This is a genomic window from Afipia sp. GW822-FHT03D08 (assembly GCF_058801645.1).
Genome location: NZ_JBXANK010000001.1, coordinates 1,796,938 through 1,852,803, shown reverse-complemented (window position 1 = coordinate 1,852,803; position 55,866 = coordinate 1,796,938). Strand labels below are relative to the sequence as shown.

Annotated in this window: 53 protein-coding genes and 2 pseudogenes (2 of these 55 cut by a window edge); 37 read left to right on the top strand and 18 right to left on the bottom strand. The window is 60.4% G+C overall.

Features of this window, described 5'->3' with window-relative positions; genetic code table 11:
- The 3 genes in view from AC1RM7_RS09155 to AC1RM7_RS09145 are tightly spaced (at most 21 nt apart) and all read right to left on the bottom strand, a layout consistent with a single transcriptional unit that may run on beyond the window.
- Window positions 1-955, bottom strand: the 5' portion of a protein-coding gene (locus AC1RM7_RS09155; RefSeq protein WP_024921968.1) for a Gfo/Idh/MocA family protein. Its footprint begins 35 nt before the window's first position; 955 of the gene's 990 nt are visible here — the first part of the coding sequence; its start codon is at window positions 953-955; the stop codon falls past the left edge of the window.
- A 20-nt stretch (window positions 956-975) separates the two neighbouring features.
- Window positions 976-1,851: a polysaccharide deacetylase family protein gene (locus tag AC1RM7_RS09150; protein WP_024921969.1), complete on the bottom strand. Its 876-nt coding sequence runs from the start codon at window positions 1,849-1,851 to the stop codon at window positions 976-978.
- Between the two features lie 21 nt (window positions 1,852-1,872).
- Window positions 1,873-2,979 (bottom strand): LLM class flavin-dependent oxidoreductase, encoded by a 1,107-nt coding sequence (locus AC1RM7_RS09145; RefSeq protein ID WP_024921970.1) that lies wholly within the window; start codon window positions 2,977-2,979, stop codon window positions 1,873-1,875.
- A gap of 101 nt (window positions 2,980-3,080) precedes the next feature.
- Between AC1RM7_RS09145 and AC1RM7_RS09140 the strand changes: the two genes are divergently transcribed.
- The 12 genes and pseudogenes from AC1RM7_RS09140 (at window position 3,081) to AC1RM7_RS09085 (ending at window position 15,865) form a co-directional block, all read left to right on the top strand.
- Window positions 3,081-4,040, top strand: a complete 960-nt coding sequence (locus AC1RM7_RS09140) for a LysR family transcriptional regulator (protein WP_024921971.1) — start codon at window positions 3,081-3,083, stop codon at window positions 4,038-4,040.
- 252 nt (window positions 4,041-4,292) lie between these two features.
- Window positions 4,293-5,174: an FAD binding domain-containing protein gene (locus tag AC1RM7_RS09135; protein ID WP_024921972.1), complete on the top strand. Its 882-nt coding sequence runs from the start codon at window positions 4,293-4,295 to the stop codon at window positions 5,172-5,174.
- Window positions 5,171-5,656: a (2Fe-2S)-binding protein gene (locus AC1RM7_RS09130; protein ID WP_006021836.1), complete on the top strand. Its 486-nt coding sequence runs from the start codon at window positions 5,171-5,173 to the stop codon at window positions 5,654-5,656. Before AC1RM7_RS09135 ends, AC1RM7_RS09130 begins: the two co-directional genes overlap by 4 nt.
- Window positions 5,653-8,046, top strand: a complete 2,394-nt coding sequence (locus tag AC1RM7_RS09125) for a xanthine dehydrogenase family protein molybdopterin-binding subunit (RefSeq protein ID WP_024921973.1) — start codon at window positions 5,653-5,655, stop codon at window positions 8,044-8,046. The genes AC1RM7_RS09130 and AC1RM7_RS09125 overlap by 4 nt, the downstream gene beginning before the upstream one ends.
- 37 nt (window positions 8,047-8,083) lie before the next feature.
- Window positions 8,084-9,337 (top strand): ABC transporter substrate-binding protein, encoded by a 1,254-nt coding sequence (locus tag AC1RM7_RS09120; protein WP_024921974.1) that lies wholly within the window; start codon window positions 8,084-8,086, stop codon window positions 9,335-9,337.
- Between the two features lie 58 nt (window positions 9,338-9,395).
- Window positions 9,396-10,279: pseudogene (locus tag AC1RM7_RS09115) on the top strand (branched-chain amino acid ABC transporter permease).
- A gap of 15 nt (window positions 10,280-10,294) precedes the next feature.
- A complete protein-coding gene (locus AC1RM7_RS09110) occupies window positions 10,295-11,281 on the top strand; it encodes a branched-chain amino acid ABC transporter permease (protein WP_006021832.1) in 987 nt (328 codons plus the stop codon).
- On the top strand, window positions 11,278-12,045 hold the full coding sequence (locus tag AC1RM7_RS09105) for an ABC transporter ATP-binding protein (protein WP_425990107.1): 768 nt from the start codon (window positions 11,278-11,280) through the stop codon (window positions 12,043-12,045). Before AC1RM7_RS09110 ends, AC1RM7_RS09105 begins: the two co-directional genes overlap by 4 nt.
- A gap of 4 nt (window positions 12,046-12,049) precedes the next feature.
- Window positions 12,050-12,754, top strand: coding sequence for an ABC transporter ATP-binding protein (locus tag AC1RM7_RS09100; protein WP_006021830.1), 705 nt, complete (start codon window positions 12,050-12,052; stop codon window positions 12,752-12,754).
- 73 nt (window positions 12,755-12,827) lie between these two features.
- Window positions 12,828-13,778, top strand: coding sequence for a cyclase family protein (locus AC1RM7_RS09095; RefSeq protein WP_024921977.1), 951 nt, complete (start codon window positions 12,828-12,830; stop codon window positions 13,776-13,778).
- Window positions 13,779-13,793: 15 nt separating this feature from the next.
- Window positions 13,794-15,101, top strand: coding sequence for a histidinol dehydrogenase (gene hisD / locus AC1RM7_RS09090; RefSeq protein ID WP_024921978.1), 1,308 nt, complete (start codon window positions 13,794-13,796; stop codon window positions 15,099-15,101).
- A complete protein-coding gene (locus tag AC1RM7_RS09085) occupies window positions 15,098-15,865 on the top strand; it encodes an SDR family NAD(P)-dependent oxidoreductase (RefSeq protein ID WP_024921979.1) in 768 nt (255 codons plus the stop codon). Before hisD ends, AC1RM7_RS09085 begins: the two co-directional genes overlap by 4 nt.
- A gap of 156 nt (window positions 15,866-16,021) precedes the next feature.
- Here the strand turns inward: AC1RM7_RS09085 and AC1RM7_RS09080 are convergent.
- From AC1RM7_RS09080 to AC1RM7_RS09055, 6 genes and pseudogenes are all read right to left on the bottom strand, one after another.
- Window positions 16,022-16,189 (bottom strand): annotated as a pseudogene (locus tag AC1RM7_RS09080) (putative quinol monooxygenase); the annotation flags it as partial.
- A gap of 131 nt (window positions 16,190-16,320) precedes the next feature.
- Window positions 16,321-17,208, bottom strand: coding sequence for a 2-hydroxy-3-oxopropionate reductase (locus AC1RM7_RS09075; RefSeq protein WP_006021826.1), 888 nt, complete (start codon window positions 17,206-17,208; stop codon window positions 16,321-16,323).
- Window positions 17,209-17,231: 23 nt separating this feature from the next.
- Window positions 17,232-18,017 (bottom strand): hydroxypyruvate isomerase, encoded by a 786-nt coding sequence (gene hyi, locus AC1RM7_RS09070; protein WP_024921980.1) that lies wholly within the window; start codon window positions 18,015-18,017, stop codon window positions 17,232-17,234.
- 27 nt (window positions 18,018-18,044) lie between these two features.
- Window positions 18,045-19,844 (bottom strand): glyoxylate carboligase, encoded by a 1,800-nt coding sequence (gcl, locus tag AC1RM7_RS09065; protein ID WP_492837962.1) that lies wholly within the window; start codon window positions 19,842-19,844, stop codon window positions 18,045-18,047.
- A gap of 176 nt (window positions 19,845-20,020) precedes the next feature.
- Entirely contained in the window at window positions 20,021-20,872 is an 852-nt protein-coding gene (locus tag AC1RM7_RS09060; protein ID WP_024921982.1) for an IclR family transcriptional regulator, read from the bottom strand.
- 89 nt (window positions 20,873-20,961) lie between these two features.
- Complete coding sequence (locus AC1RM7_RS09055) at window positions 20,962-23,130, bottom strand: acetate--CoA ligase family protein (protein WP_006021822.1); 2,169 nt, start codon at window positions 23,128-23,130, stop codon at window positions 20,962-20,964.
- A 294-nt stretch (window positions 23,131-23,424) separates the two neighbouring features.
- Here AC1RM7_RS09055 and AC1RM7_RS09050 point away from each other — a divergent pair, with 294 nt between their 5' ends.
- The 13 genes from AC1RM7_RS09050 to AC1RM7_RS08990 all read left to right on the top strand — a co-directional run bounded on the left by AC1RM7_RS09050 (window position 23,425) and on the right by AC1RM7_RS08990 (window position 38,204).
- Window positions 23,425-24,150, top strand: a complete 726-nt coding sequence (locus tag AC1RM7_RS09050) for a GntR family transcriptional regulator (protein ID WP_006021821.1) — start codon at window positions 23,425-23,427, stop codon at window positions 24,148-24,150.
- A gap of 37 nt (window positions 24,151-24,187) precedes the next feature.
- Window positions 24,188-25,930 carry an oxalyl-CoA decarboxylase gene (gene oxc / locus AC1RM7_RS09045; protein WP_024921983.1) on the top strand — a complete coding sequence of 581 codons (1,743 nt, stop codon included), beginning with the start codon at window positions 24,188-24,190 and terminating at the stop codon, window positions 25,928-25,930.
- Between the two features lie 92 nt (window positions 25,931-26,022).
- Window positions 26,023-27,303 carry a formyl-CoA transferase gene (frc, locus tag AC1RM7_RS09040; RefSeq protein ID WP_006021819.1) on the top strand — a complete coding sequence of 427 codons (1,281 nt, stop codon included), beginning with the start codon at window positions 26,023-26,025 and terminating at the stop codon, window positions 27,301-27,303.
- A gap of 252 nt (window positions 27,304-27,555) precedes the next feature.
- The gene (locus AC1RM7_RS09035) at window positions 27,556-27,693 is read left to right on the top strand and encodes a hypothetical protein (protein WP_162832208.1); all 138 of its coding nucleotides are present in this window, start codon (window positions 27,556-27,558) and stop codon (window positions 27,691-27,693) included.
- Window positions 27,694-28,216: 523 nt separating this feature from the next.
- Entirely contained in the window at window positions 28,217-29,230 is a 1,014-nt protein-coding gene (locus AC1RM7_RS09030) for a Bug family tripartite tricarboxylate transporter substrate binding protein (protein WP_024921984.1), read from the top strand.
- 64 nt (window positions 29,231-29,294) lie between these two features.
- Window positions 29,295-29,801: a tripartite tricarboxylate transporter TctB family protein gene (locus AC1RM7_RS09025; protein ID WP_006021816.1), complete on the top strand. Its 507-nt coding sequence runs from the start codon at window positions 29,295-29,297 to the stop codon at window positions 29,799-29,801.
- A gap of 27 nt (window positions 29,802-29,828) precedes the next feature.
- Window positions 29,829-31,340, top strand: a complete 1,512-nt coding sequence (locus AC1RM7_RS09020) for a tripartite tricarboxylate transporter permease (RefSeq protein WP_492837966.1) — start codon at window positions 29,829-29,831, stop codon at window positions 31,338-31,340.
- A gap of 253 nt (window positions 31,341-31,593) precedes the next feature.
- Window positions 31,594-32,886 (top strand): oxalate/formate MFS antiporter, encoded by a 1,293-nt coding sequence (gene oxlT, locus AC1RM7_RS09015; RefSeq protein WP_024921985.1) that lies wholly within the window; start codon window positions 31,594-31,596, stop codon window positions 32,884-32,886.
- 188 nt (window positions 32,887-33,074) lie between these two features.
- A complete protein-coding gene (gene sucC / locus AC1RM7_RS09010; RefSeq protein WP_024921986.1) occupies window positions 33,075-34,277 on the top strand; it encodes an ADP-forming succinate--CoA ligase subunit beta in 1,203 nt (400 codons plus the stop codon).
- A complete protein-coding gene (gene sucD / locus AC1RM7_RS09005; protein ID WP_024921987.1) occupies window positions 34,277-35,161 on the top strand; it encodes a succinate--CoA ligase subunit alpha in 885 nt (294 codons plus the stop codon). Before sucC ends, sucD begins: the two co-directional genes overlap by 1 nt.
- A 549-nt stretch (window positions 35,162-35,710) precedes the next feature.
- Window positions 35,711-36,154 (top strand): CBS domain-containing protein, encoded by a 444-nt coding sequence (locus tag AC1RM7_RS09000; RefSeq protein ID WP_024921989.1) that lies wholly within the window; start codon window positions 35,711-35,713, stop codon window positions 36,152-36,154.
- A gap of 92 nt (window positions 36,155-36,246) precedes the next feature.
- Window positions 36,247-37,221 (top strand): 2-dehydropantoate 2-reductase, encoded by a 975-nt coding sequence (locus AC1RM7_RS08995; protein WP_024921990.1) that lies wholly within the window; start codon window positions 36,247-36,249, stop codon window positions 37,219-37,221.
- A 209-nt stretch (window positions 37,222-37,430) separates the two neighbouring features.
- Window positions 37,431-38,204, top strand: coding sequence for a fumarylacetoacetate hydrolase family protein (locus AC1RM7_RS08990; protein ID WP_024921991.1), 774 nt, complete (start codon window positions 37,431-37,433; stop codon window positions 38,202-38,204).
- A 92-nt stretch (window positions 38,205-38,296) separates the two neighbouring features.
- Here AC1RM7_RS08990 and AC1RM7_RS08985 read toward each other — a convergent pair whose 3' ends face one another.
- Window positions 38,297-38,959: a hypothetical protein gene (locus tag AC1RM7_RS08985; protein ID WP_024921992.1), complete on the bottom strand. Its 663-nt coding sequence runs from the start codon at window positions 38,957-38,959 to the stop codon at window positions 38,297-38,299.
- A 247-nt stretch (window positions 38,960-39,206) separates the two neighbouring features.
- Here AC1RM7_RS08985 and AC1RM7_RS08980 point away from each other — a divergent pair, with 247 nt between their 5' ends.
- The 3 genes from AC1RM7_RS08980 to AC1RM7_RS08970 all read left to right on the top strand — a co-directional run bounded on the left by AC1RM7_RS08980 (window position 39,207) and on the right by AC1RM7_RS08970 (window position 40,307).
- Window positions 39,207-39,449 carry a hypothetical protein gene (locus AC1RM7_RS08980; protein WP_006021807.1) on the top strand — a complete coding sequence of 81 codons (243 nt, stop codon included), beginning with the start codon at window positions 39,207-39,209 and terminating at the stop codon, window positions 39,447-39,449.
- Window positions 39,450-39,529: 80 nt separating this feature from the next.
- Window positions 39,530-40,021: a glutathione peroxidase gene (locus AC1RM7_RS08975; protein WP_024921993.1), complete on the top strand. Its 492-nt coding sequence runs from the start codon at window positions 39,530-39,532 to the stop codon at window positions 40,019-40,021.
- 46 nt (window positions 40,022-40,067) lie between these two features.
- Window positions 40,068-40,307 carry a DUF3297 family protein gene (locus AC1RM7_RS08970; protein ID WP_006021805.1) on the top strand — a complete coding sequence of 80 codons (240 nt, stop codon included), beginning with the start codon at window positions 40,068-40,070 and terminating at the stop codon, window positions 40,305-40,307.
- 35 nt (window positions 40,308-40,342) lie between these two features.
- Here AC1RM7_RS08970 and AC1RM7_RS08965 read toward each other — a convergent pair whose 3' ends face one another.
- The 4 genes from AC1RM7_RS08965 to AC1RM7_RS08950 all read right to left on the bottom strand — a co-directional run bounded on the left by AC1RM7_RS08965 (window position 40,343) and on the right by AC1RM7_RS08950 (window position 42,527).
- A complete protein-coding gene (locus AC1RM7_RS08965) occupies window positions 40,343-40,984 on the bottom strand; it encodes a tetratricopeptide repeat protein (RefSeq protein WP_024921994.1) in 642 nt (213 codons plus the stop codon).
- Between the two features lie 80 nt (window positions 40,985-41,064).
- Window positions 41,065-41,199, bottom strand: coding sequence for a hypothetical protein (locus tag AC1RM7_RS08960; RefSeq protein WP_275451119.1), 135 nt, complete (start codon window positions 41,197-41,199; stop codon window positions 41,065-41,067).
- Between the two features lie 64 nt (window positions 41,200-41,263).
- Window positions 41,264-41,518 carry a DUF2188 domain-containing protein gene (locus AC1RM7_RS08955; RefSeq protein ID WP_006021802.1) on the bottom strand — a complete coding sequence of 85 codons (255 nt, stop codon included), beginning with the start codon at window positions 41,516-41,518 and terminating at the stop codon, window positions 41,264-41,266.
- 97 nt (window positions 41,519-41,615) lie between these two features.
- Window positions 41,616-42,527 carry a dihydrodipicolinate synthase family protein gene (locus AC1RM7_RS08950; protein WP_024921995.1) on the bottom strand — a complete coding sequence of 304 codons (912 nt, stop codon included), beginning with the start codon at window positions 42,525-42,527 and terminating at the stop codon, window positions 41,616-41,618.
- A gap of 301 nt (window positions 42,528-42,828) precedes the next feature.
- Here AC1RM7_RS08950 and AC1RM7_RS08945 point away from each other — a divergent pair, with 301 nt between their 5' ends.
- From AC1RM7_RS08945 to AC1RM7_RS08920, 6 genes are all read left to right on the top strand, one after another.
- Window positions 42,829-43,182, top strand: a complete 354-nt coding sequence (locus AC1RM7_RS08945) for a hypothetical protein (RefSeq protein WP_006021800.1) — start codon at window positions 42,829-42,831, stop codon at window positions 43,180-43,182.
- Window positions 43,183-43,345: 163 nt separating this feature from the next.
- Window positions 43,346-43,714: a GIY-YIG nuclease family protein gene (locus AC1RM7_RS08940; RefSeq protein ID WP_024920420.1), complete on the top strand. Its 369-nt coding sequence runs from the start codon at window positions 43,346-43,348 to the stop codon at window positions 43,712-43,714.
- 106 nt (window positions 43,715-43,820) lie between these two features.
- Window positions 43,821-44,783 carry a bifunctional Delta(1)-pyrroline-2-carboxylate/Delta(1)-piperideine-2-carboxylate reductase gene (gene lhpI, locus AC1RM7_RS08935; protein ID WP_024920419.1) on the top strand — a complete coding sequence of 321 codons (963 nt, stop codon included), beginning with the start codon at window positions 43,821-43,823 and terminating at the stop codon, window positions 44,781-44,783.
- A 208-nt stretch (window positions 44,784-44,991) separates the two neighbouring features.
- Window positions 44,992-45,174 carry a hypothetical protein gene (locus tag AC1RM7_RS08930; protein ID WP_006021797.1) on the top strand — a complete coding sequence of 61 codons (183 nt, stop codon included), beginning with the start codon at window positions 44,992-44,994 and terminating at the stop codon, window positions 45,172-45,174.
- 85 nt (window positions 45,175-45,259) lie between these two features.
- Window positions 45,260-46,192, top strand: a complete 933-nt coding sequence (locus AC1RM7_RS08925; RefSeq protein WP_024920418.1) for an SMP-30/gluconolactonase/LRE family protein — start codon at window positions 45,260-45,262, stop codon at window positions 46,190-46,192.
- Between the two features lie 170 nt (window positions 46,193-46,362).
- The gene (locus tag AC1RM7_RS08920) at window positions 46,363-46,956 is read left to right on the top strand and encodes a GNAT family N-acetyltransferase (protein WP_024920417.1); all 594 of its coding nucleotides are present in this window, start codon (window positions 46,363-46,365) and stop codon (window positions 46,954-46,956) included.
- A 90-nt stretch (window positions 46,957-47,046) separates the two neighbouring features.
- Here the strand turns inward: AC1RM7_RS08920 and AC1RM7_RS08915 are convergent, their stop codons facing one another.
- The 4 genes from AC1RM7_RS08915 to AC1RM7_RS08900 all read right to left on the bottom strand — a co-directional run bounded on the left by AC1RM7_RS08915 (window position 47,047) and on the right by AC1RM7_RS08900 (window position 52,644).
- A complete protein-coding gene (locus tag AC1RM7_RS08915; protein WP_081758518.1) occupies window positions 47,047-49,086 on the bottom strand; it encodes a hypothetical protein in 2,040 nt (679 codons plus the stop codon).
- A gap of 614 nt (window positions 49,087-49,700) precedes the next feature.
- Window positions 49,701-51,116, bottom strand: a complete 1,416-nt coding sequence (locus AC1RM7_RS08910) for an alpha/beta fold hydrolase (protein ID WP_006021792.1) — start codon at window positions 51,114-51,116, stop codon at window positions 49,701-49,703.
- A 315-nt stretch (window positions 51,117-51,431) separates the two neighbouring features.
- Window positions 51,432-52,274 carry an AAA family ATPase gene (locus tag AC1RM7_RS08905; protein WP_006021791.1) on the bottom strand — a complete coding sequence of 281 codons (843 nt, stop codon included), beginning with the start codon at window positions 52,272-52,274 and terminating at the stop codon, window positions 51,432-51,434.
- Between the two features lie 124 nt (window positions 52,275-52,398).
- Entirely contained in the window at window positions 52,399-52,644 is a 246-nt protein-coding gene (locus tag AC1RM7_RS08900) for a GlsB/YeaQ/YmgE family stress response membrane protein (RefSeq protein WP_006021790.1), read from the bottom strand.
- Between the two features lie 468 nt (window positions 52,645-53,112).
- Here AC1RM7_RS08900 and AC1RM7_RS08895 point away from each other — a divergent pair, with 468 nt between their 5' ends.
- From AC1RM7_RS08895 to sseA, 3 genes are all read left to right on the top strand, one after another.
- Complete coding sequence (locus AC1RM7_RS08895; RefSeq protein WP_492837976.1) at window positions 53,113-54,288, top strand: vWA domain-containing protein; 1,176 nt, start codon at window positions 53,113-53,115, stop codon at window positions 54,286-54,288.
- Window positions 54,289-54,598: 310 nt separating this feature from the next.
- A complete protein-coding gene (locus AC1RM7_RS08890; RefSeq protein WP_024920414.1) occupies window positions 54,599-55,021 on the top strand; it encodes a rhodanese-like domain-containing protein in 423 nt (140 codons plus the stop codon).
- Window positions 55,022-55,115: 94 nt separating this feature from the next.
- Window positions 55,116-55,866, top strand: the 5' portion of a protein-coding gene (gene sseA / locus AC1RM7_RS08885) for a 3-mercaptopyruvate sulfurtransferase (RefSeq protein ID WP_024920413.1). Its footprint extends 104 nt past the window's final position; only the first 751 of its 855 coding nucleotides appear in the window; the start codon lies at window positions 55,116-55,118; its stop codon lies off the right edge, out of view.

Here is a 55,866-nt window from a genome sequence, read left to right as displayed (position 1 = left end):
GCTGAATGGCTTCGAACGTGCGAACGTTCATCAGCATTTCCTCATGGGTTACGGGATACAGGCTTCCGCCGAGCGCCGCCCTTCCGAAAGCTTCCAGATTATCCCTCACCGCAGGGTGGGGCTGATAGTAAGCGGTTTCCGGTGGCCGATCGCGCTGAACGCGTGTGACGTCCCAGCCGGTCGGGCTCTCCGGATGGGTCCGGTCGCGGATTTCCATCCAGCCCTTTGATCCCAGCAGCGCGAGCCGACCCATAAATGGCGTTGCGAGCACCGCGTTCAGAGTAGCCGTCGTTCGGTTCTCGAAACCGATGGTGATCGAGAGCGTATCCCCGTTTGCAAAATGGCTCCCGAGCGTGGCCAGTCGCGCCCAGACGTGAGTGGGCTTTCCGAGAATCGCGATCGAAAGATCGACCAGATGAATACCGGTTGCCGAGAGGGGGCCGACGGGATTGTCCGTATTCGACAGGCGCCAGTTATCCGGCGGCAGATTGAGGAACTTGTCCTGGCTGAAGTTGCCCTCCAGCACGAGCGCATTGCCGAACTCGCCATCTGCGAACCGCTTGCGCAGTTCGATCACGGCGGGCTCGAAGCGTCGCTCATGTCCGATGCCGAGTTGCACGTTTGCCTTTCTGACAGCGGCAATGGCTCGCTCTGCATCGGCTCCGGTCGTGCAAAGTGGCTTCTCGCAAAACACATGACGGCCGGATTTGGCGGCGGCTTCGATCTGCGCCGCATGGCGATCTTGGGGCGTGCAGAGGATAACGGCGTCGATGTCGGAGCGCGCCAGAGCATCCTCGAAGCGGCCGGAAGTTTCAAGCCCCAGCGCGGCACCTTTCGCGCGCATGGGCTCCAGGGGATCGATGCCTAGCACCGGCCTGATGACCTCGCTGGCCGCAAGATTGCTGGCGATGGTCTGTCCCCACCATCCCAGTCCGACAATGGCGGCTCGGATCATGTTTGAACTCCAATCGGATTTTAAGCCTTGGCCATCTGGTCGCGATACCAGTCGCCTATTTCGCTCGCAGTCATCAAGGCAACGCCGTCATGGCCGATCACATAGTCGAGCAACTGCTCAAGATACTTGATCCGGTGCGGAACGCCCGTGATGTAAGGATGAATTGAGATCGCCATGACACGAGCGTTTTCTTCGCCTTCAAGATACAGCCGGTCGAACTGGTCGATGCATCGGCGCATGAACTGATCCGACGCCATGTGTTGTAGCGCGTGAACGACGATGTCGTTGGTCTCGACAGTGTAAGGAATCGTCGTGATTGTGCCGTGCGGGGTATCGATGTCCTGAGGAAGATCGTCGATCACCCAATCCGCGACGTACTCGATCCCGTTCAGTCGGAGAAGATCGAGCGTATCGTTGGTTTCCGTCAATCCGGGACTTTCCCACGAACGCGGGGCCTTGCCGGCGAACTTCGCAATGGTGTCGACAGCGCGCTTGATGGCGTCGCCTTGGTTGTCGAGTTTGTGCATTGGTCCCTGAAGGAAGCCGTGCCCCATGAACTCGAATCCGGCATCGCGCGCCGCTGCCGCGACGCGCGGATACGATGTGCAGACATTGCCGTTGATGGCCAGCGTGGTCGGAATGTTCCGGTCGGTCAGCGCTTTCAATTGGCGCCAGAAGCCCGCGCGCATTCCGTATTCGTGCCACGCCCAGTTTGGCACGTCAGGCAGCAGCGGTTGCCCCATCGGTGGGCTGAGAACCGTGCGCGGCATCGCATTTTCGATCCGCCATTCTTCGACATTCAGGATGATCCAGACCGCCAGCTTCTTGCCGCCGGGAAGGACCAGCTTGGGGCGATCGATGAGGGCTTGGTAGGGGACGCGATCGGTGAGGGCCAATGGAGATTCCTGCTCTAGCAACTACTCTGCGGCTCTGGCCTGTCTGGGCGAACCTGCGTTCACCAGCGGCAAGACTTTTTCCGCCGTCAGGATCATGGATCTTCGCCCGAGTTCGCGGTCTTTCCAATCCTTGCCGGCATAGAGCAGCGTCCCGAATGTGCCGACATCGTTCTGAAAAGCAAGAAGCTGATCGGCAACGCTGTCCGGCGTGCCATAGATGATCAGCTTGTCGCAGATCATCTCCAGCGTCACCTCGTCATCCGGCTGATCGCGGCGCGTCTTGAACAGTTCGATCCGTCCATTCTTCTTCAGCTTTGTGAACAATGAGCGGTAATAGTTCACATATGGACCGTTGGGATCGGTGGCATAGGCTTTGGCAGTCGCGGCATCGTCAGCCACGAAAACGCTCTTGGCGACACGCCAGTTTGCGGGATCTGCGGGGCGACCGCCGCGCTCGCAGCCTTCAACGTATTTCGGCCAGTGGCTTTTGACCCATGCGGGCATCAGGAAGTTTGCAGAAATCGGGTCCCATCCCCGAACGGCCGCTTCGGTAACGCCCTTTGAAAAGGGCGCGACCGCTGTCACGACGATTGGCGGATGCGGTCGTTGCAGCGGGCGAGGGATGTAGCCCTGGCCGATTTCCTTGATCTGCGTTCGCTGCGTGGACACCGTCCAGTACTTGCCTTGCAGATTGTACGGCGGCTCTCCCGACCAGATGCCAAGCACCTGATTGATCGCCTCGAGGAACATCTCGTTGCGGTTGAAATCGAGATTACCGAACAGTTCCGCATCGGAAAGAAGACCGCCGGGGCTGATGCCGAAAATAAAACGGCCATCGAGCATATGGTCCAGCATCGCGATGGTTGCTGCGACCGTTGCAGGATGCGTGTTGGGCATATTCACGGTGCCGGTGCCCAATTTGATCTGCTTCGTCGCGGCAGCGATCCAAGCCAGAAATGTCACGCAGGACGTGATGTTCTCGGCCTTGTCGGTAACATGCTCTCCGACATAGGCCTCGGTAAATCCGAGTTCGTCGGCGAGCAGGAAGGCCTCGCGATCCTCGGCCAGCGACTGCCGCCAGTCCTTATCCAGCGGATGGATCGGCATGGTGAAAAAGCCCAGCTTCATTGTGCGTTTCCCGAGACGTTTGTTTCTGGACGCAAGAGTAACGATTGTGGGCTATTAGAAAAATGATTATTCCTACTCAATTGCATTAAGAAAGTTGATGGATGATTTCGCTTCGCCAGATCAGGTCTTTTGTCGCGGTCTATGAAGAGGGCTCATTCACATCGGCTGCCAAACGGGAGGGCGCGACCCAGTCCGGGATTTCTCAGCATCTCAAGCAGCTTGAGTTCGAACTCGGGGCAGCGTTGCTCGAGCGTAATGGCCGTGACATCGAGCCGACACTCGCCGGGAAACTCTATTATCGCGAGTGCGTGGACGTTCTGAAAAAGCTGGAGGCGGCGCAGCAAAGTGTCGCGGTCAATCATGTCCGCGGAGCGATCCGCGTCGGTCTGATGCCAACGTTCACCAGATCGCTGCTCGCTCCGGCGCTCGACAGGTTTCTGACCTCCGCCCCGGGCTCCGAGATCAGCGTCACTGAAGCCTATTCGGGCGTTCTGACCGACATGATCCTGAAAGGCGAACTGGATTTCGCCATTGTGCCGGCGTTTGAGGGGGTAACCGGGATATCGCATCGCCTTCTTGCGCGCGATCGGGAGATGCTTGTCAGCGCGAAGCGGACCAAAAGCAATCTGAAGCCGGTCAGGCTTTCGGACCTTGATCCGCTCAAAGTGGTGTTGCCCGGTCCTCAGAACACCCGCCGCCGCAACATCGAAACGTACTTCACCGCCAATGGCGTTACCGTCGCGCAGCGCCTCGAACTCGACGCGATGATGGGCACGCTGCAATTTGTCGCAGCGAGCGACTGGGTCGCCATTCTGCCCTTTGTGATGATGGTTTCGGACCTGGATGAGGATCGCTTCGATGTCAGGCCGCTCGATGAGCCGCCGTTTTATTCCGAGTTCGTTTTGATCGAGCCGGCGCGAAAGGTGATGTCCCCGGCGGCGGCTTTATTCGCTGAAATTCTCAAGATGGAAGCCGAAGGGGCGCTTCTTATTTTTCAAAAACGCACTGGTGCGCAGCGAATATCTCAACGGCGCGCGAGGCGACCAGCGGTTCGGCGCTAGGAAATTGTGCAACGCGAAAGCCTTCGTTTCCCGGATCTTCCAATTGTGAATTCCGTAACCCTGTCTTTGATTTGTCGTATCTCGCTTATCCATAAGGAGCGGGTGAATGGCCTTGATGTCCGGCCGTCCACGTCACGACCTGTTCATGGCAGCGAAATAATCGTTCGATAAACAAGGCTTGACCTTTGGTGCGCGGCACCCTCTAATAAAATCCAAGCCCATCATAAAATGAGGCGAGGGGAGGTTGCCGGAATGAAAGCTTCGGCTTTCAACTATGCGCGTGCTTCAAGCGTCGACGACGCATTGGATCTGCTTGCTTTGCACGGCGATCAGGCGAAAGTGCTCTCCGGTGGTCAAAGCTTGATGCCGGCCTTGAATCTCAGGCTGTCGGCGCCCTCGCTGCTGGTTGATATCGGCGCCATTGCCGAGCTGCGCGGGGTCTCCGTAACCAATAGCGTTCTCAAGATCGGCGCGCTCACCCGGCACGTCGATGTTCAGAAGTCCCCGGACATCGCCAAACACGCTCCGCTTCTGACCGAAGCTATCGCGCATGTTGCTCACCCGGCGATTCGCAACAGGGGCACTATCGGCGGCAGCTTGGCGCATGCCGATCCGGCATCGGAACTTCCGGCGTGCGTCATCGCGCTTGGTGCATCCATCGTTGTGCGCGGTAAGGACAGTGAGCGCCGCATCCCCGCGGCCGACTTTTTTACGGGAATCTACGAAACATTGCTGTCGCCAGAAGAGTTGCTGGTTGCGGTCGAGGTTCCTGTCGCAACACCGAACTCCGTCCACTTCTTTCACGAATATGCGCGTCGCAAGGGCGATTACGCCATCGTGGGATTGGCGGCATCCGGGGTTCTTGAGCGGGACGTGCTCTCGGATCTCAGGCTCGGCTTTTTTGCGGTGGGCGACAAACCGATGCTTGCAGGCGCATCAAAGCATCTCATCGGAAAGCCTGTAACGGCATCGATGCTTACCGACGCACAGGCTACCCTAGATGAAGAGCTTGATCCGCAGGAGGATCAGCAGGCTTCGGCTTCCATGCGCCGCTATCTGGCGCGTCAGCTTCTGGAGCAGTGCGTTGTGACGTTGCTCGGCCGGCCCGATCTCGAAACGAGAAAGCTCGCATGACTGATCTAATGCCGATCTCCCTGATCGTGAACGGAGAGCGCGTGTCCGCGAGCGTGCTTCCTCGGCTCAATCTGGCTGATTTCCTGCGGGAGCATCTGTCCCTTACCGGAACGCATGTCGGTTGCGAGCATGGCGTTTGTGGTGCATGTACCGTTCGCGTCAATGGTGACATTGTGCGAGCCTGCCTGCTATTGGCGGTGCAGGTGGAGAACGCGTCCGTTGAAACGATCGAAGGTCTGTCGGACAGCGGCGAGATTTCTGATTTGCAGGCCGCATTTCAGGATCGCAATGCTCTTCAGTGCGGATACTGCACGCCGGGGATGCTGATGGCGGCGCAGGACATCCTGAAGCATGAGCCGCAAGCTGACCGAGAGCAAATCCGCGAGCATCTGTCCGGCAATTACTGCCGCTGCACGGGCTATCATGCAATCGTCGATGCCGTGGAAGCTACGGCACGCGCACGCGCGGGGCGGGTGCGATGAACGATAGCTCAATGAAGCAGCGCGGTCTTTCCGTTCTCGACCGCCCGAATTCATATATCGGCAAGACGGTGCCCCGCCCCAACCTGGGACGGCTCATGCAGGGTCGCGGCCAGTATGTCAGCGATCTGACGCTTCCGCGCATGGCGCACGTCGTATTTCTGCGTTCGCCTTACGCTCATGCCAGGATTCTGAAGATCGACGCGACCGAGGCGAAAGCAATGCCCGGCGTGATCGCGGTTGTGACCGGTGCGGAGCTCGCGAAGGTCATTTCGCCGTGGGTTGGTGTCCTGTCGCATCTCAAGGGCCTGAAGTCAGCGCCGCAGCATGCAATCGCCGTCGACCGGGCTTGCTGGCAGGGGGAAGCGGTGGCCGCCATTGTTGCGACCAGCCGCGCGCTCGCCGAGGACGCCGCCGAACTTGTCTCGGTGGATTACGAAGAGCTCGTGCCGGTGACGGACATGCGCACGGCGCTCGATCCTGCAACACCGGTGATCCATCCCGATCTCGGCGATAATCTGGCTTTCGAGCGTAATCTCGATGCCGGAGCTGTTGATCAGGCATTCAGTGAGTCCGACGAGGTCGTGGAAGCCGAGTTTGTGTTCGGCCGCCACACCGGTGTCACGCTCGAGCCGCGCGCGGTGCTTGCGGACTGGAACAGCGGCGATGAGCGTCTCACCGTTTATCTGGGCACCCAGGCGCCACATATGGTGCAGAACATTGCCGCCAAGCATCTCGGTCTTGATGAGGCGCAGGTTCGGGTTGTCTGCAAGGACGTCGGTGGCTCATTCGGCATCAAGGTCCATATCTACGCGGACGAAATGGCGACATTGGCGCTGTCGAAGCTGCTGCGCCGCCCGATCAAGTTCGTTGCGGATCGGGTTGAAAGCTTCAACACCGACATTCACGCGCGAGATCACGTTTGTAAGGCGCGCATCGGCGTCAGCAAAAACGGCACGATCAATGCATTCGAGATCGACGACGTCACCGGTATCGGTCCGTATTCGATGTATCCGCGCACCAGCGCGATCGAAGCCAATCAGGTCGTCAATCTGGTCGGTGGACCCTACACGACACAAAACTATCGGGCGCGGACCCGCGTCGTTTTCCAGAACAAGAACGTCACCTGCCAATATCGCGGCGTGGGGCATCCGATCGCATGCTCGATCACCGAGGGTCTGGTCGATCTTGCCGCTCAGCGGATCGGGATGGATCCATTCGAAATTCGGCGACGCAACCTGATCCGCGATGACGCCTATCCGTGCGGTTCGCCATCCGGGTTGAAGTTCGAGGCGCTGTCGCATCACGCCTCGCTCGACAAATTGTACGCGATGATGAATTACGGTGCGCTGCGCGCCGAGCAGGCGGCCCTGCGCAAGCAGGGAATCTATCGCGGCATTGGCATCGCCAGCTTCATCGAGGTGACTAACCCGAGCGCAGCGTTCTATGGCGTTGGCGGGGCGCGGATTTCCTCGCAGGATGGCGTCGCCGTCCGCCTGGACGCCACAGGTCGCGTAATCTGCCAAACCAGCATCACCGAGCAGGGGCAGGGATCGGAATCCCTCACCGCGCAGATCGTCGGCAGCGTGCTTGGCGTATCGATGGAGCGCGTGCGAGTCATTCTTGGAGATACCGACAACACGCCTTACGGCGGAGGCACCTGGGCGTCGCGCGGCGCCGGCATCGGCGGCGAAGCCGCGTTGCAGGCGGCCAAGGTTCTGCGCAACAACATTCTGGATGTCGCGGCTGCTATTTTACAGGCCAAGCCGGCGGACCTGGATATCGTTGACAACGCCGTCGTTGACGTTCAGGGCGGTCAGCAACGTATCGAGCTGCATGAGCTCGCCCGAATCGTTTACTTCAGGCCCGATACCTTGCCGCCGGGCTTCCAGCCCGAGCTGATGGCGACACGCCATTTCGTGCCGCGCGAGTATCCGTTTGCATTCACCAACGGCATTCAGGCTTCCTGGCTCGAGGTCGACCCCCGCACCGGCTTTATCAAGCTGCTCAGGCACTGGGTTGTCGAGGACTGCGGCACCATCATCAATCCGCAACTCGTGGACGAACAGATCCGCGGCGGCGTGGTGCAGGGACTTGGCGCAGCGCTGTACGAACACTGCATCTACGATGAACGCGGACAGCTCACCAACGCCAACATGGCGGACTACCTGGTGCCGATGTCAGGCGAAATGCCGGATATCGATGTCGGGCATATCGTTTCTCCGACGCTGGATGGCGAGCTTGGCGCCAAGGGGGCTGGAGAAGCCGGGACCGCGGCGGCCGCCGCCGTTGTGGCCAACGCAGTGAATGATGCGCTGTCGCCGTTCAATGTCACCGTGACCGAAATTCCGCTAACGCCAAGAGTCATTCTTACCGCTCTCGGGCGCATCTGACCGACGCTACAAAACAATATCAACCTCGGAGGAATACATGGCCAAGAAGACGACAGGTTCTAACTCGATTTCGCGCCGCCGCCTGCTGACCACAGCCAGTGCTGGCGCCGTTCTGGCGGCCTCGCCGTTTCGCATCAATCTTCTTCAGGCACAGGAAGCGACGATCAAGGTTGGTTTTCCCGTTCCGCTGACCGGTCCCTACGGCACCGAAGCCCAGGACCAGGTGCGCGCAGCGGAAGTTGCTATTGCCGAATTCAACGAGGCCGGTGGTCTCGATGGCCGCAAGGCCGAGTTGCTGGTCCGCGATGACAAGCTCAATCCTGGTGAAGCGGCGACCCGCACGCTGGAACTGATCGAGAAGGAAAAGGTCAACTTCATCGTCGGCAGCCTGTCTGCTTCCGTTCAGCTTGCAGTGAACAACGTCACCAAAGAGCGCAAGATCATCTACAACTCGATCAGCCAGTCGGACGAAATCAACGAGGCCAAGGATTTCAGCAAGTACACGTTCCACGAAGCGCTCACGCCGCATCTGACCGCGGGCGCTGTCGGACGCTACGCGTTCTCGAAGTTCGGCAAGAAGGTCGCGTTCCTCACTGCGGACTATGCTTATGGCCATGAAATGGTGCGCGGCTTCCAGGAAGCCGGAAAGGCCTTGGGGATCGAAAGCCTTGTCGATATCCGGCATCCGCTCGGCACCACGGACTTCTCGGCACTGTTGCCGCGCATTCAGGCTTTGAAGCCGGACATTCTCGTCATCAGCAACTTCGGCCGCGATCAGCAGATCGCGCTCAAGCAGGCAACCGATTTCGGCATGAAGAAGAGCATGAAGATCGTTGCGCCGATCCTGCTCTATACGGGCCGCATCGCTGCCGGCGCGCAGGCATTCGAAGGCGTCATCGGCGGAACCTCGTACTACTGGGGCATCGAAGACAAGGTTGCCTCTGCAAAGGCGTTCAACGATCGGTTCCGCAAAATGCACGGCGGCAAGGTGCCGTCGGACTACGGCGCGCTGGGCTATGCCGGCGTCAAGACGCTGCTGATGGGCGCCAAGGCCGCCGGAAGCCTCGACACAGACAAAGTCATCGCTGCTGTCGAAGCCTTGAAGTACGATTACTACAAGGGCCCTGAATATTATCGCAAGTGCGATCACCAGGCCGTGCAGTCGGTTCTGATCATCGAGTCAAAATCGAAACCCGAGAAGGGCGAGTCCGACGTGTTCAATGTGCTGGCGACTGAAGAGCCAAGCGAAAAGAACCTGCGCACCTGCGAAGCGCTCGGCCACAAGTCCTGAACTGTGAACCAGCAGACGCGCGTCCCTCGCGGGGCGCGCGTCTTACTTGGAGATAACTATGGCCGGCCTGAGCTTTGATCTGATCGCACTGCAACTCTTTACCGGGTTGGCGCTTGGCGCGATCTACGTGTTGTTCGCCATCGGCTTGTCGTTGATTTTCGGCATGCTGACCGTGGTGAACTTCGCGCACGGCGCCTTTTATATGGTTGGAGCTTATGTCGGACTGTTCCTTCTCTCGCTGGGCGGGAACTTCTGGCTCTGTCTGGTTGCCGTCCCGTTGATTGTCGGCACTATCGGACTTGTTGTCGAACGGTTCCTGATCCGGCCGCTCTACGGCCGCGGCATCGACTATCCGCTGCTGCTGACGTTTGGTCTCAGCTACGTCATGGTTGAACTGATCCGCATTGCCTTCGGCAAGAGCGGCTATCCATTCGATACGCCGGAGCTCCTTCAGGGCGCTGTCAATATCGGTGTCGATACTTCCCGCTCTATCGTCTGTTCGTGATCGGCGTCGCGGCAGCGGTTCTGCTTGGCCTGTGGCTCTTCCTTGAGCGTACCAGCTTTGGTCTGATTATCCGTGCCGGCGCACGCGATCCGCAGATCGTTCGCGTGCTTGGCGTCAATGTGGCACGGGTATGGCTATTCGTATTCGGGATCGGCTCGGGAATTGCCGCGTTGGCCGGGCTTCTCGCGGCACCCCTGCAAGGCGTTATTCCGGAAATGGGAGCGACTATTCTCGCCGAGGCCTTTGTTGTCACCGTGGTTGGTGGCATGGGCTCCATCGGAGGCGCGGTCATCGCCGGCCTGCTGGTTGGCGTGGTCGTCAGCATGACGTCGCTGTTTGCGCCCGAAATGGCCAAGGTTTCAATCTTCGCCCTGATGGCAATTGTTCTCCTCATCCGTCCGCAAGGCTTCTTCGGCCGCGCGGGTCTCATGAGCTGAGGCGGGTATAAAGTAATGAATGAGCTTTCTCAGACCCTGACCCAGCCGGCTGTCGCATCGGCGAGCTGGTTCGATTTCGCCAAGCGTCACCGCGCGATCCTGGCGAGCATCTTTGTGCTGGTGTTTCCGCTGGTGATGCCGTTCACCGCGCTGGCGGTGAACATCCTGATTTACGGGCTCTATGCCGTCGGCTTCAATCTGCTGTTCGGATACCTCGGGCTGCTATCCTTCGGTCACGCCGCGCTGTTCGGCACCGGCGCCTATCTCTGCGGCATCGCCATCGTTCATCTCGGCTGGCCGTGGTACGTCGCGATTGGGATGGGCATTCTCGGCGGCACCGTCATGGCCGCCGCGATCGGTTCACTGGCGATCCGCACTCGGGGCATTTACTTCGCCATGGTGACGATGGCCCTGTCGCAGTGCGTTTTCTATCTCTTCTATCAAGCGGTCGATTGGACCGGCGGCGAAAACGGCCTGCGCGGTATCAACGTTCGCGTCATCGACATCCTCGGTTTCAAATTCGACTTTATCAATCCGCTGACGCGGTACTATGTCGTCGCGGCATTCGTCATCATGGCGCTCTTCGTCCTGTCGCGAATTCTGGCGTCGCCGTTCGGTGCTGTGATCGAGGCCGTTCGCGAGAATGAAGCACGCGCGCGCGCATCGGGGTATAATGTCACGCTCACGCGGCTGATCACATTCATCCTCTCTGGTGCATTCTGCGGTCTGGCCGGCGCATTGATGGCGTTGCACCTGTCCATCGTGCCGATCGAAATCCTGCACATCGAGACATCGGGCATGGTTGTCATGATGTCGCTGCTAGGCGGGATGGGCACCTTCTTCGGTCCATTCGTTGGCGCCGCGGTTTTCCTGCTGCTGGAAAATCTGGTGTCGTTGTGGACCGTTCACTGGCAATTGATCGTCGGCGCGGTGTTCATGATCTGCGTCCTGTTTTTCCCGGCGGGCATCTGGGGAACGATCTTGAAGCGGATCAACAAATGATGACTTCGACAGATACATCGCAGGTCATCCTGCGCACCACCGGCGTGAGCAAGTCGTTCGGGAAATTTGTGGCCCTGAACAACATCTCTGCTGAATTCTCGCGCAATGCGATCACATCCATCATCGGCCCGAACGGCGCCGGCAAAAGCACCTACTTCAACCTCCTATCAGGCGCGTTTCCTCCGTCCAGCGGCAAGGTCGAGTTCGAGGGGCGCGATGTGACGAATATCGCGCAGCACGAATTCGCTCACATGGGGATCGCAAAGTCATTCCAGATCACCAACGTGTTCCCGCTGTTGACGACGCGGGAGAACGTGCGCGTCGGATTGCAGGCCTTTGTGTCGCGCTACGATATCTGGCGTCCTCGTTCCAGACTTCCGGGTCTTATTGAGAAGGCGGATGCGCTGCTCGCGCTGGTCGGCCTTTGGGATCGCCGCGAGCGGTTGGCCAAGGAACTTGCGCATGGTGAACAGCGTGCGCTTGAGATCGGGATGGCGCTGGCCGCGAATCCGCGTCTGCTACTGCTGGATGAGCCGACGGCGGGCATGAGCCCCGAAGAAACCCGCGTGATGATGGATCTGATCGTGAAGCTATCGAAGGAGCGCACGGTCATTCTTGTCGAGCACAAGATGAAGCTGGTGATGGGTATCAGCGACCGGGTGCTGGTGCTTCACCACGGCGAACTGCTTGCTCAGGGAACGCCAACGGAAGTCCGCCAGAATGAACAGGTCAAGCGAGTCTATCTTGGCCAGCGGGAGCACTGAAGCGATGTTGCGCGTGGAAAATCTCAACTCCTGGTATGGCGCGAGCCATGTGTTGCAGGATATCGGCCTTGAGGTGAACAAGGGCGAGATCGTTTGTCTGATCGGCCGCAATGGCGCTGGCAAGACCACGACACTAAAATCGATCATTGGTTTACTCGACAAGACCCGCGGATCGGTGGTGTTCAAGGACAAAGAAGTGCTGGGCCAGCCGGCTCACGTCCGCTTCGGTCTCGGTTTGGCATATGTTCCAGAGGAGCGCCGCATCGTGCAGGGACTGACTGTGCGTGAGAATCTGCGGCTCGGCCTTGTTGCGTCGCCTGCGAAGAAGGAAGAAGTCCGTCGCATTGCTCAGATCGCGGAAATTTTTCCCCGTCTGGCGGAGCGGTTGGATCAGGAAGCCGTGACAATGTCTGGCGGCGAACAGCAGATGCTGGCGATTGCGCGTGCGATGATATCGAAGCCCGATCTCATCATGCTGGACGAGCCTTCGGAAGGTATCATGCCCGTGCTCGTCGACGAGATGTTCGAGTTGTTCCGGAAGATGAAGTCGGAAGGAACAACGATTCTGCTGGTTGAGCAGAACGTCGAACTGGCGCTCGATATCGCCGATCGCGCCTATGTGCTGGACCAGGGCTCGGTTGTGCATCACGCGACTGCGGCCGCACTGCTGGCCGACGATGAAATCAAGGAGCGTTACTGCTCGGTGTAGCCTGAAGAAGCTGCTTCGGGCGGTCGCTCGCCGACAAAATTATCATTCGATAAATAAGGCAAGGAATATCTCCATGAAAGTCGACAGAGCTGCAATCTATGAAGCTGCCAAGAAACTCTCGAACTGGGGCCGGTGGGGTGCTGACGATCAGATCGGAACGCTCAATAACGTGAGTCCTGAAGATGTCATAAATGCCGGCAAGCTCATCAAGAAAGGGAAGGTGTTTGCGCTTGGCCTTTCGCTGAAAGAGCCGATTCAGTCCGGCCTGTTCGGAGGCCGCTGGAATCCAATTCACACCATGCTGGCGACCGGCACGGATGCCGCAGCAGGCAATCAGGACGTTCCTTCGCCGTATCTGCGTTACGCTGACGATGCGATCAACATGCCCTGTCAGGCGTCGACGCAATGGGATGCCCTCTGCCACATCTTCCTCGATGACAAGATGTACAACGGCTACGATGCCAAGTTGGTCGACGCCCGCGGCGCGAAGAAGCTCGGCATCGAGCACACGCGCGACAAAATGGCGGGCCGTGGCGTGCTGCTCGATGTCGCCCGGTTCAAGGGGGTGGAGTCGCTCGATGACGGCTATGCGATCACCAATGCGGATCTGGATGCCTGCGCGAAGCATCAGGGCGTTGAAATCCGCAAGGGCGATTTCGTCATCGTTCGCACCGGCCACCAGGAGCGATGCCTGAAGAAGAAAGACTGGTCGGGCTACGCCGGTGGCGATGCGCCGGGCATGGCGTTCGAAACCTGCTACTGGATTCGCGAGAAGGATATCGCCGCAATCTGTACCGACACCTGGGGATGCGAGGTTCGCCCGAACGAGACCAATGAAGCAAACCAGCCGTGGCACTGGGTGGTGATCCCGGCAATCGGAATCTCCATGGGCGAAATTTTCTATCTGAAAGAACTCGCGGAGGATTGCGCGCAGGACAAGGTCTATGAATTCTTCTTCACCGCCCCGCCGATGCATCTGCCGGGCGCGGCCGGGTCGCCAATTAATCCTCAGGCAATCAAGTAATCGCGGAGGCACCCGATGACAAAGTATCTCAAGCGAAGCCGTGATGCCGCCCAACGGGCGGAAGACGATACGAAGGTCCGTACCGCAGTCGAAGGGATTCTTGCGGATATCGAAAAGCGTGGCGACGACGCGGTTCGCGAACTGTCGGTGAAGTTCGACCAGTGGGACCGCAAGGACTACCGGTTGACCGATGCGGAAATTAAAGACTGCGTCGGGCAGCTTTCCAAGCGGAACATCGACGACATCAAGTTCGCGCAGGAGCAGGTGCGCAATTTCGCCCAGCACCAGCGTGACTCGATGAAGGATGTCGAGGTCGAGACGCTGCCGGGTGTCGTTCTCGGCCACAAGAATATTCCGGTCAATTCCGTCGGCTGTTATGTGCCGGGCGGCAAGTATCCGCTGCTGGCATCCGCACACATGTCGGTCATCACCGCAAAGGTCGCCGGCGTTTCGCGCATCATCACCTGCGCGCCGCCGTTCCAGGGCAAGCCGGCTCCCGCCATCGTCGCCGCCCAGCATCTAGCCGGTGCCGATGTCATCTATTGCCTCGGCGGAATTCAGGCTGTCGGTGCGATGGCGATCGGAACGAAATCGATCGCGCCGGTCGATATGCTGGTCGGGCCGGGCAACGCCTTCGTGGCGGAAGCCAAGCGGCAACTCTACGGCCGCGTCGGTATCGACCTTTTCGCCGGGCCGACTGAAACGCTAGTGATTGCCGACGGTACAGTTGATGGCGAGATGTGTGCCACCGATCTGCTGGGACAGGCAGAGCATGGGCCGAACTCGCCCGCGGTCCTGCTCACCAACTCGGAAAAACTCGCACGCGAGACAATGGCCGAAATCGAGCGCCTTCTGAAGATACTGCCGACTGGCGCGGTCGCGGCCAAGGCGTGGGAAGATTACGGCGAAGTGATCGTCTGCGATTCCGAAGAAGAGATGGTGAGGGAGGCTGACCGCATCGCCTCCGAGCATGTGCAGGTGATGACCCGTGATCCGGACTATTTCCTGAAGAACATGACCAACTACGGCGCCCTGTTCCTCGGACCGCGCACCAATGTGGCTTACGGCGACAAGGTGATTGGCACCAACCACACGCTTCCGACCAATAAGGCGGCGCGCTACACTGGCGGTCTGTGGGTCGGCAAGTTCCTCAAGACCGTGACCTATCAGCGCGTCCTGACGGATCAAGCCTCCGCGATGATCGGTGAGTACTGTTCGCGGCTTTGCATGCTTGAAGGCTTTGCGGGTCATGCCGAGCAGGCCAATGTTCGCGTGCGTCGCTATGGCGGGCGCAACGTGCCTTATGCGAGCGCGGCGGAATGAGCGCTTTGCCCACAACGCCGGCGTTCCGGCTTGACGGGCGGCGTGCGCTTGTCACCGGGGCGGGCCGAGGCATCGGGCTCGCCGCGGCGACGGCTCTGGCGGAAGCGGGTGCCCATGTCACACTGTGTGCACGCACTGCCAGCGAGATTGATGAAGTCGCTGCGGAGCTTCGCATAAAAGGCTTCTCGGCAGATACGCTTGCGCTCGATGTGACGGACGTCGCTGCGTTTCGTGCCGCGATGGAGGCACGCGAGCCGTATCACGCGTTCGTCAACAATGCCGGCACCAACCGGCCCAATTCCTTCACCGATGTGCCGGTGGAGGATTTCGACGCTGTCATGAATCTGAATGTGCGGGCGGCATACTTCGCCGCCCAGTCCGTTGCGCGACGGATGGTGTCGGCGGGTGTATCCGGCTCGATCATCAACATGTCGTCGCAGATGGGGCATGTCGGCGGCGTCAATCGCTCGCTCTATTGCGCGTCGAAATGGGCGATGGAGGGTTTCTCGAAGGCGATGGCGCTCGACCTTGCAGCCAGCAAGATCCGTGTCAACACGCTGTGCCCGACCTTCATCGAGACGCCAATGACCAAACCTTTCTTTGAAAATGCGGCGTTCAAAGAGAGTGTACTACAGAAGATCAAGCTCGGTCGCCTTGGCACAGTCGAGGATCTGATGGGGGCAATTGTTTTCCTCGCCAGCGATGCATCTGCGCTGATGACCGGTTCGTCCCTGATGATCGACGGTGGATGGACCGCCGACTAGAGGTTTGCCTCCGCGCCGCGCTGCTATAGCAAATGCAGAGGCGCCGCGTCGTAGATCTGGATTGTCGGTTGGTTCAGCGAGCAGCCCGCGCAGGGCTTTGACAAAACCGCGTGACTCCGGGACCCGAAAGTGGTCCATCAGCACCTCTTTATCGGCCCATTGCTCGACAAACACAAAGCGCAGCGGATTCACGCAATCGATGTGCAAGGCATGCGAAATGCAGCCTGGTTCAGTACGTGAGCGATGAACATGTTCCAGGCTTAGCCGGCGCACTTCGTCGAACGTTTCGGGTCTGGCTACAGCGTCTCCGGTCACGAGAATCATGCGTCTCTCCTACGTGTTCTCCATCGAGACGATTTGCCAGTAGACCAGTCTATAACGGCGCGAATAAAAAAGCGGCGCGGTGTTTCTTCATCGCGCCGCCAAAATCAGCTCAATGGTGATTGTCGCGGACCTTAGCCCTTTGCAACCTCGTGGTTGGCCATTGTTTCCAGCGCTTTCACCATTGCGGAGTGATCCCAGGCCTTGCCGCCGTGGGCGACGCAGGCATTGAAGAGCTGTTGCGCCGTCGAGGTGTTTGGCAAAGATACGCCGAGTGCCCGCGCGCCTTCCAGCGCGAGATTGAGATCTTTCTGGTGCAACTCAATGCGGAAGCCGGGATTGAATGTGCGCTTGATCATGCGCTCCCCGTGCAATTCGAGAATGCGCGACGTGGCAAGTCCTCCCATCAGCGCCTGCCGGACCAGAGTTGGATCGGCACCAGCTTTCGAGGCGAACAGCAGACCCTCGGCGACGGCCTCGATAGTGAGTGCCACGATGATCTGATTGGCGACCTTGGTGGTCTGGCCGTCACCGTTACCGCCGATCAGGGTGATGTTCTTGCCCATCTTCTCGAACAGCGGTTTGACGGTATCGAATGCGCCTTGCGGCCCGCCCACCATGATGGTCAGCGATGCAGCCTTCGCGCCGACTTCTCCGCCGGAGACCGGCGCGTCCAGATAATCAGCGCCTTTCGCATTGACCTTTTTTGCAAATTCTTTCGTCGCGATCGGCGAAATCGAACTCATGTCGACGACGATTTTGCCTTTCGAAAGTCCTTCCGCAACGCCGCCGGTATTAAAGAGTACCGATTCAACGTCGGGTGTGTCGGGGACCATGAGGATGATGACGCTGGCTTTCTCAGCGATCTCCTTGCCTGATTTGCACGCCGTGGCGCCAGCGGCAACGAGGTCCTTGGAGGCAGCGGATTTCTCCAGAACAAACAGGCGATGTCCGGCGGCTTGCAGGTGGCCCGCCATCGGCCGTCCCATAATTCCAAGGCCGATGAACCCGATATCGGTCATTCTTTGATCTCCCTCGTTTTTAATTACGCATCGACCGTATGCGGTTCGTACCACCCAAGACCGTCCAGGGTGGTGGTCTTCGGCTTGTACTCACAGCCGATCCAGCCACGATAGCCGATCTCGTCCAGATAGCGAAACAGGAAGGGATAGTTGATTTCGCCGGTGCCGGGCTCGTTGCGGCCGGGGTTATCTGCAAGCTGGATATGCGCGATACGGCCGAGATGCTTTTTCATGGTTGGAGCGATGTCACCCTCCATGATCTGCATGTGATAGATGTCATATTGAACAAAGAGGTTCTCGGAGCCCACTTCCGAAATGATCTGGAGTGCCTGCTCTGTTCCGGTGAGGAAGAAGCCGGGAATATCGCGGGTGTTGATCGGCTCGATCAGCAGCTTGATACGGTGCTTCGCGAGAGCATCTGCCGCGTAGCGAAGATTCTCCACCAACACGGCGCGAAGCTCCGCAGAGTCGGAACTGGCCGGTGTAATGCCGGCAAGGCAATTTACCTGACGGCAGTCCAGTGCCTTGGCGTATTCGATGGCGCGGCTGACGCCATCGCGGAATTCTGCGACCCGATCGGGAAGGATTGCGATTCCCCGTTCACCCGCGCCCCAGTTGCCTGCCGGAAGGTTATGCAGCACCTGGGTGAGACCATGCTGCTGCAACTGCTCGCCAAGCACCGCTTTTTCGTAGTCATAGGGAAACAGATATTCCACGCCCGCGAACCCGGCCGCCTTTGCTGCCGCGAAACGGTCGATGAACGGCAATTCGTTGAAGAGCATGGTCAGATTGGCTGCAAACTTTGGCACGGCGGAATGTCCTTTTCCTGTTGGTCGTTAGACGGGCAGCAGCTTGCCGCGGGATGTCTTTTCCGGACTTGCTGGCGTGTCATCAAGCGGCAGGTCGAGCACTTCCTCGAATTCGACGATATTGTCGATCTCGGTGCCCATCGCGATGTTGGTGACGCGTTCGAGAATGAACTCGACCACGACCGGGACGCGATACTCCGCCATCATCTCGCGGGCGGTTGCGAACGCCGCCTGCGCTTCTTCGGGGTGGGTGACGCGAATTGCCTTGCAGCCGAGACCTTCGGCGACAGCGACATGATCGACGCCGTAAACGCCAAGCTCCGGTGCGTTGATGTTTTCGAACGAAAGCTGCACGTGGTAGTCCATGTCGAAGCCGCGCTGCGCCTGACGGATCAGACCCAGATAGGAATTGTTCACGACGACATGGATGTAAGGCAGCTTGAACTGCGCGCCGACGGCAAGCTCCTCGATCAGGAACTGGAAGTCGTAATCGCCGGACAGTGCGACGATCTCGCGTTCCGGATCTGCGGCACGGACGCCCAGCGCTGCGGGCAGGGTCCAGCCGAGCGGGCCGGCCTGTCCGGCATTGATCCAGTTGCGCGGGCGATAGACGCCAAGGAATTGCGCACCGGCGATCTGCGACAATCCGATCACGCTGACGTAGCAGGTGTCACGACCGAACGCCTTGCTCATCTCTTCATAGACGCGCTGTGGTTTGATCGGCACGTTATCGAAGTGGCTCTTGCGCAGCATGGTGCGCTTGCGGTCCTGTACTGCCGCGGGCCACGCCTGGCGCTCTTTGAGCTTTCCGGCCTTGCGCCACTCCTTCGCCACCGTAACGAATAGTTCAAGCGCTGCCTTGGCATCCGAGACGATGCCGAAATCTGGATTGAACACGCGGCCGATTTGTGTGGGCTCGATGTCCACATGCACGAACGTGCGGCCCTTGGTGTAGGTTTCGACTGATCCGGTGTGGCGGTTAGCCCAGCGGTTTCCGATGCCGAGCACGAAGTCCGACTCCAGCATCGTCGCATTGCCATAGCGGTGGCTGGTCTGAAGGCCGACCATTCCGGCCATCAGAACATGATCGTCCGGGATTGCGCCCCAGCCCATCAGCGTTGGCACCACGGGAACATTGACGATCTCGGCAAACGCGACGAGAAGGTCGGATGCGTCGGCATTGATGACGCCGCCGCCCGCCACGATCAGCGGGCGTTCGGCAGAATTGAGCATTTCAAGTGCTTTCTCGACCTGCTTGCGCGTTGCGGCTGGCTTGTAGACGGGAAGCGGCTCATAGGTCTCGTCGTCGAATTCGATTTCGGCGAGTTGCACGTCGAGTGGCAGGTCGATCAGCACCGGACCAGGGCGGCCGGACCGCATGATGTGAAATGCCTGGCTGAAAACCCGCGGCACCAAGGCTGGTTCGCGCACGGTGACGGCCCATTTCGTCACTGGCTTGGCGATCGACTCGATGTCGACAGCCTGGAAATCTTCCTTGTAGATGCGGGCGCGGGGAGCCTGTCCGGTGATGCACAGGATCGGGATCGAATCCGCGATAGCCGAATACAATCCCGTGATCATGTCGGTGCCAGCCGGGCCCGACGTCCCGATGCAGACGCCGATGTTCCCCGCCTTGGCCCGGGTATACCCTTCGGCCATATGCGACGCGCCTTCGACGTGGCGCGCGAGAATGTGATTGATCGATCCGCGTTTTTTCAGTGCCGAGTACAGAGGATTGATCGCGGCGCCCGGAACGCCGAAAGCACAGACGACGCCTTCCTTCTCAAGGATACGCACCGCCGCATCGATTGCCCGCATCTTCGCCATGTCACACCTCGAATGGGTTAAGTTCGGATGCAATCATCGCGAAGCGTGCTGGCCGGCTCAACGGCCTTCAATTTGTTTCCCGCGATACGATGCCCGCGCAAAAATCTCTCGCGCTATCAAATGCCTAGGATGAAGTAAAAGTGAAAACGGTTTTGGCGAGCCGGGCCGCGCGGCAGTCAGCTTTTTCGCGCAGCAGGGGGCATGATTCCGCCAAGCGCAACCGTCAGTTCGGCAGCGACGTCGCGCACGATGTTACCGATGACCGGCAGGCGTTCGTCGGTGAAGCGGGAGGTCATGCCGGAAACTGAAATCGTGGCGAGTGGCTCACTGCAATCGTTGTAGACCACGGCGGCAACGCATCGAAGTCCAATGCGGGCTTCTTCGTCATCCACCGCATAGCCTTGCTGCCGGATTATTTGCAGCGCTTTGAACAGTTCGCCGGGCCGCACGATGGATTTCTCCGTCAGCCTCGGCATTCCCTGGCGATGGATGATCGCGCTCACATCTTCATCGGAATAGGTCGCCAGAACGGCCTTGCCGACCCCGGAGGCCACCATCGCCACGCGGCCGCCAACCTTGGTGAGCGAGCGCATGATCTCGCGGCTTTCCACGCGCGTCAGAACGATGATGGTTTCGTCGTCGACAACCGCGAGATTCGCGGTTTCCCGCGTCAGGTCTCGAAGTTTGCGCAGGTAAGGCATGGCATGGGCGACAAAATTCCGCCGCCGCGCGAACGTCGAGCCGACGGAGAAGGTGCGCACGCCGATGTGCCACTTGGCTTCGCTGCGGTCGAATTGCACGAAACGGCGCTTTTCCAGCGTCGTCAGCAAACGGTGTACGGTTGATGTGGACAGGCCGGTGCGCACCGCCAGATCGGTGAGCCGGTAGCCTTCATCGTCTTCGGCAAGGGTCTCTATCAATGTCAGGGCGCGGTCGACGGACTGAACACCGCCATCCCGGCCTTCGGTCTCTGTCTCAATGCCGACACGGGGCTCGACAGATTTTCGCCGGATCACGCTTTTCTTCATCGCCTACCTACGGCCCGCGGATAGAAGTGAAGGTCGCGCTGGGAATAAAGCGGGTGCCGCCTTTGGAGGGCGGCACCCATTGTCAGAACTTACAGTAGGCCGGCGCCGCGTGCCCACTTATATTTTGCACCAAGCACTTCGACCGGAAGTTCGGTCGAGTACGCGTAAGCCGGGATGCCGTTCTGATAGAGGTATTCAGCGGCTTCCTCGACCTCGACGTCACCGGCCAACGAGGCGACCATCGGCTTGCTGATGCCCTTGGCCTCCATCTCCTTCTTCACCTCGACCATGTTCCTGGCGAAGACCATCGGCGGCGTGACGATGGTGTGCCAGTAGCCGAGGATCAGCGAGTGAATACGGTCATCCGACAGGCCGAGCTTCACAGTGTTGACGTAGGTGATCGGCGGTTCGCCGCCGGTGATGTCCACCGGGTTGCCAGCAGCGCCGAATGGCGGAATGAACTTGCGGAACGCCGCATCGAGGTCCGGCGGCATCGCCATCAGCGACAGACCGTTGTCGACCACGGCGTCCGACAGCAGCACGCCTGAGCCGCCTGCGCCGGTGATGATGAGCACGTTCTCGCCCTTCGGGGTCGGCAGCACCGGAATGCCGCGAGCGAATTCGAGAAGCTGACGCAGCGAGCGGGCGCGAATGACGCCAGACTGCTTCAGTACGTCCTCATAGATCTTGTCATTACCGGCGAGTGCGCCGGTGTGCGACGACGCTGCCTTCGCGCCGGCGGAGGTGCGGCCAGCCTTGAGGACGACAACCGGCTTCTTCTTGGAGACACGCTTGGCGGCTTCCGCGAAGGCGCGGCCGTCTTTCAGATCCTCGCAATGCTGCGCGATGATCGTGGTGTTCGGGTCCTGTTCGAAGAAAGCGAGCAGATCGTCTTCGTCGATGTCGGACTTGTTGCCGAGACCGACAATCGCCGACACGCCCATCTTGGCGGACCGCGAGAAGCCGATGATGGCCATGCCGATGCCGCCCGACTGCGATGACAGAGCGGCGTGGCCCTTGACGTCATAAGCGGTGCAGAAGGTCGCGCAGAGATTGGCCGGTGTGTAGTAGAAGCCGTAAATGTTCGGCCCCATCAGGCGGATGTCGTATTTCTTGCCGACCGCGACGATCTCTTCCTGAAGTTCGGGCGCGCCAGCCTCGGCGAATCCCGACGGGATCAGCACGGCGCCGGGGATTTTCTTCTCGCCGCATTCGGCGAGTGCTGCGGCGACGAACTTGGCAGGGATGGCGAATACCGCCGTGTCGATGACGCCGGGCACATCCTTGACGCTCTTGTACGCCTTGATTCCCATGATCTCATCCGCTTTCGGATGGATCGGATAGATCTGGCCTTTGTACCCGCCGTTAATGAGGTTCTTCATCACCGAGTTACCGATCTTGCCGGCTTCGGACGACGCGCCGATCACCGCGACCGCCTTCGGCATCATGATGCGGTTCATCGCAGTGACGATTTCGTCATTCGAGCGCGGAGCAGGACGCGGCTTGTAGTCGAAATCGACGACAATGCGCACGTCTGCGGCGATCGCGTCTTTCTTGGTGGCGAAAACCGGGTTGAGATCAAGTTCCACGATTTCAGGGAAATCGCTAACGAGCTGCGAAACGTTGACGATGATAGCCGCCAGAGCCTCGCGGTTGACCGGATCTCCACCGCGAACGCCGTTCAGCATTTCGTGGGCTTGAATTCCATCGAGCATGGAAAGCGCATCGGCATTGGTTGCAGGCGCGAGGCGGAAGGTGACGTCTTTCAGCACTTCGACCAGAACGCCGCCGAGGCCGAAGGCCACCAGCTTGCCGAATGAGCCGTCGGTAATCGAGCCGACGATGACTTCGGTGCCGCCCAGCAGCATCTGCTGAACCTGGATGCCTTCGATCTTGGCATCGGCCTTGTACTTCTTGGCATTTGCCAGAATCGTCTCATAAGCCTTTTCAGCGTCGGCGGCTGTTTTCACGCCGACAATCACGCCGCCTGCTTCGGTCTTGTGGAGAATGTCGGGGGAAACGATCTTCATCACCACCGGGAAACCCATGCCGGTCGCGATCTTAGCGGCCTCGGCGGCGGACTTTGCCACGCCTTCCTTTGGGACCGGAATTCCGTAAGCATCGCAGACCAGTTTGCCTTCCGGCGCGGTCAGGCTGGTGCGCTTGTCGGCCTTTACGGCGTCGAGAATTCTCCGAACCTCAGCTTTTGCCTGTTGTCCGACGTCGATCTTGCGAGCTGCGTCCTGCGAATGAGCCATTACACTTCCTCCTGTCACGTCCATTTTTGAAATCTGGTTGCGCGCGGGTTGTCGGACGGTCGTTCCCGAGCGCTTAGATCACCACATCTTGGCGTTTGCCCGCACGGATTGAAGCGTGCAGAGACAAAATGTCCATCTTTGGCATTTGGTATGCCAAGAACCATCTTTGTCAAGCCTATTCACTAGGCCCTGCGGCACCGGGCGCGTTGCTTGACATGCTGGCATCTGGTATGCCAAGAACCTAAGCAACGCTTCCGTGGTATACAGCCCCTCTGGAAGAGAGGGAGATGATTCATGGCTACTCAGAAAATCTCAAAGGCACCATTGAATGAGCAGGACATTGCGATCGTTCGCATTGCGCCTGAGGCAAGTTTCAAAAACAAGGCCTATGACGCTTTGAAAGAAGCCATTCTCAAAATGGACATCTACGCCAGCCCCGAGCCCGTGATGCTCGACGAGCGCGCGCTGTCGGAACATCTGGGTGTCAGCCGTACGCCGATCCGCGAAGCGATCGCGATGCTGGAGCAGGACGGTTTCGTCAAGACGGTTCCACGCCGTGGCATCGTGGTCGTGCGCAAGACCAAGGCCGAAATCGTGGACATGATCCGGGCATGGGCTGCGCTCGAGAGCATGGCCGCGCGTCTCATCACTACGACGGCGCGCAAGAAAGACATTTCGGCGCTGCGCAACTTCTTCAAGGATTTCAACAAAGACCGGCTGCCGCAGGATCATATCGAAGAGTATTCGAAAGCGAACATCGCGTTCCATCAGGCGCTGATTTCGCTGAGTGAATCTCCGGTCCTGGTCGATATGACCAACGACATCCTTCTGCACGTGCGTGGCTACCGGCAACTGACGATTGGGCGGACCGACCGCACCGCGGTGTCTTTGCCGGAGCATCTTGCCATCATCGAAGCGCTTGAGGAGCGCGACACCGAGCTCGCTGAAAAGCGCGCCCGCGATCACACGCTTGGGCTTGCGACCTACGTCGAAACCCATGGACAGGAAATCTTTACGTAGACCAGACGATCAAAAAAAGAGACTAGGGAGGCCACCGATGCTGACGGCAGCGAGTAAGTTAGAGGCGACGACTGCGAATGATGCAGAGCAGGAGCTGACAGATGGTTTTCATCTGATCATCGACGCGCTCAAACTTAACGGCCTCAATACGATCTACGGCGTGCCGGGGATTCCGATCACGGACTTCGGTCGCATGGCGCAAGCGGAAGGCATTCGTGTTCTTTCGTTCCGCCATGAACAGAATGCCGGTTATGCCGCGTCGATCGCCGGCTTCCTGACGAAGAAGCCGGGCGTCTGTTTGACAGTGTCGGCGCCGGGCTTTCTTAACGGCCTCACAGCGCTCGCCCACGCCACGACAAATTGCTTCCCGATGATCCTGATTTCCGGCTCGTCGGAACGCGAAATCGTCGATCTTCAGCAGGGCGACTACGAAGAAATGGATCAGCTCGCGGTCGCGAAGCCGCTGTGCAAGGCGGCGTTCCGTGTTCTGCATGCGCAGGACATCGGTATCGGCGTTGCGCGTGCGATCCGTGCTGCGGTGTCGGGCCGTCCCGGCGGTGTCTATCTCGATCTGCCAGCGAAGCTGTTCGGTCAGGTTATGAATGCGGACGCCGGCAAGAAGTCGCTGGTGAAAGTCATCGATGCGGCGCCGGCGCAGATTCCGGCTCCCGACTCGGTGAAGCGCGCGCTCGACGTGCTCAAATCGGCGAAGAAGCCGCTCATTATCCTTGGCAAGGGCGCGGCTTACGCACAGGCCGATGATGAGATCCGCACTCTGATTGAGAAAAGCGGCATCCCGTTCCTGCCGATGAGCATGGCCAAGGGCCTTCTGCCCGACACGCATCCGCAATGCGCCGGTGCGGCACGCTCCACGGTGCTGAAGGACTCCGACGTCGTCATGCTGATTGGCGCGCGCCTCAACTGGCTGCTGTCGCACGGCAAGGGCAAGACGTGGGGCGACGCGCCGAAGAAGTTCATCCAGATCGACATCGAACCGAAGGAAATGGACTCCAACGTCGAGATCGTCGCGCCAGTGGTCGGCGACATCGGATCGTGCGTCTCGGCGCTCGTGCAGGGCATGGGCAGTAACTGGCAGACCCCGCCGGCGGACTGGATCAAAACCGTCCAGACCAAGCGCGACGACAACGTTGCCAAAATGGCTCCGCGCCTGATGAACAACAACTCGCCGATGGACTATCACGGCGCCCTCGGCGTCCTGCGCACCATCATCAAGGAGCGTCCCGACGCGATTCTTGTCAATGAAGGCGCAAATACACTCGATCTGGCGCGCGGCATCATCGACATGTATCAGCCGCGCAAGCGCATCGACGTCGGCACCTGGGGCATCATGGGTATCGGCATGGGTTACTCCATCGCCGCTGCGATTGAGACCGGCAAGCCGGTGCTCGCGGTCGAGGGAGACAGCGCATTCGGCTTCTCCGGCATGGAGGTGGAGACGATCTGCCGCTACAAGCTGCCGGTCTGTGTCGTGATCTTCAACAATGACGGCATCTATCGCGGTACCGACGTCAACCCCTCGGGTGGCCCGGACGTGGCACCTACGGTGTTCGTGAAAGGCGCACGTTACGACAAGATGATGGAGGCCTTCGGCGGCGTCGGAGTCAACGCGACGACTCCCGACGAGTTGAAGCGAGCGGTTAACGCGGCGATGGATTCGGGCAAGCCGACACTCATCAATGCGGTCATCGATCCCGCTGCAGGCAGCGAAAGCGGCCGCATTGGCAATCTCAACCCTCAAAGCGTCTTGAAGAAGAAATAACTGGTCACACGGCAGGGAGCATGTCGCTTCCTGCCGATTTCAGTCCTCGCACTCGGCGTCAGAAGGCGTCGACCGATACGGAGTATTACACGATGACACAGGCGCTGAAGGGCGTTCGGATTCTCGATTTCACCCACGTCCAGTCAGGACCGACTTGCACGCAGTTGCTGGCATGGTTCGGCGCCGACGTGATCAAGGTGGAGCGTCCCGGCGTCGGTGACATCACCCGCGGCCAGCTGATGGATGTCCCCAATGCGGACAGCCTCTATTTCACGATGCTGAACCACAACAAGCGTTCGATCACGCTCGACACCAAGAACCCGAAGGGCAAGGAAGTCCTCACCGAGCTGATGAAGAAGTGCGACGTGCTGGTCGAGAATTTCGGTCCGGGTGTGCTGGATCGTATGGGCTTCCCCTGGGAAACCATCCAGAAAATCAATCCGAAGCTCATCGTCGCCTCGATCAAGGGTTTCGGCCCCGGTCCCTACGAGGATTGCAAGGTCTATGAGAACGTCGCGCAGTGCACCGGCGGTGCTGCATCGACCACCGGTTTCCGCGATGGTCTTCCTCTGGTGACAGGTGCGCAGATCGGCGATAGCGGCACCGGCCTGCATCTGGCGCTCGGTATCGTTACCGCTCTCTATCAGCGTTCGACCACCGGCAAGGGCCAGAAGGTTACTGCGGCAATGCAGGACGGCGTGCTCAATCTGACGCGCGTCAAGATGCGCGACCAGCAGCGTCTCGCCCACGGTCCGCTCAAGGAATACAGCCAGTTCGGCGAAGGCATTCCGTTCGGTGATGCTGTGCCGCGCGCTGGCAACGATTCCGGCGGTGGCCAGCCCGGCCGCATCCTGAAGTGCAAGGGTTGGGAGACCGACCCGAACGCCTATCTCTATTTCATCACGCAGGCTCCGGTCTGGGAAAAGATTTGCGACGTGATCGGCGAGCCCGGCTGGAAGACGCATCCGGACTACGCCAAGCCGGCGGCGCGTCTGCCGCGTCTGAATGAGATTTTCGGACGCATCGAACAGTGGACCATGACCAAGACCAAGTTCGAGGCGATGGAAATTCTCAACAAGGACGACATTCCGTGCGGTCCGATTCTGTCGATGAAGGAAATTTCCGAGGACAAGTCTCTCTATGCCACCGGTACACTCGTCGAGGTCGATCATCCGACCCGCGGCAAGTACATTTCGGTCGGCAATCCGATCAAGCTATCGGACAGCCCGACCGTGGTGACGCGCTCGCCACTGCTGGGCGAGCATACCGACGAAATCCTGAAGCAGGTTCTCGGCTTTAATGACAATCAGGTTGCGGAGATTCACAATTCGGGTGCTCTTTCGCCACCCCGTAAGGTCGAAGCAGCCGAGTAAGCCATCTGACTTGCGAGACCAAAGGCCGGCGAACTTCGCCGGCCTTTTTTGTGGTTTTTAGATACCTTCAAGTCATTGATACTGTGTGGGAAAGTTGAGACATTTCGTCGCGTCCAAGGGCGATGCTGCGATGCACTAACGCAAATGCTGCCATGCGGAATCTCGTATTGAGTCTGGCATCTGGTATACCTAGATTGGCCATGACGCAGCGCGATGCCAGCGCTGAATTCATCGGTTCTGAAAGGCCCTCCCATGTCCAAGACTGCTTCGATCGGCTTTGCTTCTTCCAACGGGCTGTTCCGTCAGCTGATTGCTTTCGTTGATAATTTCCTGATGAAGAGCGCCCAGATTTCCGCCAAGAATGGCGATCTGCCGCGGTTCGGACTCTGAGGATTAAGGTACTGAGCGATCGCAGATAATCGCGAGCATCGTCTTAAATGACATTGTGAAAGGCCCCGGTTTTCCGGGGCTTTTTGTTGAGCGCGCGCACTGGCCAATAGTGCAGTGCCGCACTGTGGTGTCTGGAATAACTCTTGTGTCCTGGCATATCGCATACAACGATGCGTTTCAGGCAGCAGCTGTCGGTTTTCAATAGAACAGCGCGCCTTGGGAGAGGGACCATGGCTGATACCGTTCTCACGGTGTCCAGGCGGCCGCGCCGAAAGGCGGATGGCGTGGCCATGGCTGTTGGCGCGAACTTCCCCACAACGATCCTGGCTGCCCCGTTGCGGCGACGTGGCTGTGAAGTTGCCATGCAGCGTGCATCGGATTCAGCCGTGACTACTCTTCACGAACGTTTCTGGAGGCAGACGAACAGACGTCACCAGGGATCGAACTCCGCAGGCTGCCGTAGGCAGATTTTTGGAATTAAGCCGCCGTTGAGCGGCGTGAAACAACGGGTGGGAGAAACGCAATGATGTTGTCGTCTTATCGAAGGTTAGGTCTTGCACTGGGAGTTGGAGCTTCGCTGGGTTTCGCATCCAGTCCCGCCTCGGCGGCATGGGAGCCGACCCGGCCGGTGGAGATCGTGGTTCCCGCCGGTACCGGCGGCGGCGCGGACCAGATGGCCCGCACCATCCAGGGCATCATCACCAAGCACAATTTGATGAAGCAGCCGTTGGTGGTGGTGAACAAGGCCGGCGGCGCCGGCGGTGAAGGTTTCCTTGATGTCAAAGGTTCAGCAGGCAACCCGCACAAGCTGGTGATTACCCTCTCCAACCTTTTCACGACCCCATTGGGAACCGGCATTCCGTTCAGCCACAAGGATCTGACGCCGGTCGCGATGATGGCGCTGGATGAGTTCATCCTCTGGGTGAATGCGGACAGCCCGTACAAGTCCGTGAAGGACTATATCGAGGCCGTGAAGGCGAAGCCTGGCGAGTTCAAGATGGGCGGCACAGGATCGAAGCAGGAAGACCAGATCATCACTGTAGCGATCGAGAAGGCGTCCAACACCAAGTTCACCTACATTCCGTATCGCGGCGGTGGCGAAGTGGCGGTCCAGCTTGTCGGCAAGCACGTCGATTCCACCGTCAACAATCCGATCGAAGCCGTCGCGCAATGGCGTGGCGGAGCCGTCCGCCCGCTCTGCGTGTTCGACGCGAAGCCGCTCCCCTACAAGGACGCAGTCGCCGATGGAAAGTCATGGGGCGACATTCCGACATGCAAGTCGCAAGGGCTCGATGTCGAGTACGTGATGCTGCGCGGATTCTTCACATCGCCGAAGGCGACCAAGGAGCAAGTCGACTATTATGTGGATGTGCTCAAGAAAGTTCGTGAAACACCGGAATGGCAAAGCCTGATGAAGGATGGTGCCTTCAATCAGACTATGATGGTCGGTCCTGAGTATTCGGCATGGGTCGATAACGAACAGAAGCGGCACCAGGCATTGATGAAAGACGCCGGCTTCCTGGCTGCACCACAATAATTTCAACGACAGATGCTGCCGGCGGACAGGTTCCGCCGGCAAAGGCTTCAGCGTGGGGAAAAATATGAGCGAGCATTCTTCTGGGGTTGGTCAGCGCGGGCCGTCGCATCGATGGACGGAGTTCGGCGTTGGCGTGTTCTGCATCCTGTTCGGGGTGATCACGATTATCGGGAGCATGAAAGCGGGAGCTGGATGGGGGGCGGACGGTCCCAAATCCGGATTCTTTCCCTTCTACATCGGCATCATCATTGTGCTGGCGAGCTGCGTGAACTGCATCCAGCTTCTGATGGAGCCTGATGACGGTCAGCTCTTCGCGGATTGGGGACAGCTTCGCCAAGTCCTCTCCGTCTTCGTGCCGACCACCATTTACTGTCTGAGCATCCCCTATCTCGGCATCTATGTCGCCTCGGTGCTTCTCATTGCTCTGTTCATGAAGTGGCTCGGCAAATACCCGTGGACTACAACTGCTGCCGTAGCGCTCGGCACGCCGTTAGCAGTCTACCTGTTCTTCGAAAAATGGTTCCTCATTCCGCTGCCAAAAGGCCCGCTGGAAGAGTTGCTTGGTCTCTAAATTCCCGCTGCGGCTGAGGACATTGACATGGAAGAAATCGTAAATCTGTTTCACGGCTTCGCGACGGTACTGCAGCCGTTCAACATCCTGGTCATGGTGATCGGGATCGTTCTCGGTGTGGTGATCGGAGTGCTGCCAGGTCTCGGCGGCGCGAACGGCGTGGCAATCCTTTTGCCGCTGACGTTCAGCATGCCTCCGACCTCGGCGATCATCATGTTGTCGTGCATCTACTGGGGCGCGTTGTTCGGAGGCGCCATCACATCGGTGCTGTTCAACATCCCCGGCGAGCCGTGGTCCGTGGCCACGACGTTCGACGGTCACCCAATGGCGCAGAAGGGCAAGGCTGGTGAGGCACTCACTGCGGCATTCACATCGTCATTCGTCGGTGCATTATTTGCCGTGATCATGATCACGCTGGTGGCGCCGCTGGTGGCAAAATTCGCGCTTCAGTTCGGCCCGGCAGAAAAATTCGCGGTGTTCTTCATCGCCTTCTGCAGCTTCATTGGCATGGGCAAGGAGCCGCCGTTCAAGACAATTGTCGCGATGATGATCGGCTTCGCGCTGGCGGCGGTTGGTCTTGACAGCATCACGGGACAACTGCGTTTGACCTTCGGCTTCTCCGAAATGCTCAGCGGATTCGATTTCCTGATCGCGGTCATCGGGCTCTTTGGAATTGGCGAGATTCTTCTCACGATGGAGGAGGGGCTCAATTTCAGAGGAAAGCCGGCCAAGATCAACGCACGGGTGGTGTGGGACACATGGAAAGAACTCCCGCGTTATTGGGCGACGTCACTGCGCTCGTGTTTGATCGGTGTATGGATGGGTGTTTCGCCGGCCGGTGCGACGCCCGCGTCGTTCATGAGCTATGGCATCGCCAAGCGCATGTCGAAGCAGGGCAAGAATTTCGGTAAGGGTGAAATTGAGGGCGTGGTCGCGCCCGAGACTGCGGCGCATGCCGCAGGCACGGCTGCGCTGTTGCCCATGTTGTCACTTGGCGTTCCGGGGTCGCCGACGGCTGCGGTGCTGCTCGGTGGCTTGCTGATCTGGGGATTGCAGCCCGGACCGCTGCTGTTTGTCGAGCAGAAGGAATTCGTATGGGGCCTGATTGCCAGCATGTACCTCGGCAATTTCGTCGGATTGATCGTGGTGCTGACTTGCGTGCCGCTGTTCGCTGCGATCCTGCGCATTCCGTTCAGCATCATCGCGCCGGTCATTCTCGTCCTCTGCGCAATCGGCGCGAACACGGTGCACAACAACACCTTCGATGTCGTAATGATGATGGTGTTTGGCGTGGCCGGTTACGTCATGAAGAAGTGTAACTATCCGATGGCGCCGCTGGTTCTTGCCATCGTGCTTGGCGACAAGGCGGAGGAAGCATTCCGGCAAGCGTTGCTTGGATCGCAGGGCAGCCTCGGCGTCTTCTTCTCCAACGGTCTTGTCGGATCTATCATGACGTTGGGATTGATCGCCCTGTTCTGGCCTTTGATCTCGAGCGGCTGGGCGCGGCTGTCGTCGCGCGCACCGAAAACGGCAATGTAAGTAAAGAGAAAGAGCGTCTGCGTTTCGGATATTTGGCGCCCGTCACAAGGCTTCTCTGAAAGACGATTGTCCTATTGAATGGCCCCGGCAATCACCGGGGCCATTTTTCTTGTGCAAACCCATGTCGGAGGTGCATAGCTAAAAAGTCACAGTTCCCTCGAATACCTCTTGCAATCTGGCATATCATATACCAGCCTCCGCGCCTGTAGCGTCTGCCGAACTTTAACAGAGCAAGGGCGCACTCGGAGGAACGATGACGGATACGGTTCATACGGCGGCCCCGGCGGCTGCGCGCGTCAGCGATACCTATCGCTGGGTCCAGTTGGCGATCGGCGTTGGCGCCATGGTGATGATCGCGAACTATCAATACGGCTGGACGTTCTTCGTCCCCGACATTCAGAAACAATTCGGATGGGATCGCGCATCGATCCAGTGGGCGTTCACGTTGTTCGTGTTGTTCGAAACGTGGCTGGTCCCGGTCGAAGGCTGGTTCGTCGACAAGTACGGTCCGCGCATCGTTGTTCTCGTCGGCGGGGTTCTTTGCGCGATCGGCTGGGCGATCAATGCGCAGGCCACAACGCTCAACGGTTTCTACCTGGGCATGATCATCGCGGGCATCGGCGCCGGCGGCGTCTACGGCACCTGCGTCGGCAACGCGCTCAAGTGGTTTCCCGACAAGCGCGGTCTTGCCGCGGGCATCACCGCTGCCGGCTTTGGTGCTGGCTCCGCGCTCACGGTCGCGCCGATCCAGGCCATGATCAAGAACGACGGCTTCCAGAACACCTTCCTTTATTTCGGTCTGGGGCAGGGCATCATCATCGTGATCCTCTCGTTCCTGATGTTCGCACCGAAGACAGGACAGGTGCCGCCGCCGGTGGTGAATGCTGCGCTTCAGCAGACGCGCCGTAACTACGCGCCGACCGAAGTTCTTCGGCATCCGATTTTCTGGCTGATGTACTTCATGTTCGTTATCGTCGGCGCGGGCGGACTGATGGTGACTGCGAACCTCAAGCCGATCGCGGTTGACTGGAAGGTCGACAGCGTTCCTGTCACGCTGATGGCCATGACGATGACCGCGGTGACGTTCGCCGCGACGATCGATCGCGTGCTCAACGGTCTGACACGGCCGTTCTTCGGATGGATCTCCGACATGATCGGCCGCGAGAACACCATGTTCATTGCGTTCGGCATGGAAGGCATCGGCATCTACCTGCTGTACCTCTGGGGTCACGATCCGGTCTGGTTCGTGCTGCTGTCGGGCTTCGTGTTCTTCGCCTGGGGCGAGATTTACTCGCTCTTCCCGTCGACCTGCACGGATACATTCGGATCGAAGTTCGCGACCACCAATGCGGGCCTGCTGTACACCGCGAAAGGAACGGCAGCGCTGCTTGTGCCTGCCGCGAACTACATGCAGCAAAGCTCGGGCACGTGGGACATGGTCTTCATCGTGGCGGCCGGCGCGAACATTCTCGCTTCGCTGCTTGCCATCATCGTGCTGAAGCCCTGGCGCAAGTCAGTGGTCGAGAAATCGATGGCGACGGCCTGACGCGCAACGACCTGACTGCCTCAAGAGCGCGCTCATCTCCGGATGGGCGCGTTTTTCTTTTCCTGACCCGATTGACTCATACCGGATGAGTGGGGCAATCTCTGGTATACATAATACAAGACGGGGATTTAATCTCATAAGCCCTGAAAACGGGCGTTCTTGACCTCGGTCATGACGGGAGGATTGCGATGAATATTCACGAGTATCAGGGCAAGGCGGTGCTGAAGAATTTCGGCGTGCCGGTGTCGGCAGGCGCGCCCGCGTTCACTGTCGATGAAGCGATCGCTGCGGCAAAGTCGTTGCCGGGTCCAGTCTATGTCGTGAAATCGCAGATCCATGCTGGTGGCCGCGGCAAGGGCAAGTTCAAAGGATTGCCGGCAGACGCAAAGGGCGGAGTGCGGCTGGCGAAGTCGATCGATGAGGTCGCAAGCTTCGCCAAGGAAATGCTCGGACGCACACTGGTGACCGTGCAGACCGGACCCGCAGGCAAGCAGGTCAACCGGCTCTACATCGAGGACGGCTCGGACATCGAAAAGGAATTCTATCTCTCCATGCTGGTCGATCGCGAAACCTCGCGGATCGCATTCGTGGTGTCCACCGAAGGCGGCATGGACATCGAGAAGGTTGCGCACGATGCGCCGGAGAAGATCGTGACCTTCTCCGTCGATCCTGCGACCGGCGTGATGGCGCATCACGGTCGCAAGGTTGCGCAGGTTCTTGGCCTGAGTGGCGATCTCGCCAAGCAGGCTTCGATCCTCACCTCGCAGCTCTACAACGCGTTCGTCGCCGCCGACATGGCGATGCTGGAGATCAATCCGCTGGTGGTGACGAAGCAGGGCGACCTGCGCTGTCTCGACGCCAAGATCAATTTCGATTCCAACGCGCTGTATCGTCACCCTGAACTGATGAAGCTGCGCGACCTCACCGAAGAGGACGAGAAGGAAATCGAGGCGTCGAAGTACGACCTGAACTACATCGCGCTCGAAGGTACCATCGGCTGCATGGTCAATGGCGCCGGACTCGCGATGGCGACCATGGACATCATCAAGCTCTACGGCGCGACGCCGGCGAACTTCCTCGATGTCGGCGGCGGTGCGACCAAGGAAAAGGTCGCCGCGGCGTTCAAGATCATCACCTCCGATCCGAACGTGAAGGGCATCCTGGTCAACATCTTCGGCGGCATCATGCGTTGCGATGTCGTCGCCGAAGGCGTGGTCGCCGCGGTGCGCGAGGTCGGTCTCGGCGTGCCGCTGGTGGTCCGCCTCGAAGGCACCAATGTCGAACTCGGAAAGAAGGTCATTGCCGAATCCGGATTGAATGTCGTCGCCGCAGACGATCTCGACGATGCCGCGCAGAAGATCGTTCGCGCCACACGAAAGGAAGCCGCGTAATGTCCATCCTCATCGACAGCAATACCAAGGTGATTTGCCAGGGTTTTACGGGGAAAAACGGCACCTTCCATTCCGAACAGGCAGCGCTCTACGGCACGCAGATGGTCGGCGGCACCTCGCCCGGCAAGGGCGGCTCCACCCATCTCGGCCTGCCGGTGTTCGACACGGTGGCGCAGGCGCGTGAGGCCACCGGCGCGGACGCCAGCGTGATCTATGTTCCGCCGCCGGGCGCTGCGGATGCGATCTGCGAGGCGATCGACGCCGAAGTGCCGCTGATCGTCTGCATCACCGAAGGCATTCCGGTGACCGACATGGTGCGCGTCAAGCGCGCGCTTGACGGTTCGAGGTCGCGGCTGATCGGTCCGAATTGTCCCGGCGTGATGACGGCGGGTGAATGCAAGATCGGCATCATGCCCGGAAATATTTTCAAGAAGGGCAACGTCGGAATCGTCTCGCGCTCCGGCACGCTGACCTATGAGGCGGTGTATCAAACTTCCGCCGAAGGCCTCGGTCAGACCACCGCGGTCGGCATCGGCGGAGATCCCGTGAAGGGCACCGACTTCATATCGATGCTCGAACTGTTTCTTGCCGATTCCGACACCAAGTCGATCGTGATGATCGGCGAGATCGGCGGATCGTCGGAAGAGGACGCCGCGCAGTTCATCAAGGACGAAGCGAAGCGCGGACGCAAGAAGCCGATGGTCGGTTTCATTGCCGGACGCACCGCGCCTCCGGGCCGCCGCATGGGCCATGCCGGAGCGATCATCTCCGGCGGCAAGGGCGATGCCGAATCCAAGATCGCCGCGATGGAAGCAGCCGGCATCCGTGTCTCGCCGTCGCCGGCGCGCCTCGGCAAGACTCTGGTGGATGTGCTCAAGGGGTAGCTCGCACGAGTGATCGCGCGACGACGGACCGCTGCTCTTTTTCATTCGTTGCGATTCATCAAGATGCCCGGGCTCGTCCCGGGCATTTTTGTTTGCGATTGATCCCGCTTTGTCATTGAGAGCGCAGCGAAGTGATCCAGGTAAATCATCATCACGCGACGACTGGATTGCTTCGTCGCTACGCTCCTCGCAATGACGAGGAAACGCATCGCATCTGTTGATTTCGCATCATTCTTCCACTTCCAGCATAAGAGAGACGATTGCTGTGCGCTTTCAACGTCTTGGCATCGGATCACGGCGCGCATCGCTGCATAAGGCGAAGTGGTGACGAACTCCGCCGCAAAGGGCGGAGTGGTGACGGCATGATGGCCGCCGTTTCGTCCGCGAAAACCGGCCAGGTCCGCCGGTGGGATACCACAGCAATTAGGAATTCGTTCCGATTGACTCTTGGCATAATGTATACCAATCTCAGCCCATCAGAGAGGACATGGCTGTCCTCCAGCATGAACCGTCCACGGGAAGGTCATCCCCACCAGCGAGGAGGTTGTGATGAGAGTCGGAGACATCCTGAACAGGAAGAGCACCCGTATCGCCACCGTCCGCATGAACGAAACTGTCGCCACTGCCGCGCGGCTGCTGCGCAACGATAATGTCGGCGCGCTTGTCGTGAAGGACGTCTGCCGCACCGAGGGCAATGTTGCCGTCGGCATGTTCTCTGAACGCGATGTGGTGCGCGCCGTCTCCGAGCACGGGCAGGCCGGCCTTGCCATGAAGGTTTCCGCGCTGATCTCGGTTCAGAAGCTGGTGTCGTGCCAGTCCACCGACTCGATCGAACAGGTGCGCGAACTGATGATCGACAATCACATCCGGCATGTGCCGGTGATCGACGACCACACACTGATCGGTGTGATCAGCATCCGCGATATCAACGCCGTGGATGGCCTTATTGCAATTCCCGAACTCGAAGCGACCCAACCTGCGTTTGTTGTCTGACGGTTCTCCCTGCAGAGCGCGATCACATGATCTCCCCGGTGGTGTGATTGCGCTCTGATCTTTTTTCGCTTCGCGATATTTCGGGAAACACCATGAAGATTTGTATTTACGGCGCAGGCGCGATCGGAGGCTATCTCGGCGTGCAGCTCGCGCGGGCGGGCGCTGACGTCAGCCTGGTGGCGCGCGGCGCGCATCTCGCAGCGATGAAGGCCAACGGGTTGAGGCTCCTGATCGGCGACGAGGAGCGGGTGGTTCATCCGCGTTGCACCGACAATCCCGCCGAACTCGGTCCGCAGGATTTCGTCATCATCTGCCTCAAGGCCCATTCGATCACCGGTGTGATCGATGCGATGCAGCCGCTGCTCGGGCCGAAAACCCGCATCGTCACCGCGGTGAACGGCATTCCGTACTGGTATTTCTACAAGCACGGCAACGAGTGCGAAGGTTCGGCGCTGGAGAGCATCGATCCCGGCGGCCGTCAGTGGAAAGAACTTGGACCGGAGCGCGCCATTGGCTGCGTGGTCTATCCCGCGACCGAGATCGAAGCGCCGGGCGTCATTCGCCATGTCTATGGGGACCGCTTCCCGCTCGGGGAGCCCTCCGGCGAGAAGAGCGCCGATGTCGAGGCGCTGTCGGCGATGTTCGTCAAGGCCGGGCTCCAGGCGCCTGTGCTCGAGAACATCCGCGACGAAATCTGGCTCAAGCTGTGGGGCAATGTCTGCTTCAACCCGATCAGCGCGCTGACCCATGCCACGCTCGATGTGATCGGCAGCGATCCGGGCACGCGGGCGGTGGCGAAGTCGATGATGGTGGAAGCCCAGACCATCGCAGAGAAATTCGGCATCCGATTCCGCGTCGATGTCGAACGGCGAATCGAGGGCGCGCGCAAGGTCGGCGCGCACAAGACCTCGATGCTGCAGGATCTCGAACGCAGCCGGCCGATGGAAATCGATCCGCTGGTCACGGTGGTCCAGGAGATGGGCACGCTGTCGAAAATCCCGACGCCGTCGATCGATATCGTGCTGGCGCTGGTGGCGCAGCGCGCCAAGGTCGCCGAGCTTTATTGAGATGGCATGGCGGGTAGCGCGACGCTTGCGCGTCGTGCTCCCTCTCCCCGCCTGCGGGGAGAGGGGTGGGGTGAGGGGGCACTTTGCAGTCGCTCCCGAAGCTAAAGCCCCTCACCCGGAGACTTCGCTTCGCTCGTCTCCGACCTCTCCCCGCAAGCGGGGCGAGGTGAAGAGATGCCGGCATCCTTCTTTCTCCTGGAGTTTCAATCGTGACAAGTTGGGTTCGCTTTCGCCATCAGGATCAGATCGGGTTCGGCACGCTGTCGGGCCAGAACATCACCGTGCATCACGGCGACATGTTCGACAGCCCGAAGGCGAACGGCAAAACGCTCGCGCTGGCCGATGTCGAACTGCTGGCGCCCACCACGCCGTCGAAGATCGTGGCGCTGTGGAACAACTTTCACGCGCTGGCGGCGAAGCTGGATAAGCCCGAGCCGCCGGAGCCGCTCTATCTTCTGAAAGCGCCGACCACAGCGGCTTCACCCAATGCGGTGGTGCAGAAGCCCGCCTGGTACGACGGCAAGGTGGTCTATGAGGGCGAACTCGCCATCGTGATCGGGAAGGTTTGCCGCGCGGTTTCGGTCCAAGAGGCCGACGATTTCATTCTCGGCTACACCTGCGTCAACGACATCACCGCCGCGGACATTCTCAACAAGGACCCGACCTTTCAGCAATGGGCGCGCGCCAAGGGCTTCGACGACTTCTGCCCGTTCGGCCCGGCCATCGTGACCGGTATTGACCCTGCGTCGCTCACGGTGCGCACCGTTCTCAACGGCGCTGAGCGGCAGTCCTACAAGATCTCGGACATGATCTTCTCGGCGCAGGAGCTGGTCAGCAAGATCTCGCACGACATGACGCTGCTGCCCGGCGATATCATCGCCTGCGGCACGTCACTCGGCGTCGGCGTGATGAAGGAGGCGGTGAATTCCATCACCGTCGCCATCGACGGCGTCGGCGAACTGACCAACGAATTCAGGAACTAGCCGTCATTGCGAGGAGCGGAGCGACGAAGCAATCCATACTTTCTTTTGAAGAGTGGGTTGCTTCGCTTCGCTCGCAATGACGTTGCGGGAGATCACCGCGAATTCTCAGGCTCGTTCTTCGTCATCTTGGTGCCGGTGAGTTCGGCGAACGCCGGGCCAAGGCCCGCCATGCGCACCAGCAGCGAGAGATCGTTCTTCTGCGTGCCGTTCAGTTGCGAATAGAATGCGCGCGTCGCGGTCTTCAGGCGGGTGATGGCGTCGCTTTCGGTGTCGAACGAATCGTCGCGATCCTTCTTCAGCCGCTTCTGGTAGTCCTCGATCTGCAACGTGACCTCGCGCATCGCGCTTTCCACCGGCTGCCAGTATTTTTGCTGCGCCGGCGTGAGGTTGAGCCGCTTCTTGATGCCGGCGATCTGGGTGTCGTTCAGGAACAGCCGCGACGGCTTCTCGGATTTCGCGATCAGCCGGCGCGGCAGTGTCACCGGTGCGTTGAGCCAGGCGCGCGCGGTCTCGACCATGTCATTCGGCAAGCCGGTGTCAGTGTTCTCCGTCGGAGGCGCAGGCGAGGCGATCACACGGTCCTGCTTCATCATCGCGTTGGAGACCGGATACCGAGCCTCGAACACGGGCTCGTCCGGCGTCAGCGACGCCGAGGCGCGCTGGAAGAACAACTGGTCGCCGAGCAGCCATCCACCCACGGCGGCAAGGGTGCCTGCGCCGCATATCAGCACGAGATATGTTGTCCTGATCGCCAATGGGTTTCTCGATCGCGGGTTTCCGGTCGCGGAAAGCCGTCAAGTCTGCCGCAAAATGTTGAACAATTGTGGCTTTCCGAGGCTTCGACTCTAGCAGGCCTTGGCGCCTCCTTGCCAATATCGGGTAAATTAGCCCATTGGGGCTACTTTCGCAGCGCAAGACAGGGCAGCCCGGATCGGTTAAAGGGAGCGCAGTAGCGACAGGTTCCCCCGTTTCGGGATCGTCACCTCGTCCCGGAGAACATCAATGAGCGACAAAAAACAGGACGCCGGCAGCGCAATGGCGCAGTACGACGCAGAAGGCCGCGCGGTGCGCGCCAATATGGAAAAACTGCGCGCGCTGCGGCTCGCCAAGGAAGCTGCGGAAGCGGCATCGGCGCCCCCGCCCAAGGCGAAACGGGCGGCAGCGGCGAAGCCCGCCAAGAAGGAAGCCCCGGCGAAGCTGTCCGACTGGCTCGCCAATCAGCAAAAGGGCGGATTCCGCACCTGAGGAGCATGATCCTGAAGAGCGGGAACCGGTTTTCGGATCAGCTCATGCTCCCACGCAGGCGGCATGACGGGAGAGCGCCATTGACGACGGTCTACGATTTCTCGGCTGCGACGCTGGACGGCGAAGAACGACCGCTCAGGACCTATGAGGGGCAGGTGCTGCTGATCGTCAACACCGCGAGCGCGTGCGGTTTCACGCCCCAATACGCGCAGCTCGAGGAACTGCAACGCACGTTCGGCCCGCGCGGCTTTTCGGTGCTGGGTTTTCCGTGCAACCAGTTCGGCGGGCAGGAGCCGGGCAGTGCGCAGGAGATCGCGGCGTTCTGCTCGCAGAAATACGACGTGACGTTTCCGATGTTCGCCAAGATCGATGTCAATGGCGACAAGGCGCTGCCGCTGTTCGATCACCTCAAGCGCGAGAAGCCGGGGCTGCTCGGCGCCTCGATCAAATGGAATTTCACGAAATTCCTTGTCGACCGCGCCGGCAAGGTCGTCGCGCGGTACGGCTCGACCACATCGCCCAGCGCGCTGACCCGCGACATCGAAAAGCTCCTGTCATCCGGGACGCTGTGATTTAAGACCGCTGTAACTTCAGAATAACAAGAAGCAGGATATGACGATGAGCGAATTGCCCGACCGCCTCTCCACCGACCCCCGCAGCCCGTATTACAACGCCGAGGTTCTCTCGCGCGATGTCGGCATCCGCTTCAAGGGCGTCGAAAAGAACAACGTGGAGGAGTACTGCGTCAGCGAGGGATGGGTGCGCGTGACCGCAGGCTCGTCCAAGGACCGCTACGGCAATCCGCTGACCATCAAGCTGACCGGCCCGGTCGAGCCGTATTTCCGGGACGAGCAGTAAGTGCGATTCTGCCGCTGCCCCTTTGCGGGCGGCGGCTAATGGCGGCGCGCGTTGGCCGCTTCGGCGCGCTGCCGCGCCGTCTCAAAGGCCGCGGCTGATTCCTCGTGCCGCTCAAGCTTCTGCAGGCTGAGGCCGATGGCCGCCCAACTGTCGATCAGGCCGGGCATCAGCGCCACCGCGCGCTGATACGCCGCCAGCGCGTCTTCATAACGGGCGAGGCCGGACAGCGCGTTGCCTCTGTTGTGATGGGCCAGCGCATAGTTCGGCTGGAGCGCGGTCGCCCTGTCGAAATCGGCCAGCGCAGCCTCAAAGTTTTTCAGATCGTTGTAGACCGTGCCGCGATTGCTCAGGGTTTCGGCGTCGTCGGGAGTGATCGCAAGCGCCTGCGTGAACTGTGTCAGCGCTTCGTCCGGGCGGCCCAGTGCCTTGAGCGCAAGCCCGTGATTGTACAGCGCGACGTGAGCGCCCGGATTGAGCTTCACGGCGGACCGCAGAAACCGCTCGGCTTCGTCGTATTTTCCGGTGCCGACAAGAATGGCGCCGAGCACACTGAGCGCCAGCGGATGATCGGACGTCCTGCGCACCAGCTTGCGAAGGGTTTTCTCGGCCTCGCGCGTGCGGCCGGCCTGAAGGAACGAGATCGCTTCACTGAACAGGATGTCGGTCGAGGCGGCCACTGTCGATCTCGCTGAAATTGATGTGGAGTTGATGTCGGCCGGTGCCGCCGGGTCCGCCGCGAACCGCGGCAGGCCGGAGCTTATGGTTGGACGATATAGTATCCGCCGACGACGAGGATGAGCGCGAGCACCACGACGATGCCGAGGACGGCAGCGATGATCGCTCCCAGTCCATGCGAATCCAGCCAGTTCTGAAGTGCTCTGCCCGCTCTCATGCCGGTCTTCTAGACCAGTTTGCGCGGAGATGGAAACCGGGGTGCGGCAAAAAGGACCGGACGGTTACCGGGCCTTTTTGTTGTCCACGACTTCGGTCACTGGCCGGTCGGTGCCCCGGACGGTTTCCTCGCGCCAGTTGCCCTGGCCGTCCTCGAACTGGATGACCTCGGTCCGGCCGGGCACCCGCTGTTCCGCCGCGGCGCGGGTGGCGGCCGCGCGCGCCGCCTCGTGGGTCGGAAAGGTCTCCGAAAACACGTTGTTGAACTTGTACGCCCAGCCGCCGTCGTGCTCGACTATCTCGTAGACCACCTTGACCATGCTGGCACCTCAAGTTTGCGGCGGGACTGGACCCTTAACTTGATCCCTGCCGCCGCCGATTTCAACGTCCTGATTGCTGCAGGTTCCAGCCGGACGGCTAGCCCAGTCCGCCCAGGACGCCTTCGACGATCCTGCGTTCCTCAGGCGTGAGCGGGGTTTGCGGCGCAATCGGATCGCCCACGGCATAGCCCTGCATCTGCAGCCCGGCCTTGATGCAGGCGGCGAGATTGAACCGCGCGAACACTTCGTTGACCCGCCACAGTTTGCGCTGAAGCGCGATCGCTTCGTCCCAGCGCCCCGCCTTGCACAGATCGTAGAGCTTCACGCTTTCGCACGGCACGATGCAGGCCGGTCCCGCCATCCAGCCGACGCCGCCGATCAGCATCACGGCGGCGGGAATGTGCGCCGATGCCGCGAAGACGCGCATCCTGTCGCCGCAGCGGTTGATGATGGAGAGCAGGCGCCCGGTGTTGTTCGAGGCATCCTTGATGTACTGGATGCGCGGATGCTCGGCGAGGCGCGCGATCACGTCGAGGGTGAGATCGGAGCGCTGGAAGTTCGGATTGGTGTAGATCACCACCGGAATATCGACGGCGTCCGCGATGGCGCGGAAGTAGGCCTCGACCTGCGCGTCCTTCACCGGGAAGTACGCTTCGAGAATGGCGAGAATGCCGTCCACACCGAGCGCCTGATAGGCCCTGGCCTGCGCGACGGCGTCTGCCGTCGATGTCGATGCTACCCCCGCTATCACCGGCACGCGGCTGGCGGTGGCCTCCACCGTCGCCTTCACCACGGTGGTGCGCTGTTCGCGGCCGAGATAGGCGAACTCGCCGGTCGAGCCGAGCGGCGTCAGCCCGTGGACGCCGGCCTTGATCATGTCGTCGCAGAGCCTGCCCAGAACATCGGTCTTGATGCTGCCGTCGGTTGCGGTCGGCGAGACGAGGTAGGGAAACACACCGTGCAGGTCTTTTGGCAAGTCTTTTGGCAGGTCTGTTCGCTGGTCGGTCATTGCGGGCTTCGCTCTCTTTGGGGCGCGTTAACGATTGACGCCTGTTTTCAACGTTTCGATTGAACTTCGCAACCCTCGCACAGCATGATGTGGACGTGCTGCGTGCATTCGACACAAGATGTCGGTCAGCCATCTGGCTAGCATGGTATGAATCGCTGATTCGGGCGCGTTTCGTTCCACCCGCGTTCCAAACCTTAAGATCGCGCAACATCCCGGCTGGTTACCCCGTCACGTTATGAGACAGTTTGCGCAGAACGTGCGGAAACATGCACGATGCCTTGAGCCAATGATGAGGTCGGACATGACGAGATTGCTGATTGCCGCTGCGTTGCTGACGCTGATGCCGCACGGAGCGATGGCGCAGGACGTGCCGGGCATCGAGATATGCACCGCCGAGAAAACCATGGAGCGCCGCACCGGCTGTCTCCAGAGCAATGTGAATTTCCTCAAGGCGTCGCTGACCAAGGCTTCATTGGAGAGCCAGCAGAAGATCGACGCCGCCAACCGGCAGATCGATGCGCTGAAGGCGACCGTGATCGGGCTGCAGAACACTGTGGCTCAGTTGCAAGGTCAGGTGCAGGCGCTGGGCAAGCCGGCGAACGGCGCAGCCAAGGACGCGCCGAAGGAAGCGCCAAAGGCGCCCGCCGCGAAGTGACACGGGCCGCCGCTAGATATTCAATGTCGTCCCCGCGAAGGCGGGGACCCATAACCACCGGGCGGAACGTTCGGGAGAAACTTTTCAACCATCCAGTGCAAACTCGACGTCAGGGAGTATGGGTCCCCGCCTTCGCGGGGACGACGTGTGGTGGGTTCATGCCATGAGTTCTGCTTCTTCATCAAAATCGAAGCGTCCCACGCGGAAAAAACCCGTCGCCTTCGTCTATGTGCTCGGCTCCTTTCACAAGGGCCGTTATATCTCCTACGTCGGCTGGACCAATGACGTGACGCAGCGGCTTGCGAAGCATAACAACGGCACCGGGGCGCGCTCGACACGCGGGCGGGCCTGGACGTTGCTGCACACCGAACCGTTCCAGACGCGCAACGAAGCCATGAGCCGCGAATGGCATCTCAAGCGCGACCGGGCTTTCCGGAAGAAGCTGATGGACGCGGTGAGGGCGGGGCAGAGCGCGTCTTCACCTCGCCCCGTTCTTACGGGGAGAGGTCGGATTGCGAAGCAATCCGGGTGAGGGGCGCTTTCGCGAAATCGTGATTATTTGCAATATGCCCCTCACCCCAACCCTCTCCCGCAGGCGGAGAGAGGGAGCGCGTCCGCGAGATTCTCGGAAACTGTAAATGACCCCGGCGACCCCATCCCCCATCGTCATCGACGCCGCGCGCACCCGCGCCAGCCTGCCGTTCGACCGCCTGATTCCGGCGCTGCGCGAAGCCTTCACTGTCGGCGCGGACGTGCCGCTGCGGCACCACCATTTCATGCGGCAGCCTGACGGCTCGACCGCGACCATTCTCATCATGCCGGCATGGCAGCGCGCCTTTATCGGCATCAAGATCGTCACGATCTTTCCGGAGAACGGCAGGCGCGCGCTGCCGGGACTTTTCTCGAGCTATCTGCTGTGCGACGGCGAGACCGGGCAGCATATCGCGCTGATCGACGGCAACGAGATCACCTCGCGGCGCACCGCGGGCATCGGCGCGCTCGGCGCGGACTTTCTCGCCCGCAAGGACGCGCGCAGGCTGCTGGTCTGCGGCTCGGGCCGGATCGCGAGCCTTACAGCGGATGCGTTTCGCGCGGTGCGGCCGATCGAGACTGTCGCGGTGTGGAATATCAACGAGGCGGGCGCTGCGCGGCTGGTGTTCGATCTCCGCGCCAGAGGCATCGACGCCCATGTCGCGACCGATCTGGAGCGCGCGGTGGGCGAGGCGGATATCGTGAGCTGCGCGACCCTCGCGCACAAGCCGATCATCAAGGGTGAATGGCTGAAGCCCGGCGTGCATCTCGATCTGGTCGGGAGCTTCACGCCGTTCATGCGCGAGGCCGACGACGAGGTGTTCCGGCGCGGGCGCGTCTGGCTCGATACCTACGATGCGCTGAAGGAAAGCGGCGAGCTGCTCGACCCGATCCGCGACGGGGTGATTGCGCCAGATGATATTCGCGGTTCGCTCAATGAACTGTGCAAGGGCGAGCGCAAGGGCAGGACCAGCGACAGCGAGATCACCGTGTTCAAGGCGGTCGGCAACGCGCTGTCGGACATCGCGGCGGCTGGACTGGTGTGGAGGGATTTTTCGGCGAAGGGCTGATATGTCTGGCACGTCATTCCGGACAACGCGCTTTTGCGCGTTGATCCGGAATCCAGCTTTTATTGAGCGACTGCTGGATTCCGGGTTCGCTCGCAAGCGCTCGCGCCCCGGAATGACCACGGGGTTTGATAAGCCGGCCCTGCGTCCTCGCGCTGGTCACAACGGACACGAGCCGATAGATTTTGCGTCGTCGAATGGTGAGGCCCGCATGCTGGACTGGTTCGGTGGTGATTACGGCCCGCTTTTGGGACGGTTCAGGCGATGGCTGGACGGCAAGCCAACCCGCGATTTTTCCAGCTCGCCGCCGCTTCATAAACTCGGGCGGCTTGGACTCATGGCGCTGGCGCTGATTCTTCTGATGGCGCCGCTCTGGTGGCTTTTCACACGATAGATCTGCCGTTCCCGCACTGGTCATCGCTGAATCCGCGCGATAGGTTTTCGCGCGTCAAAATCAAAACACTGTCCGGGAGGTCTTCATGTCCAACGTCCGCGTCATCGCAACCGGTCTCGAATTTCCAGAAGGGCCGGTGGTGATGCCCGATGGCTCGGTGGTGCTGGTGGAAATCCGCCGCCAGACCCTGACGCGGGTTTATCCCGACGGACGCAAGGAGATCATTGCGAAAATTCCCGGCGGGCCGAACGGCGCGGCGCTCGGCCCCGACGGCAAGATGTACCTCTGCAACAACGGCGGCTTCTCTTGGGCGCCGGGTCCGGGCGGCAACATCATGCCGGGCGCGCCGCGTCCGTCGGAGTATATCGGCGGCTCGTTGCAGCGTGTCGATCTCTCAAACGGCAAGGTCGAGACGCTGTTCACCCATTGCGGGGAACGGCAACTCAAGGGGCCGAACGACCTCGTGTTCGACAGGGAGGGCGGGCTCTGGTTCACCGATCTCGGCAAGCGCCGCGCGCACGATCTCGATGTCGGCGCCGTCTACTACATGAAGAAGGGCGCGACTGAACTTGTGGAAGCTGTGCCGCACATGCTGCCCGCCAACGGCATCGGCCTCTCGCCGGACGAGAAGACCGTCTATGTCGCCGAGACGCCGACGGCACGGCTGTGGGCGTTCGCCATCGGTGCGCCGGGACAGATCGCGCCGGTTGAGCCGATCTATCGCGGAGAAATGGGCAGGCCGATTTCCGGTCTCGGCGGCTATCAGATGTACGACTCGCTCGGTGTCGAAGCGTCCGGCAACGTCTGTGTCGCGACGCTGATCTCGGGCTGCATCTCGGTGATCGCGCCCGACGGCAAGCTGGTCGAGCAGGTGCCGACCGGCGATAACGTCACAACCAACATCGCGTTCGGCGGGCCGGAGCTGAAGACCGCGTACATCACGCTGTCCGGCAAGGGCGAACTGGTGGCGATGGACTGGCCGCGCGGCGGCCTGCCGCTGAATTTTCTGAATAAGTGAACTTAACCTCTCCCCGTTCTTACGGGGAGAGGTCGACCGCAACGCGGTCGGGTGAGGGGCTTTTTCCCAACACGCAGTGCCCCTCACCCCGACCCTCTCCCCGCGCGCGGGGAGAGGGAGCAGACAATTGCCATGACGTTGCATCAACTTGAATCTCCGCGGGGTATAAAATGACCTGGCTTTCTCCCGTCACTCTCAGCGGCCCTCACGCGCGGCTCGAGCCGCTGTCACGGGATCACGTCGCCGGCCTCACGGACGCCGTGCGGGACGGCGAGTTGTGGAAGCTCTGGTACACCTCCATCCCGTCGCCGGAGGCAATGCAATCCGAGATCGAGCGTCGTCTTGGTTTGCAGGCGGCGGGATCGATGCTGCCGTTCACGGTGAAGGATGCCGATGGCAAGGTCGCCGGCATGACGACCTACATGAATGTCGATGCCGCCAACCGGCGGGTCGAGATCGGCTCGACATGGTATGCAAAGCGGGTGCAGCGCACGGCGTTGAATACCCAGTGCAAGCTGCTGCTGCTCACCCATGCCTTCGAGACCCTGAACTGCATCGCGGTCGAATTCCGCACGCATTTCTTCAATCACCAGTCGCGGCGCGGCATCGAGCGGCTCGGCGCCAAGCTCGACGGCGTGCTGCGCAGTCACCAGATCGCGCCGAACGGCACCCTGCGCGACACCGTCGTGTACAGCATCACCGCGGCAGAATGGCCGACGGTAAAAGCGCACCTGACCTATCAGTTGAGCGAGCGCGCGCGATAACGGCGGCCCTGGTTTTCCGGTGTTCGTGTGACAGGCCGGTTATTCGGTGTCGATGGCGACAGCTTTGAGCCATGACGTGAAGCCTTGCGCTTAAAACCGAACTCTCAGGCCTGCGCCGCCGTGAATTCTGGTCCCGAGATTGGCATCGCCAGATAATCCGTTCGCGACCAGGTCGGCGGTTACCGTTTCGGAAATTTTGTAGCCGATACGGACGCCATATTCGGCCCATGCGATGTTGTTCAACGCGCCGGGCGAGAGCGTGCCGATGCCTGGAACGCTTGTGACGTAGGTGGCGGACCGATTGAAGCCGCCGGCCCATGCCCCCCAAACCGTTGCGTCGTACTTTCCGAAATCGCGCGCGCCTTGAAGACGCATCTTCACCACGTCCATCGCATCAGTGCCGCCGGACACGACGGCATTGAACGGATTTCCCGCGAGTTGTTCGGCATAGGCTGCGGTCTTGAGTTCCTGACGACCGTACTCGCCGGACAGGATGATCTGCGTCGCGCCGGTTCCGAACACTCCGCCCGCGCGGCCATACATGTAAGAAAGATCGCCTCTCGTATTGCCGACGCCAACCGCCGTTCCCGCGCCGTTCGCGTAAGTGCGACTGAAAGCAAGCGACGCGTTGGGCGTGATCCAGCCGCCGACTTCGACGAGCGGGCGGACGGCAGATCCGAATCCATCATAGACGTACTGAAGAGCGCCAGCCCCGATCCAGGAGTTCTTGAGTTCAGTGTTGGCGTAATCCTCACGCGCCCATGCCGCGCCGCCAATGATCGAAAAACCATTTGCCGATGTGTAACGCACGGTTCCGCCCGCCGATGCCGAGCCGCCTGACGCAAATACGCCGGCTTCGCCGCCAGCCGATGTCGGCCTGTCGCCACCGAGTAGTGGCGCGGCCAATCCATGCTGCTGGGCCGCCATGCCGCTGCGCTGGTTGGAGAGCGACGTGACCGATTGTTGTTGCGCGTCCGGACTCGTCAGACCCGCCACGATCGCGCCGGCGCCGTCGTCGTAGCGCACGAGGAAGGCGCGAGTCGCACTATTGAAGAGACCGGTGCCCGCGATGAACTGGCCATCGCCACTAATCGCATTCGCCCTCCGCAAGTCGATGCCCGTCATGTCGACCCCGGCATTCGCAAGCAAAGTGTTGAGAGATACGTTGCCGGTCGCGGCGGTCCAGCGCCAGGCGCGGGTGTTGACCAGACTGAAGTTTATGCCGGTCCACCCGACGACAACTTCGCCATTGTTGCTGACGGCTGTCGCATAGACGTAAGGACTGGTTTCCATTGGCGTGAGGTCCGTCACCACGCCGTTTTTCCAGCGGAAGGCGTGACTATTTCCGTTTCCGTCATCTGACGAACCAATGACGGTCGAGCCATCGGGAGTCACGGCGGCAACTTCCGAGCCGGAGCCGCCGGGGAGCAGCAGCGGGATCATCGTGCCGCTGTTCCATCGGAAACCGATGCCGGTGCTCTGGCCGATGACGGTTGAACCGTCCGCGCTGACCTTCTGCGCGTAGGTGTCGCCAATTCCAAGCGAACCGATGTCGGTCATCACGCCGTTGAGCCACCGAAACCCGTGCACATTGACTTCGTTCGGTGCGTACGATGTTCCAACAATGACACTTCCGTTTGCGCTCACATCGTAAGCGATCGAGGTCGCAATGCCGCCCAATGAACCGAGATTGGAGACGACACCGTTGACCCAGCGGACCGCGTAGGTATTCGCTCCACCTGCATCATTGCTGTAGCCAACGACCGTCGTGCCATCCGCGCTGATCGCGTTTGCGATCGAGAAGTTGCCGCCGGAATAGTAGGGAAGAGCGACAATTCCTCCAGCGCTCGTCCATGTGACGGCGGTGGTGTTGACGTTGCCGGCAACAATCGTTCCGTTTGCGCCAAGTCCGACAATCCCGACCGTTCCGATGTCGGTCATCACACCATTGGACCAAACGAAGGAGTTTGTTTGGCCTGGATAGACGATGGTACCGGCTACCACCGATCCGTCGCTGCTAATGAAGTTTGCTCTGGAGGCCGTGCCGCCTGGCAATACGCCGAGATTGGTCGGCCCGGTCACGCAGGGCGTTGTGGTGTCGCACGCCGCAAGCGCGCGACCAGACGACATCGTTGTGCTGAGGACTGCAGAAGCGGCAACACATGCGGCGCGCACTGTGCGCTGCCGATAAAAGCTCAAACCAGACACCAGACCCCGCACTTCCGGCCGCCTTTTCGGCGACTCTTGAAAGACTTAAAAAATCAATCGGACGACCTTAGCAAGAGGGGTATGAGGAAACCAAGCGCAACTGTTTGGTTCCATTGTTGAACACCGGTTTTCGACAACACTGTGCCTTTATGGAAACATGCCACGCAACGTAAGCAGCCATCATAGGGCTGTTCCAGAATTAACCCGCGCGGCGGGCATTAAGGTTTAAACGCAGGTTTCGTTGCGCGCGCAAACCGCCGGACTAACGTCTGATTGCGGACAATTGCCCATGTCCGTTAACGACAAGACGGGGCCGTCGGCCGGTATACTGCGATCGGCGGCCTCCGCCATGAGGCAACCATGTCCGAGGCTGTACTCGTTCTTGTTCTGGTGTTCGTGGCCGGTTTTGGCATCGGCTACGGTGTGCGATCCCAGATGGTCATCCTGCGCAGGGCCAAGGCCCGCCGCAGGATGTGATGGGCCCGCCGCGCGGAAGCATGACGCGCCCGCGGCGTCAGCGCGCAGCGCAAGCGAATTCAGGTGACGCCGAGGAATCGGCGGATCTCGTCGAGAAAGATCGGCAAGCCCGGATCCTGTTCGAGCGGGATATGATTTTTGCCCGGCAGCGTGACGAGGCGTGCGCCCGGGATACCTGCTGCAAGCTCCCGGCCTGCCGCAATCGGCACCCTTCGGTCATCGCGGACATGCATGACAAGGGTGGGCACCTTGATTTGCGGCAGCAGATCGCGGACGTCGAAGTTGATAACCGTTTCCAGATATCTGACGGCGCATTCAGCTGACGCGCTGACACGCTGGGCTTCGTTGAAGGCGTCCATCTGTTCCTTCGTCGCAGCGGGGATCATCGACGCGGTGAAGAGTTGCCGGAAGGTTGGCTCGTTCGCCCCCCAGCCGAGCTTCATCAGCGTTTTCATCGCGTCGAACTGCTCGCGTGCGGCGGGCGTCACGTTCGGGCTCTTATAGACGCCGGCGGCAAAGCCTCCATAAAGAATCAGATGCGAAACCCGTTCCGGATGCCGGATCGCGAATGCGATCGCCACCGCGCATCCTTGAGACAACCCAAGAATCGGAAACCGGTCCAGTCCCGCCGCGTCAGCAACACTCTCCATGTCGCTCACCCAGTGATCCAGCGAGATGTTGCCGACGTCCCAATCCGACAGTCCGTTGCCCCGCGCGTCGAAGCGGACCAGCGAAAAGCTCGAGGCCAGTTCGAGCAGGAGACCGCGGAAGATCGGCAGTTCCCAGTCGTATTCGAGATGCCCCAGCCAGTGTGCCGTGCGCAGCAACGGCGGGCCGTTGCCGACCTTCGCGAAAGCCAGCCGGACGCCGTCCGCCGCCTTGCAGTAGCGGATCTCCTGTTGAAGATTCGCGCCGGTCAGAATGCGCGCCGCCTTGGATGCGCCGTCATGGAGGTCGATCGCAAAGACCTCGATCGGCCGTGCGATGTTCTTCAGGTTCTGACGGCCCATTTCGCGGAACTGAAGCTTGAGCTTGCCTTCGATCTGATCGAGCACCTGCCGGGAAATACAGATGCCGCCCCTCGGCGCGATACTCTCCAGCCGCGCCGCGACATTGACGCCGTCGCCGAAGATTTCTCCGCCGTCCTCGATCACATCGCCGATGTTGATGCCGATGCGGAATTCGAGCCGGCTCTCCTCGGGCACCTTCGCGTTCCGTGTAATCATCGCGCGCTGGATTTCGACCGCGCAGCGCACGGCTTCAACTGCACTGGCGAACTCCGCAAGCAATCCGTCGCCGGCGGTGTTGATGATGCGGCCGCGATGTTTCCTGATCCGCCGGTCGATCAGGTCGTGGCGGTGCGCCTTCAACTGTGCGTGGGTGCCTTCCTCGTCGGCGCCCATCAACCGGCTGTAGCCGGCGACGTCCGCGGCGAGAATGGCTGTCAGGCGGCGATCGACGTGCTTCTTGGTCACGTGGCACCTCGCATCCGAGGCGGCCAGTCTATGCGGGCGGGGCGGCAGTGGCCAGCATGGCGTCGCGCTTCATTCTGACCCGGTGGCAAGGGCCTTGTTCCCGCGCGGGCGCGCTCAGCATTCCGCGTCGTCCCCGCGAAAGCGGGGACCCATAATCGCCGAATTCACGTTAAAGCAAGATGCCTGCGCCGCTGTTTCAGCGCCAAGCCAGAACGATGGGCTGGGGTGTCTGGGTCCCCGCTTTCGCGGGGACGACCAGTTGAGGAATGGTGCGTCGTTCGAGAACGCACGCCATTCAGCAAACAGAGACCGCGCTCACACTTCCCGGCGGCTCAGGAACGCGAGACGCTCGAACAGGTGGACGTCCTGCTCGTTCTTGAGCAGCGCGCCGTGCAGCGGCGGGATCAGCTTGCGCGGATCGCGTTCGCGGAGCTGCTCCACGGTCATCTCTTCGTTGAGCAGCAGTTTGAGCCAGTCGAGCAGTTCCGAGGTCGAAGGCTTCTTCTTGAGGCCCGGAACTTCGCGCACCTCGAAGAAGATCTTCATCGCTTCCTGCACCAGACGCTTCTTGATGTCCGGGAAGTGGACCTCGACGATCTCGCTCATGGTGTCGATGTCGGGGAACTTGATGTAATGGAAGAAGCAGCGGCGCAGGAACGCGTCCGGCAGTTCCTTCTCGTTGTTCGAGGTGATCATGATGATCGGGCGCTGCTTCGCCTTGATCGTCTCGCCGGTCTCGTAGACATGGAATTCCATGCGGTCGAGTTCGAGCAGCAGGTCGTTCGGGAATTCGATGTCGGCCTTGTCGATTTCGTCGATCAGGAGCACCGGGCGCTTCTCGCTGGTGAAGGCGTCCCACAGCTTGCCGCGCTTGATGTAATTGGAAATGTCCGACACGCGCGGATCGCCGAGCTGGCTGTCGCGCAGACGCGACACCGCGTCGTACTCATAGAGGCCCTGCTGCGCCTTGGTGGTGGACTTGATGTGCCAGGTCAGCAGCGGCGCATCGAGCGCCTTGGCGACTTCTTCCGCCAGCACAGTCTTGCCGGTGCCGGGTTCGCCCTTCACGAGCAGGGGACGTTCGAGCACGATCGCGGCATTGACCGCGACCTTGAGATCATCGGTGGCGACGTAATTCTTGGTGCCGGTAAATTTCATCGAAGGTTGCCTTGGTGAGTTTGTCTGGTTCGTTTGTTCTGTTGGAAAGAATGTCGCCGCCGTTTCGTTTCAAACAAGAAGCGACCGCTTTGTGGGCGGCCGCTTCCCGAAGCCGTTTAATCCGTCAGGCCCGGCGGATCAATGAGAGGATGACCAGCACGACGATGCCGCCGATCGCTGCGTTGATGATTTCGCCGACCATGCCGACGCCGAGCCGAATGCCGAGCTGTGGCAGCAGCCAGCCCGCGACCACCGCGCCGACGATGCCGACGACGATGTTGCCGAGAAGTCCGAAGCCCGCGCCCTTGACGATCAGGCCGGCCAGCCAGCCCGCGATCGCACCGACGATAATCCAAGCAATAATGCCCATGGACCAAACCCCTTGTTTAAAACGCTGCGACTCCCGCTGCGGGGTGTCGCGCGTCCCCGGTCAACGCCGCGAACTGTCTCCGGCCGGAGCAGTCCGGGAGGCGTCAAACAACAGTTTAAATGAAATGGCACACGGCGCCAGTGTCCCCGATCCGAAGTTCGCCTTGTTTTTGCAGCACTTTCCAAGCGAACTTCGGATCGAAAGGGACACCCGCAAATCATAATTGCCCGTGTGATTTCAGTTCACAAAGTCCGCCAGGAACGTGCAGCAACTCTGACGGACTTTGTGAACTATCACACGGGCTGGTGCCAGTGCTGTTTTTGAACGCAAACCTGCCTTGCAGGGCGGTTTTCCTCAGCCGCGCAGGCAGACGGGCGGCTCGTAACCCTGTAGTTTCATTGCTCTCGCCTGTCAGTGCGGACGATGCCCGCCCTTGACGGAAGCGGCTTCGGAGGCGATCTAGGTCCCATGTTCCTGCAATTCTTCACATCGCTGCGCGACGCGCAGGTTCCGGTTACGCTGCGTGAATATCTGACGCTGATGGAGGCGCTCGACGCCAATCTCGCGGATCAGAGCGTGGAAAATTTCTATTATCTGTCGCGCGCCTCGCTGGTGAAGGACGAACGGAATCTCGACAAGTTCGACCGCGTGTTCGGTACGGTGTTCAAGGGACTCGAGAGCCTGCTCGACGCCATGGAGAAGGCCGAGATTCCGGCGGAATGGCTGCGCAAGGCCGCCGAGAAATATCTCACCGAGGAAGAGAAGAAACAGATCGAGGCCATGGGCTGGGACAAGCTCATGGAGACTCTCAAGAAGCGTCTCGAAGAACAGAAGAAGCGTCACGAGGGCGGCAGCAAGTGGATCGGCACCGGCGGTACCTCTCCGTTCGGCGCGAACGGTTACAATCCCGAAGGCGTGCGCATCGGCCAGGAGAAGAACCGCAACTTCTCGGCGGTGAAGGTCTGGGACAAGCGCGAGTTCAAGGATCTCGACGGCAACGTCGAACTCGGCATCCGCAACATCAAGGTGGCGCTGCGCCGCCTGCGCAAGTTCGCGCGCACCGGTGCGCCTGACGAACTCGATCTCGACACGACGATCAAGGAAACCGCCAACCACGGCTATCTCGACGTGCACATGCGCCCCGAGCGGCGCAATGCGGTGAAGGTCCTGATTTTCTTCGACATCGGCGGATCGATGGACGGCCACATCGCGCAGGTCGAGGAACTGTTCTCGGCGGCGAAGGCCGAGTTCAAGCACATGGAGTACTTCTACTTCCACAACTGCCTCTATGAAGGCGTGTGGAAGAGCAACAAGCGCCGCTTCACCGACCGCACGCCGACCTGGGACATCCTGCACAAGTACCCGCACGACTATAAGGTCGTGTTCGTCGGCGACGCCTCGATGTCGCCCTACGAGATCGTGGTGCCGGGCGGGTCTGTCGAGCACGTCAACGAGGAGCCGGGCTCGGCTTGGCTGGAGCGCGTGACGCTCACCTATCCGCACACGGTTTGGCTCAATCCGGTCGCGCGCAAGCACTGGGATTATTCGGAATCCACCACCATCATCCGCAAGCTGTTTTCCGAGCGCATGTTCCCGCTGACGCTGGAAGGCCTGGAGGGCGCGATGAAGGAATTGACGCGGTAGTTTTCTCCCTCGCCCCGCGCTTGCGGGGAGAGGGGCATCGCGTGATTTTTCATGTTGTCGTCCCCGCGAAGGCGGGGACCCATAACCCCTAAGCCATCGTTATCGTGCTCTCGGCGTTCCAGCTCTTCGGCTCTTAAAGCTATGACAGTGAGTATGGGTCCCCGCCTTCGCGGGGACGACCGTTGTGAGATGTTGTATTCTTCGTCATGCCCGGGCTTGTTCCGGGCATCCACGCCTTTAAGGTGGCGGGCAAGACGTGGATAGCTGGAACGAGTCCGGCCATGACAAGAAACGAAAGAGCTGCCCCCAAATGCCCTCCACCATCACCCGCGGCTACAAGAAACTGCTCGACGAGGCCAACGCCCAGATCGAGACCATCAATGCGGCGGAAGCCGTCGAACGTTTTCCGCAGGGCGGCGTGGGACAGGATGAAGTCGTGATCGTCGATCTGCGCGATCCGCGCGAGATCGAGCGCGAGGGCCGCATCCCCGGCGCATTCCATTGCCCGCGCGGCATGCTGGAATTCTGGATCGATCCGGAAAGTCCCTATGCCAAGCCCGTGTTTCAGGAAGACAAGAAGTTCGTGTTCCAGTGCGCGTCGGGCTGGCGTTCGGCGCTGGCGGCCAAGACCGCGCAGGACATGGGCCTCTCTCCGGTGGCGCATCTCGGCGGCGGCTTCACCGCATGGAAGGCCGCCGGCGGTCCGATCGAGAAGGTCGAGAAGAAGACTTAGTTCAATCATGAACCGTCACACGCGGGCCGCGTGTCCATCTTGAAAGATGGATTGCCGGGTCAAGCCCGGCAATGACGATTGAGGAAGAATGCCCATGCCCACAACCGATCCTCTCGTTTCCACCGAATGGCTGGCCGCGCATCTGAACGATCCGCGCGTGAAAATCCTCGACGCGACGTTCAAGCTGCCCGGCGTGCTGCCGCTGCCGAAGGACGACTATCTCGCGCAGCACATTCCGGGCGCGGTGTTCTTCGATGTCGACGCGGTGTCGGATCACGCAAGCGCGCTGCCGCATATGTTTCCGTCCGCCGAGCAGTTCGGCCGCGATGTCGGCGCGCTCGGCATTTCCAATGACGATACCGTCGTCGTCTATGACGCGGGCGGATGGGTCGCCGCGCCGCGCGCGTGGTGGATGTTCCTGTCGTTCGGCCACCAGAATGTGCGCGTGCTCGATGGCGGTCTGAAAAAGTGGCTGGCGGAAGGCCGCGCGGTCGAGGGCGGCGAGGTGAAGCCGAAGCCGGCGACCTTCAAGGCGACGTTCGATGCCAGGCGCGTGCGCAGCATGCAGCAACTGATCGGAAATCTCGAAACCAGGGCCGAGCAGGTGATCGACGCGCGGCCGAGCGCGCGCTTCGAGGGCAGCGTGCCGGAGCCGCGTCCGGGTCTTCGCGGCGGACATATTCCCGGTGCGCGCAGCGTGCCCTATGCGGGGCTGTTCGATGCCGGCACCGGCGCGATGAAGCCGCTCGGGGAACTGCGCGCGGCGTTCACCGGCGCGGGCGTCGATCTCGACAGGCCGATCGTCACGAGCTGCGGCTCGGGCGTGTCGGCCGGCGTGCTGACGC

Excerpts from the sequence above, each read along its gene's own strand:
- oxlT (WP_024921985.1), top strand. The coding sequence starts at position 31,594 with ATGACGGATACGGTTCATACGGCGGCCCCGGCGGCTGCGCGCGTCAGC.
- AC1RM7_RS09055 (WP_006021822.1), bottom strand. The coding sequence starts at position 23,130 with ATGGCTCATTCGCAGGACGCAGCTCGCAAGATCGACGTCGGACAACAG.
- AC1RM7_RS08980 (WP_006021807.1), top strand. The coding sequence starts at position 39,207 with ATGAGCGACAAAAAACAGGACGCCGGCAGCGCAATGGCGCAGTACGAC.
- oxc (WP_024921983.1), top strand. The coding sequence starts at position 24,188 with ATGCTGACGGCAGCGAGTAAGTTAGAGGCGACGACTGCGAATGATGCA.
- AC1RM7_RS08915 (WP_081758518.1), bottom strand. The coding sequence starts at position 49,086 with ATGTCGTCTGGTCGCGCGCTTGCGGCGTGCGACACCACAACGCCCTGC.
- AC1RM7_RS09135 (WP_024921972.1), top strand. The coding sequence starts at position 4,293 with ATGAAAGCTTCGGCTTTCAACTATGCGCGTGCTTCAAGCGTCGACGAC.
- AC1RM7_RS08905 (WP_006021791.1), bottom strand. The coding sequence starts at position 52,274 with ATGAAATTTACCGGCACCAAGAATTACGTCGCCACCGATGATCTCAAG.
- AC1RM7_RS08920 (WP_024920417.1), top strand. The coding sequence starts at position 46,363 with ATGACCTGGCTTTCTCCCGTCACTCTCAGCGGCCCTCACGCGCGGCTC.
- AC1RM7_RS08970 (WP_006021805.1), top strand. The coding sequence starts at position 40,068 with ATGAGCGAATTGCCCGACCGCCTCTCCACCGACCCCCGCAGCCCGTAT.
- AC1RM7_RS09020 (WP_492837966.1), top strand. The coding sequence starts at position 29,829 with ATGGAAGAAATCGTAAATCTGTTTCACGGCTTCGCGACGGTACTGCAG.
- AC1RM7_RS09000 (WP_024921989.1), top strand. The coding sequence starts at position 35,711 with ATGAGAGTCGGAGACATCCTGAACAGGAAGAGCACCCGTATCGCCACC.
- AC1RM7_RS09130 (WP_006021836.1), top strand. The coding sequence starts at position 5,171 with ATGACTGATCTAATGCCGATCTCCCTGATCGTGAACGGAGAGCGCGTG.
- AC1RM7_RS08940 (WP_024920420.1), top strand. The coding sequence starts at position 43,346 with ATGAGTTCTGCTTCTTCATCAAAATCGAAGCGTCCCACGCGGAAAAAA.
- AC1RM7_RS09075 (WP_006021826.1), bottom strand. The coding sequence starts at position 17,208 with ATGACCGATATCGGGTTCATCGGCCTTGGAATTATGGGACGGCCGATG.
- gcl (WP_492837962.1), bottom strand. The coding sequence starts at position 19,844 with ATGGCGAAGATGCGGGCAATCGATGCGGCGGTGCGTATCCTTGAGAAG.
- AC1RM7_RS09140 (WP_024921971.1), top strand. The coding sequence starts at position 3,081 with ATGATTTCGCTTCGCCAGATCAGGTCTTTTGTCGCGGTCTATGAAGAG.
- AC1RM7_RS09100 (WP_006021830.1), top strand. The coding sequence starts at position 12,050 with ATGTTGCGCGTGGAAAATCTCAACTCCTGGTATGGCGCGAGCCATGTG.
- AC1RM7_RS08945 (WP_006021800.1), top strand. The coding sequence starts at position 42,829 with ATGACGAGATTGCTGATTGCCGCTGCGTTGCTGACGCTGATGCCGCAC.
- AC1RM7_RS09085 (WP_024921979.1), top strand. The coding sequence starts at position 15,098 with ATGAGCGCTTTGCCCACAACGCCGGCGTTCCGGCTTGACGGGCGGCGT.
- sucD (WP_024921987.1), top strand. The coding sequence starts at position 34,277 with ATGTCCATCCTCATCGACAGCAATACCAAGGTGATTTGCCAGGGTTTT.
- AC1RM7_RS08890 (WP_024920414.1), top strand. The coding sequence starts at position 54,599 with ATGCCCTCCACCATCACCCGCGGCTACAAGAAACTGCTCGACGAGGCC.
- frc (WP_006021819.1), top strand. The coding sequence starts at position 26,023 with ATGACACAGGCGCTGAAGGGCGTTCGGATTCTCGATTTCACCCACGTC.
- AC1RM7_RS09050 (WP_006021821.1), top strand. The coding sequence starts at position 23,425 with ATGGCTACTCAGAAAATCTCAAAGGCACCATTGAATGAGCAGGACATT.
- AC1RM7_RS09110 (WP_006021832.1), top strand. The coding sequence starts at position 10,295 with ATGAATGAGCTTTCTCAGACCCTGACCCAGCCGGCTGTCGCATCGGCG.
- AC1RM7_RS08950 (WP_024921995.1), bottom strand. The coding sequence starts at position 42,527 with ATGACCGACCAGCGAACAGACCTGCCAAAAGACTTGCCAAAAGACCTG.
- AC1RM7_RS09035 (WP_162832208.1), top strand. The coding sequence starts at position 27,556 with ATGTCCAAGACTGCTTCGATCGGCTTTGCTTCTTCCAACGGGCTGTTC.
- AC1RM7_RS08930 (WP_006021797.1), top strand. The coding sequence starts at position 44,992 with ATGCTGGACTGGTTCGGTGGTGATTACGGCCCGCTTTTGGGACGGTTC.
- AC1RM7_RS09030 (WP_024921984.1), top strand. The coding sequence starts at position 28,217 with ATGATGTTGTCGTCTTATCGAAGGTTAGGTCTTGCACTGGGAGTTGGA.
- AC1RM7_RS09120 (WP_024921974.1), top strand. The coding sequence starts at position 8,084 with ATGGCCAAGAAGACGACAGGTTCTAACTCGATTTCGCGCCGCCGCCTG.
- AC1RM7_RS09025 (WP_006021816.1), top strand. The coding sequence starts at position 29,295 with ATGAGCGAGCATTCTTCTGGGGTTGGTCAGCGCGGGCCGTCGCATCGA.
- AC1RM7_RS09125 (WP_024921973.1), top strand. The coding sequence starts at position 5,653 with ATGAACGATAGCTCAATGAAGCAGCGCGGTCTTTCCGTTCTCGACCGC.
- hisD (WP_024921978.1), top strand. The coding sequence starts at position 13,794 with ATGACAAAGTATCTCAAGCGAAGCCGTGATGCCGCCCAACGGGCGGAA.
- AC1RM7_RS08900 (WP_006021790.1), bottom strand. The coding sequence starts at position 52,644 with ATGGGCATTATTGCTTGGATTATCGTCGGTGCGATCGCGGGCTGGCTG.
- AC1RM7_RS08895 (WP_492837976.1), top strand. The coding sequence starts at position 53,113 with ATGTTCCTGCAATTCTTCACATCGCTGCGCGACGCGCAGGTTCCGGTT.
- AC1RM7_RS09060 (WP_024921982.1), bottom strand. The coding sequence starts at position 20,872 with ATGAAGAAAAGCGTGATCCGGCGAAAATCTGTCGAGCCCCGTGTCGGC.
- AC1RM7_RS08955 (WP_006021802.1), bottom strand. The coding sequence starts at position 41,518 with ATGGTCAAGGTGGTCTACGAGATAGTCGAGCACGACGGCGGCTGGGCG.
- AC1RM7_RS09145 (WP_024921970.1), bottom strand. The coding sequence starts at position 2,979 with ATGAAGCTGGGCTTTTTCACCATGCCGATCCATCCGCTGGATAAGGAC.
- AC1RM7_RS09105 (WP_425990107.1), top strand. The coding sequence starts at position 11,278 with ATGATGACTTCGACAGATACATCGCAGGTCATCCTGCGCACCACCGGC.
- AC1RM7_RS08960 (WP_275451119.1), bottom strand. The coding sequence starts at position 41,199 with ATGAGAGCGGGCAGAGCACTTCAGAACTGGCTGGATTCGCATGGACTG.
- AC1RM7_RS08925 (WP_024920418.1), top strand. The coding sequence starts at position 45,260 with ATGTCCAACGTCCGCGTCATCGCAACCGGTCTCGAATTTCCAGAAGGG.
- AC1RM7_RS09095 (WP_024921977.1), top strand. The coding sequence starts at position 12,828 with ATGAAAGTCGACAGAGCTGCAATCTATGAAGCTGCCAAGAAACTCTCG.
- lhpI (WP_024920419.1), top strand. The coding sequence starts at position 43,821 with ATGACCCCGGCGACCCCATCCCCCATCGTCATCGACGCCGCGCGCACC.
- sucC (WP_024921986.1), top strand. The coding sequence starts at position 33,075 with ATGAATATTCACGAGTATCAGGGCAAGGCGGTGCTGAAGAATTTCGGC.
- AC1RM7_RS08995 (WP_024921990.1), top strand. The coding sequence starts at position 36,247 with ATGAAGATTTGTATTTACGGCGCAGGCGCGATCGGAGGCTATCTCGGC.